We start from the raw sequence: 50,115 nt of genomic DNA on the forward strand, positions 1-50,115 counted from the left end.
CCGGCGGAATGGTATAGAGAGACGCGCGGATGCGTGGCGCGTGCCGGGTCTTGCTTGACGGTGGCAGAATTGCGGGTCAGGTCGAGGGGTAAACGCTGGGCTATGTTCTCTTGGCCCTTCGGGCCGAAAGACGGTCACGGCTGTCCCCGCGCTGCTCTCAAAAAATGTGGGTAATGCTCAGCCCTTTAGGGCGGGGTCGAGGGTCGAGGGTTTTTGGGTTTACTGGCAATTTGCTTTCTGGCAGGGGTCGCGCCTTTGCGATAGACTGGAAGCGGTTCTTTGAAGACTCGGCGTTGCCGGTTCCGCCCAGGAAACCTTGCGGCGGGCAAAACGCAGAAGGATCAAGACGGAAAACTCTGAAACGCTTTCCACGTACCCGGGGGCACCGGGGATCGCTAAACGCCTGTGGATAACCTGTAAGACCCGCTCTCGTGAGGGGCACGGTTCGTTGAACCAGGAACCACCTTGTAAGAATGCGCAGCAATGTGACATAGCAAGGAATCCTCGGCCTTGAGGCCGGGGAGGATGTCAAACGATGCTTATAGATCGCCTGGCCGCTTGGCTTTCCCGGGCTTGTGTTCCGGGGGCAGGCAACCGCGTGACGACAGCTCTTCAGATACCTTCGCGGCGATGACGCGCGCCGTACGCTTCTCGTCCTCAGAAACGCCGTGCCCCGCTTTACCCGCAATCGCGATCACGGCGGCAGGTACGGTCGTGGGCGCCAGCGGGCCCACGGACGTGATCACACCCGGTTCGGCATTGCTGCCGCCCGAGGAAGAAAAGGAAAACAACGGCCTCTCCCGCCGGCGCTCTGCTAAATCATACACTTGGACGGCGGTTTCCATTTTGGTGCCACCGGCCCCGAAACCGAGCGCGATCCGGAGTGCGCGGCTGCCTTGGTTGACGCGTGTAAATTGCCCGGCGATCAACCATCCCGGCTGGCGGCGGCGCAGCTTATTCAGTTCGACCGGAGCTGTGACGGGCACAACCGGCAGGCCGTACCGGCCCAGAGCGCGCACCGTTTGGGTACGCATCCTGGTTTGGATCCCCTGCTCAAACGCCACCAACTGTGCGCCTTGCCGGTCGGCCCGGATTGAAGCCTGCGATGGAAAACCAAAGTCTTTAACGTAAAGCACGGTAGGACAGCGATGCGGTGCCCGGGTCTGGTCAGACCGCTCGGACGTGACGCTGACGGAAGCGCAGCCTCCAAAAACCAGCAGGAGGACACCGATCAATAATAAGCCGACAGGATGGATTACTTTCATGGATGCAAAAGGGACTGAACCCAGGCCGCGGACGGCCGGCGAGCTTCCTGGTTTCCACATGCCATCTTGGGATGGGCACGGGCCTCAAAGTCCTGACCGCGGCGGCGCGCGCACAACCCACTTCGCACGATGGGGGTCAACCGGTCGTGGTCACATGACGAAGCCGGCAGCAAATCGGTACGGCGTCTCGGGTGTGCAGAGGCGCCAACCGGCACCGCGACAAGCCCCTCCAGGTGTCCTGACGGCCCTGATTAACCTCAAAAACGCTCAATCGCCACCGCCGCCGGAGCGAGCCACGTCCCGGTGCCGCTGGATGAAATCCCGGTACCAATAGTAAGAATCCTTGGGGATCCGGCGCTGGGTGGCGAAGTCCACCTTGATGATGCCGAAGGTGGGCCGGTAGCCGCAAGCCCACTCGAAATTATCCATCAGCGACCAGACAAAGTAACCCCGGATATCCACTCCCCGGCTGAGGGCTTCCAGCATCGCATGAATGTAGCTGTCGAGGAATTCAATGCGCCGGTTATCATGAACTTTGCCGTCTTCGGACGACGTGTCTTCAAAGTAAGCGCCATTTTCAGTGATGTAGATCGGCGGACAGGGATAGGCGTCGTGGAGCCAAAGGAGAATATCCCGAAACTCCTGAGGGTTGATTTCCCAGTCAAAGCTGGTTTTGGGCACGTGCGCCGGCGGCGAGACGTGCTCATAGCCCAGGACGGCGTCCGGTCTAGCCCGGAGATACATGCGACAGTAGTGGTTAACACCCAGGAAGTCGACCGGTTGTCGAATCGATTGCAGGTCCCCTGGACGGATAAATGGCTCAAATTCCGCGCGGACGCGATCCGGGTAGGTCCCCAGGAACAGCGGTTCGAGAAAGCAGCCGTTCCAGAGATCATTATGCCGCTCAGCCATCGTCGCGGAAGCCTTTGAAGCGTCTGCGGGCAGGGCGCGCTGGATCGTCATCGTGGTCCCTAGCCGCCATGCGGAATCCGTGGATCGCAGCCCTTGCAGAGCGAGCCCTTGCGCCAGGTTGAGATGGTGCGTCACCGCCAGAAAGGCCCGCAAATCGGTTACGCCCGGCGCGTGGATACCGAGGGCGTGCCCGAGGCAGGCATAAACGGAGGGTTCGTTGAGCAGAATCCAGTTTCTGATGCGGTCACCCAGGCGATCGGCCGTTTGCACGGCATAATCGCTGAACCATCCGGCCACGTCGCGGCTGGTAAAACCACCCCGTTCCTGCAGTGCCTGGGGCAGGTCCCAATGGAAGAGCGTCGCAAAGGGTGTGATGCCTGCGGCGAGGAGCTCATCGACGAGACGGTCATAAAAGTCAAAGCCGGCGGCATTCTGCCGGCCGCGCCCTTCGGGCAGCACCCGTGACCAGGAAATCGAAAAACGGTAGGCTTGGATCCGCAGATCACGCATCAAGGCGACGTCCTCTTTAAAACGGTGATAATGGTCGCAAGCCACATCGCCCGTCTCCGAGCGCTCAACTTTGTTCGGGGTGCGGGCAAAGGCATCCCAGATGGACGGTGCACGTCCCCCCTCGGCTGCCGCGCCTTCGATCTGGTAACTGGCCGTGGCGGCCCCCCACACGAACGGTTCAACAGGACCATTGGACATGGCTAAAGCTCGGTTAGGGGTGACGTTTTCGCAATGCGCGAGACAAATCGGCCCGGCGCGACCCATCACGGGGCCGGCAACGAAGGAGACCGCACATCGAGAGCAATCCGGCGCGTTGTCCCAGGCGATTGTAGGGTGATGAACGCAGTCCAAGAACTAAGGTTTCGTGGTCGAACACCGCTGCTGCCGCTTGCGAAGAAAACAATTAGCGCTCCTCGGCAACGCTTATGCGCGTGAGCGGCCGACGGTTGGCGCTTCTCTTTTTGACTTATGGCCATTCTGGATGCTCTTTTGGGCCGTCACCTGGCCTCTGCTGAAGACAAAGAGGAACGAGTCGGTGCCGCTGCCGGGGTCGCTGTGTTCGGCCTGGACGGGCTGGGTTCGGCCGCCTACGGCCCGGAAGCTGCCCTGACCGTGCTGATCCCGCTCGGAATGGCGGGCCTCGGGTTCAGCCTGCCCATTCTCGGCCTCATCGTGGTGTTGCTGGCCATCGTGTATTTCAGTTACCGGCAGACGATCGCCGCTTACCCCACCGGGGCCGGTTCGTACACGGTAGCTAAAGAGAACCTGGGCGAACATGCCGGACTGATGGCCGCCGTCGCCTTGATGATTGACTATGCCTTGAACACGGCGGTGGGAATTTCGTCGGGAGTGAATGCGCTGATCTCCGCGCTGCCCGTCTTGCAACCGTATGCGCTGTGGATTTGCCTTTTGCTGCTGGCGCTGCTGACCTACATCAATCTGCGCGGGGTTCGTGAGTCGGCCCGGGTCTTTCTGCCGCCCACGGCACTTTTCGTTCTGTGTCTAGGGGCGGTGGTGGTAAACGGCGTGATCAAGATTGTTTTGGCCGGCGGCCACCCGCAGGCGGTGAGCCCGCCGGCGCCGGCACCCGAACCGCAAGAGCAGGTCACCTGGTGGTTGCTCCTGCGCGCGTTCGCGGCAGGATGCACAGCCATGACCGGGGTTGAAGCCGTCAGCAACGGCATTCAGGCCTTTAAGGAACCTGTCATCGACACCGCCCGACGTTGCCTGACCCTGATCGTGGCCATCCTGGCTTTCCTGCTGTTGGGGGTAGCTTTTATACTGCCCTTCTACCACATCGTCGCCACTGATCCGGGAAAACCGGGTTACCAGAGCCTACTCTCCCTCGTGACTGCGGCCATCTGGGGGCGAGGTCCTCTTTATTACGTGACGATCGCATCAATCCTCGCAGTCCTGAGCCTGTCGTCCAATACCTCTTTCGCCGATTTCCCACGCCTGTGCCAGCGGCTGGCCCACGACGGCTTTTTGCCTTATTCGTTTAGCCTAAGGGGCCGCCGGCTGGTGTTCACCCAGGGTATCTGCGTACTGGCTGCGGTGACTGCCGTTCTGCTGATGATTTTCAACGGGGTAACCGACCGGCTGATCCCATTATTTGCGGTTGGCGCATTTGGGACCTTTACCCTGTCGCAGGCCGGCATGATCCGACACGGGCTCAAGGGGGAGAAACGGTCGCCCGTGAGCGCATTCATCAATGGATTAGGCGCCTTCTCCACCGGGGCTGCGTTGGTGATTATCGTGATCGCGAAATTTACTGAAGGCGCGTGGCTGGTGGTCATTGTTCTACCTTGCATCTACGCGGTGATGCTGGCGATCAAGAAGCATTCCGCGAGGATCGCTCGGGAAATTGAGCGCGCCCCGCACGTCAGCTTACAGCCTTCGGAGCCACCGATTGCGGTGGTGTTTGTCGACAGCTGGGATTGCGTGGCGCAAAAGGCGCTGCAGGCAGCCTACACCTTAACGCCCGAGGTGGAGGTACTCCACGTCGAGCGGGAAGACAATGTGGGTGAATTAGCAAAGGACTGGGGTCAGGCGGCCCGGCAGTCGATCAGTGAAGCGAAGCTACCCCCGCCGAAACTCGTGCTGTTGAAATCACCTTACCGGCGCGTGGTCAGCCTTATTTTAGAACACGTCTGGCAACTCGAACGTGACAACCCGGGCCGCCTGATTGCGGTGGTCGTGCCGGAACTGGTTGATCGTTGGTACGTCAGTTTCCTGAACAACCAGCGCGCGGCCATCTTGAGGACGTTGCTTTTGTTCAACGGCCATCCGCGGGTATTGATAATCACCGTGCCGTGGTACCTGGAGCGTCCGACGCGGGCACGGCGCGCAATCCGCCGCTCTGTGTCCTGGGAAACCTTTCCGGCACGCCTCGATCGGTAGAGGAAGGCGTTCCGTGAAGGGGCGGCGACCGGAGGATGCTCCGTACCTGGTTGAATAGGTCGTAGGCCCAACGGGCCGGGAGACGGTTTGGGCTTGGATCGTTTATACGGTCTGATAGGTTTAAAGCTGGCAGGACACCTGGGAAGAAAGACAAAATTTTACCCCCCGTGCCTGTCGAAATGGTATTGGATCTTGGCCCCGGGCTTTACTCCACTGCCCTTTGGTTAAGGGCCGGTCTATCCGCTATCGCCTGACCCACCGACCCCAAGGTGGGTGTACGCCGATAGACCCGGAAGTTCCGAAAGGCAGACCGGGTGGCCGCGTGCGATCATGTCGGTGGCTCTTCTTCTGCTTTTTGCTTGTCAACTCGCCGGGGAAATTCTTCACCGGGTATTTTGGGTGCCCATGCCGGGACCGGTCACGGGCATGGTTCTGCTGACTTTGATTCTGATCCGACGGCCGTCAGCCATTCCTGAAAGTCTGGCCGCGTCCGCGCGTATTCTGCTGCAGAATCTCGGGCTGTTCTTTGTGCCTGCCGGCGTTGGCGTGGTCGCAAACATCGGGTTGATTCGCCAGCAGTGGATGCCGATTTGCGTGGCGTTGATCGGCTCGACCTGCTTGTCCCTCCTGGCAACGGCCTGCACGGTAAACTTTATGCGATCACGGCTCCAGCGCCGGGCGAATCCGCAGGAGGCATCGGCCGAGAAATGATGCATTTAGCGCAGCAAAGCATGGCGGGGGATAGTTCCTGGGCCGTTTGGCAGCAGATCATCGCCACCCCGATTTTCTCGATCGGCTTGACTTTGGGCAGCTATGAGTTTGGCCGCCGGCTGCAGCGGCTCTGCCGAGGAAACCCGATCGTCAACCCGGTGCTGATTGCTATCCTGCTCATCGGCGGATTTCTCCACCTGACCGGGACCTCTTATGAAGTTTATTTCGGCGGTGCACAGTTCATTCACTTTATGCTCGGGCCCGCAACGGTGGCGCTGGCGATCCCTATCATTCACAACCTCGAGCGATTGAGAGGCATGCGGGTTGCCGTGCTGGTAGGCATCATGATCGGCTCACTCGTGTCCGCAGTCTCGGGCATTGAACTGGTCGAACTCTTCGGGGGCAGCCGGGCGGTAGCGGTCTCGATGGCTCCCAAGGCGGCGACGACCCCGATTGCCATCGGCGTGTCGCAGAGCGTTGGCGGTATCCCGTCGTTGAGCGCAGTTCTGGCCATTGCGAGTGGGATTCTGGCGGCGGTTTCCTTGGAGTTCCTTTTAGACTTGGTTAAAGTTAAAGATTGGCGGCCCCTGGGATTGGCGGCCGGAACGGCCGGCAGCGGTATCGGTGCTGCGCGCGCTATCTCCCTCCATGAAACCGCCGGTGCCTTTGCAGGCCTGGCAGTTGCCTTGAACGGGTTAACGACGGCCTTGCTTGTGCCTATCCTGGTACATTTCTGGCCAAAATAGGAATACCGCCCAGGAGTTCCCCGGCTTTGGATCTACCCGATGCGCTTCCGGTTCATGAGCGAATCGAGGGCAACCGCAGCAACCAGCACCGCGCCGAGCACAATCCCCTGCCACTCCGACGAGAAACGCGCGATGATAAGCACATTCTTCATCAGGCCCATGAAGAAGACGCCGATCATGGCGCCCCAGATCGTTCCGCGACCTCCGGAGAGGCTAGCGCCGCCGAGGATGACGGCCGTGATCGCCTGGAGCTCGGCGCCTACACCGACGGTCGAGGTCGCCGTGGCGATACGGGAAGCGTAGAGGATGCCGGCGAGTCCAGCCAGGAAACCCATGACCATGAACGAAACGATCTGGAGTCTTTCCACGTTAATTCCCGACAGGTGCGCAGCTTTCGGATTGCTGCCGATGTAGTAAAACTGTCGAAAGAAGCGCGTATGCGCCATCGCGTAATGGGCGATGATTGCGAGCGCAACGAGCACCCAGACCGGTGCCTGGAGCCCAAGGAATTGCGATTGCCCGAAACGTGAAAACGACTCCGGCAGGTAGGTAATTCCCGGGCCACCGATCAACAGGGCGAGCCCCTGGAAAATTCCCATGGTCCCGAGTGTCGTGATCAACGCATTAACGCGAACTTTGGCGACGATAAAGCCGTTCAGCAGGCCGCCTGATATCGCCGTCAACAATCCCGCCAGAACGGCCAAGGGCACCGGCCAGTTCAGGTCTTTCATGAGTGCGCCCGTAATGACGCCGATCATTGAGGCCATTGCGCCGACGGACAGGTCGAAGCTCCCACCGATCAACATCAACATCATCCCGATCGCAAGGATTCCCTCAAAGGCCAGGTTCCGAACGATGGCGGCAAAGTTGCTGAAGTTTGCGAACGAGGCCGGGTAGAGGACAGAGCAGCCGATGACGGTGCCGAGCGTGACCACGGCCAAGGCCAATTCCCGAGGAAAAGCCGGAAATCGCAGCCGGTTGTGCCTGCCGATCCCGGCTGAGGTCGGGACGGTGGTCGCAGGTAACTCGTTCATACGGGAGTTGGCAAGGTCAGTGAAGCCAGCCGCATCACGTTCTCTTCGGTTGCTTCGGTCCGGTTCAATTCCCCGGTAATCCGCCCTTCGCGCATTATATAGATGCGATCGGAAACGGCCAGGATTTCGGGCAGATCGGACGAGATCACGATCACGGCGGCGCCTCCGCGTGACAACCGGTAGAGCAGGTTATGCACTTCCGCTTTGGCGCCCACGTCCACGCCTCGCGTAGGTTCGTCTACAATCAAGACCTTGGGGTTTGCGAGCAGCCACTTGGCCAGGACCACCTTCTGTTGATTACCGCCGCTAAGGCTTTGTACCGACTGGCTGGTATTCCTGCAGGCGATGCGAAGGGATTCCTGCAATTCTGCGGCGACCGCGGATTGCCTGCCTTCACTTAACCACCAGGTGCCAAACCTCTTCAATTTTGCCGCCGCGATATTATGGGCGACACTCATATCCAGAAAGAGTCCCCCTTCTTTTCGATCTTCATACGCGTAACCGATCCCGGCCGCGATCGCTTCGGCCGGGGAGCGAACGGTTACCCGGCGCCCACTCACGTAAATCTCACCCCCTCCGCGTGGCCGGATCCCGAAGATAGAAAGTGCCAGTTCGGTTCTGCCTGCACCTGCCAGACCGGCAAAACCAACAATTTCACCTGCTCGGGCGTTGAACGAAACGTCTTTCAGGAGCGCTTTGGAATGGCTGGGAAGGTCGGAAAGGCCGCGTACTTCCAGTAAGATCGGATTGTGTGCAGCGACGGCATCGTTGTGCCGTAGCTCCAGATCCCTGCCAACCATACGCCGGACGAGGTCGCCGGTATCCGTTTCCGCCACGCTGGTGGTACCCTGCCATTTACCATCTTTAAGCACGGTGACCCGATCGGCAATCTGAAAAATTTCTTCCAACCGGTGAGAGATGTAGATTACGCCCACGCCCTGAGACCGCAACTGTCGAATAACCCCGAAGAGCGCCTGGGTTTCCTTGCCGGTCAGGGATGAGGTAGGTTCGTCGAAGATGATCACCTTGGCTTCAAGCGACAACGCCTTGGCGACTTCGACCATCTGCTGTTGGGCGGGTGAAAGATCTTCGACCGGCGTACCCGGATCCACGTCGAGTTTGATTCGCTCCAGACTGCGCCTGGCGTCGGTCTGCAGTTCCTTTCGAAGAATATGCCCGAGGACATTGGGCTGCCGCGCGGCGAAGATGTTCTCCGCGACGCTCAGATGGCCAAACAGGCTGCGCTCCTGGAACACGATGCTGATCCCGAGTTGCTGCGCTGACTTTTCATCGGGAATGACGATGCCGGTGCGTCCGTCGAATTCGATCGTGCCGGCGTTCGGTTGGTGTACGCCGGCCAGGACATTCATGAGGGTGCTTTTCCCAGCTCCGTTCTCACCGACCAGGGCATGTACCTCGCCGGGCCGAAGGTCGAAGTCGACGCCTTTGAGCACCTCGTTACCATCAAAACTTTTGCGGACTCCCCGCATCGCCAGAAGCGGGCGCCCGGGTGAAGGCTCTGCCGGAAGAGAAGGATTCATAGCCGAGTGTCGGTCACCAGGAAGGGCAACGACGAAGCGCTGCCCTCCCTCGATCGGGATGCACGTTGAAAATACGGCGCGGCGCAGCTTTCTAACGCAAACCGCAGGCGACCATGCACCCCCAAAATCTTAGCACCTTCAGGTTGATGCCGCTTATTGTTACGCGCATCGAGTCAAGAAGGACGGCCGGCTCGCGGTTCGCTTCGGCCTCAGGTTTTCAGAAACAGGTCCACGGTTTCCTTGGTAACGGTGTAGGTGCCCGTATTATAATTAATCGGAATCGGTACAACGCCGGCCGCCTTATCGTCCTTGGTAAAACTTAATTTGGAATGCCGCAGCTCATAAAGCGCCTTTACTCCGACGTAGGTAAACAACTCCCGCTTCTGTCCCACGGCAGCCGTTAACACGCCCTCTTTAACGAGCCTCAGGTGCTGCGCCTCGGCGTCAACGCAGGTTGCAACGATCTGGCCCGCTTTGCCTGCCTCCTTGATGGCCTGGCCGAAGCCCGGGCCACTTTCGGAGTCAAATCCGGCCATACCGATCAGGTCCGGGTTGGCCTGGATGATCGCAGCAGCCACACGGGCCGCTTCGGCCTGATTCCCCTTATCCTGTTGCGGATCCATGCAGGTGAGTCCGGCCTTTTCCGCTGCCGACCTGAAGCCGGCAAACGCCTGCTGGTCTATGGTCTGCTCGATCAAACCCAGGAGCGCCACCTTACCCTTTTTACCATTGAGGGCCTTGATCATCGCCTCCCCCTGACGCACGCCCAAGTCAAACCAGTCGGTACCAATAAACGCGTATCGTTTGCTCTTGGGCACATCGGCATCGACGCAAACCACGGGAACTCCTGCGTCAATCGCGCTGTTAATAGCCGGGATCAGGGCACTCGGGTCCCAACCCACCACCATCATGCCGGCAGGCTTGCGAGCCGTGGTCTGTTCAACCGCCTCGACTAACCCGCGGATATCCACGCTGTTCGGTCCGGCGATCGTGACCTTAACGCCAAGTTCCTGGCCGACGAGCCTCAGCGCGGGTTGGTCGTGCGCCACAAACAACGGCAGGTTCACATTTGCCGACAGCCACACGTATTCCTCGTTGCTCCCGGATTGTCCGGTGCTCTCAGCGGCAGCGATTTTCCGGGGGCCGGTCAACCCGGTAACCGCGGCGGCTCCAGCCAGCGCTCCTACGGAGCGGAGGGCGTCACGTCTCGTGACGCCGGATTCAATTCTCGTGTTCATCGTCTTGGGGAATCTTGGGGAGATTTCTTGATTTAACTATTCGGTTGGAAGTTACTACCCGAACAACAGGGTTCTGGCGCATGGCGGCTCTGTTTTCCGGTTGCGCGCGGCGCTATTTTTTCTGCACCAGATTCTGATCCACCCATTCCTGGGTGTAAGTCGGGCTGACGATCTGGCCGGGCGGCATGCCGGCATACTGGGCGAGGTTCTCAACCGTTACGCTCGCACCGGGCATCTTGATCACCTTTGGAACGTCTTTACCATTCAGAATGTCAATGGCAAGCCAGAGCGCGGCACCGCCGATTCCCGGCGCGGTATTCGCCGAGACGGTCTGGTACTGGTTTTTGTTATATTGCTCGCCCCACCATTTGAGGAAGTTGGAGCTGCCGCCACCTTGAACGATAGGCAGCTTTCGCCCGGACTGTTCGAAGGCCTGAACGATACCAATATCATCGCCGCCGCCTTGAGCGATCACTGCATCGACATTCGGCAGGCTCGGCAGGATATTGGCGACGGCCGATTGGGCAACGGAAGTGCTTGCCTGACCGTAAATCTCCCCAACGATACGAATACCGGGATACTTCTTCAGGACGTCCTTCTGCGCGTCGGAGATGATCTTGTCCGGTGCGGATCCCTCAACCCCGCGCACGAGCAGGACGTCCCCTTTGCCATGAAGCAATGTACCCGCGATGTAATCTGCCATCCCGCCGAAGATGCCGACCATGTCGAAGTCGAACTTGTAAGCGCAGTCGGCGGTGGCGATCGAATCGAACGCCAGCACCTTGATACCCGCCTGGCAAGCCTTCCCGATCACCCCATTGAGCGCCGTCGGGGATGCGGCGTTGATACAGATTGCGTCGACGCCCCTTAAGATGATCCCGCTCATCTGGGCGTTTTGCTGGTTAACGGTGTTATCTCCATTCTCAATGGTGTATTCGGAGATCAAGCCTTCCGCTTTCGCCTTTTCAGCCGCGTCGCGAAAGGCCTCCACCATCTGATGGCGCCAGATGTTTCCATAGAACGAATTTGACAGCGCTATCCGCCACGGCTTTTTCGGAGCGGTGCTTTGCGCGGTATCTTCCGCCTTTAACAGCCCGGGGAAGAGGGCTACAATCAGAATGACGATGCGTTTCATATGACGGGTTTTGGCCTTTTCGGCCGGCGATGTTGAATGGTTTAAAGTCAGGCGGCAATGACAGGGTTCTCGAGCACACCGACCCCTTCTGCCTCTAGTCGAACAACATCTCCCGGCCTCAGGAACCGCTGCGGTTTCCGGAAAACACCGACCCCCGCCGGCGTCCCGGTACTGATTACGTCGCCGGGTTCGAGGGTCATCGTGTGAGACAGAAAGCTTAATAACTCCGGCAGGCTGAAGACCCAGTCGGAGGTCGACCCGTCCTGCATGAGTTCCCCGTTCAGATAGGTTCGGAGCCGTACGTTTTCAGGGTGCGGGAGCTCGTCCGCAGTGACGATGCAAGGCCCGAGAGGACAGAACGAATCAAAGTTTTTCGCCAGCGTGATCTGGTTGTCCTTGAACTGCACGTCACGCGCTGACACGTCGTGCAGAATGGTGTAACCGAAAACGCAGTCCATCACCGCGCCGGCCGGCGCACCGGTCATACGCCGGCCGATCACGACGGCGAACTCGATTTCGTAGTCCAGCTCCCTGGTCCGCTTCGGATGCCGGATGGGTGCGCCCGGTCCGATCACGGCGGACGGCATTTTGGCAAAGAAAAACGGCTCTTCCGGAAAGGTCGCGTTCGGGTTTTCTTCCTGGTGCGACCGGTAATTGATTCCCGAACAAAGAATTTTTCCGGGCCGGGCAATCGGGGCGAGCAGTTTGACTTCCTCGAACGCGTACGCTGGAGCGGAAGTGACGTTGAGCAGGTCCGCAACGTGTTTCCACGCCGGTTTACCGGCTCGGATTAACTCCAGCAACCGCGAAGGCAAGGCAGGGTCCGCGGCATGAAGGTCGAGGAGACGCCCCTGTCGGGGCAGTTCCGCTCCTGCCCGGGGTTCATCGTTGATCTCGAAAGTGTAGAGTCGCATGTAAAGTCAGTTCCTGACAAAAACTCCTTTGTGCACGGCGTTGGGAGTCCGGACGATATGCCCGAACACTTCGGGTGCGGACCACAGATCGAAGGCGGTCGCAACCTCAGGGTACCGGAGCCTACCGCCGGCCAGCAGATCAAGGGCTTCGGGAAAGCAATTCGTCTCGGTGCGAGAACCGAGGATGGTCATCTCTTTGCGCGTAAAATCGAGTCCCGGGAATTGGACCTGGACTCCTTTGGGGACCAAGCCGACGACCACGATGCGGCCGCCGGCGGCGACCAATTGCGCCGTGGATTCCATGACCCTTGGATTACCCGTAGCCTCGATGACCACGGGCGCTCCTTCCTGGTTGGTTTGTTCAAGCACGCGCTCGAGCAAACGCTCATCGCTTTTGAGGACCTCAGCGCCGAGTGTCCGGGCGGTCTCGAGCCGCGGCTCCATAATGTCCACGGCCACCACCCGGGCGCCGCGAGCCAATGCCACCTCGATCAGCGCCAACCCGATCGGCCCGCACCCCAGAACCAACACGTACTCTCCCGCGCTGACCGTGCCGCGCCGGCACGCATGGATGGCGATCGTGACCGGTTCAGCGAAGGACGCCCGGAGCGGAGACATGCCGGCCGGCACCGCGTGGACGTGCGTTGCGGGTACAACGACGTCCTCGGCATAGCCGCCCGCCCGATGGACGCCGATGATCTGTAAATTCGTGCAGCAGTTCGGTTTTCCAACCCGGCAGGCATAGCATCGTCCGCAGCTTAAAAACGGTTCCACCACTACCAACTGGCCCGCAGCCATCCCCGTTACGTTTGAACCGGTTCCCGCCACTACCCCGCAAATCTCGTGGCCGCCGATAATCGGGTATTTCGTGTACGGATTCTTACCGGTATAGATGTAAAGGTCGCCGGCGCAAATCCCGGCGGCCTTCACGGAGATCAGCACATCGTCGGGCCCGAGCTCCGGGTTCCTCCAGTGACCGACGTGCATCTGATGGGGAGCATCAAAGATCGCTGCTTTCATGGCACTTCGATGGTGTCACCAGGTTTCAGAACGATGGATTCCGGCACGCTCGCGCCGTTCCGCCCGGCGGCGGCGAGGTATTCGTGGAATTCTGCCACTTCCGGGCAGTCCGGATTGATGAAGTGACACGGCAGAACCGTTTTGAGTTGGAGCCACTGTGCCGCCAACGCCCCTTCCCGCGGGTTCATCTCAGCCGTGAGCATTTTACCCGGCATGGGAAACCGGTGCAAGATCTCGAGTGGATTCGCGATCCCGATGCACCCGATGGTCGGCTGGTAGAGTTCCGCTTGCAACCTTAGGTCCGAAAAGATCGCCGTGTCACCGTAATGGTAGAACCGAACTCCGGGGCCGGCATAGACGATGAACGCCATCGGAACGCCGCTTGCATAGGTTCCGTCCGGCATCCGGATCTGGGACCAGTGATGGCACTCGAGCGGCTGGACTTTGATGCCGGCCACTTCCACGGCGATGCCCCACGTGGTGGCTCGGATCTGGCCTGCCGGGATTCCCTTGGCGACGAGATAGGCCTTCACCTCACCTCCGCAAATCACAGGCGCGCCGGTCCGGCGCGCGATCGCTTCGGTGTCTCCGAGGTGATCAACCGCCGCGTGGCTCACGACGATCAAATCGACCTGGTCGAGATCCTGCGACTTGACGGGGCTTCCCGGATTCTCATCCAGAAAGGGATCAAGCAGGATGTGCTGGCCCCGGCCGGTGATCAACTCATAGGCAGCCACGCCAAAGAAACGGATTTGAGTAGTCATAGGCGGTCGGGTGGAAGGTCAGATTTCGAGGGTAAGCCCTGGGTTAGGTTCCAACAGACCGGCTCATGCCCCTTGCAACCCGGTGTAACCTCAGTTTTCAAAGGAATTCTCCAACCCCTTAACTAACCAAAGCATCGCATTATTATAGGGCGTCGGAATGCTGAACCGACGGCCGGCTTCCACAATCGCGCCATTGATCACGTCGATCTCCGTGCGGCGATGCCGCTCGACATCCTGGAGCATCGAGCCTTTTGTGCCGGGAGCCAGCTTTCCGAGCAGGCCGGCGATGGCCTGCCAGCGTTCGTTGAAATCAAGCGGGATCTGCTGGGCCTGCGCGACGGCAACGGCTTCCCGGAGGAGCGCTTGCATCAACTGCTCCATCTCCTCGGTAGCCAGCAAGTGATCCGCACTGAGGCGGATCGACGCCGAGGTAGGCAGCGTCACGGCGTTCAGGGCGAGCTTCGACCAGATCTCCTTCAAGACGGATGTGGTCGGCGTAACGGGTATTCCGGCCGCGTTAAACGCGTTCGCGATCAGCGCCAGGCGATCTGAGGATGTACCGTCAAGTTCTCCGATAAACGTATTCCCCACACCGGCATGAAGGACGTGACCAGGCCCGAGGACCGTCGCGCTATGATAGCTGACTCCAAGCAGCAGTTTGTCGAAGCCGGCGATTTTCCCGATCATCGGGCCATTACCCCAGCCATTTTGCAGTGACAAGACCGCGGTCCGCGGCCCGATCATTGGGGCAGCATTCCGGATCGCGCTCTCGGTGTGGTAGCACTTTACAAAAACGACAACCAAATCGACGGGACCAACGGCAACGGGCTGGTCCGTTGCCAAGAGCTTGATGGTTTCTTCATGCCCGTCCTTTTCCCGAACGGTGAGGCCCCTGGAGTTGATGGCGGCGATGACTTCTTTAGCGACGTCGATCAGGACGACTTCATTTTCACCTTTTGCCAGCGCACCGCCGATGACGCTGCCCATCGCGCCCGCGCCTAAGACTGCAATTTTCATATTGCGCGCACCTCGTTTTTCCGGCTTTTCAGGTTAGGCCTTTTTGGTTTCCGGTGCCCGGACGGTCGCCACCGCGAGCACAAGGATAATAAGCATGCCTTCAACGATGTCCTGGGAACCGCCGGCCACGCGCAGCACCTGCATCGTCGTGACGATCATCACCAGAAAAATGGAGCCGAGGAGCGTGCCGAAGGCGCTTCCTCTTCCTCCCAGGATCGAGGATCCGCCCACGACGACGGCACCAACGGATTGCAACAGGTAAGGCGTGCCCATTTCCAGAAACGCGCCGCTCACGCGACCGGAAAGCAGCGCACCACCGGCCGCAGCCAGCAAACCGCTGAGCACATAGGCGGTCCGGGTCGTGGCCTCCACGCGGACGCCTGCGAAGCGGGCAGCCCGCCGGTTCTGGCCGACGGCCGAAAGTTTCCGTCCGTAAACGCTCGCGTGCAGCAGCCAGGCCGTTACCCACGTCAGAACCAGCGCGAGCAGGAGGATGATCGGCACCCCAAAAACGCGCCCGCTGGCTGCGTACGCCAACATCGGGCTCACGGCGTAGGTTTTGAAGCCCCGGTTGAAAACCAGGGTCGCGGTGGTCAGGATGTACCCCACCGCCAGCGTGGCGATGATCGGTGGGATACGCAGCCGGTTAACGATAAGCGCATTCACCCCGCCCACGCACGCCCCGAGTGCAGCCACGATCACCAAACCGAGCACCAGGCGCGCGTCCTGACCGCCGGTAACGCTGGTGGTGACAAAGGCGGAAAGCGTGATGACGCTCGGGATAGAGAGGTCCACGGCCCCGTCCCCGGTGGTCACCACCAGCATTTGCCCGATCGCCACGATGCAAAGCAAGGCGGCAGAAGCCACGATGCCGCTGAGGTTACCAAGACCAACCTGGTGGGCGCCGATGCTCAAGAGGACCCAAAGGACGACGACGCCTACGAGTGCCCAAATCCACGGTTGCTCAAAGAGCTTTCTCATCGCGGGCGCGCCCAGAGGGTTCGTAAAATCACGATGCCGATCAGGAGAAAGCCCTGAACCGGGGCGATATCGTCTGAACTAAGCCGCATAAAGCCCAGCAAGGTGCCCAGGAGGGAGAGGGTCACAGCGGCGAAGACGACGCCCGCCGGCTCGATTCGGCCGCCAACGAGATCGCAGCCGCCCATCACGACCGCGGCAACGCTGAGAAAGGTGTAAGAACTCGCCGCGTTGACGTCCGACGCGGTATTAACCCCGGTGAGGCAAAGCCACGCGGCCATTCCGAAGACCACCAAGACGAAAACACCGGCTTGTCGACGCCACGGGCCACCTGGAAAAAGCTCACTTAACTCCAGAAAAAATTTCTCTGCCGCATTCAGGTTCGTGCGCACCGAGAGCTCCTGGTGAACTACCCGATTTCCGAGGTCCTTCGCCCTTCGGACCGAGTATTCGGGGAACGACACCGGGTGCGAATCGAACACCAGACGGCCGTGGTCCGGCCGGGTGCCCCCGCTCATCGGGCGCGTCAACGTGCTTTTACCTGCTCCGTTGGCGCCGAGCAGGGCCGTGACGGTTCCGCGCCGGATCGCAAACGAAACGGAGTTAACCGGGACGGTTGGCCCATACGATCTGGTGAGGTTTTCTCCTATGACCAGGGGATCCATAATGAAAAAGGGCCCAACCGTCGCCAGACTTGACAGACTTGATTAAGAGGGGTCGATTGGATCTTCTCCGGCCTGACCATTGGTAGCAGGAAACGGTGTCTCATGGGACTGGTCCTCTCTTGCCGGGCAAGCCCTCACGTAAACACCTCTCGCTGGCGGGCAGCCTTACTCAGGGCGCCGGCCTCACGCGTTTCCATGTAAATAGGCGGGGGATGGAGAGAAACCGCGTCAGTACAACGTTTTTTATGCGGCCGGGCTTGTATGGTGTCAAATCAATTACGAAAAATATTTTAACGATTTCCAACGGTCCGGTCACTTTTCTCTCATTGAAGGCCGGCCAAAATCACCGTGCCCACCGGAGGGTGGACGCGCTCACAACCGCCGGCGAATCCGGCCCGAACCCGGCGGTTTCCGGGATTCCGTCAAACCACGCCAAACCCGAAAAAGCTGGTTGCCAGCCAGGCACGGAGTTTCGTTAGATCGTGCCGGGCACAAACCGTCCTGGGCGCGGGCGCATGATGCGTCAAACTCAAGTTTAATGAAGATCAAAAGTTACACCGAGGAACTTTATGGGGTTGCGAATCGTTTGGCGTTCGAGCCGCACCGGATCTGGTTAGATCCGACGGGCCGGTATGACGAACCGTTGGATCGCGAGTTCCCGTTCATCATCAAGTTATTTCATTATCGCCACCACGATTTCACGCCGGGGCTGAGTTGGCACGAGAGGCTCGAGTTGTTTATGCCGCTGGATGGGGATGCCCGCATGCAGATGGGCAAACGCCAGGTTGAGCTCGCCCCGGGCGAAGTCTTAGTCGTCGAAAACCTGAAGCTGCACATGACGGTGGATACGCCCGGATTGAACACGCGGGTCATCGTTATCAGCTTTCTGCCGGAGTTCGTGCATGGTCCGGGCCTGCCGCCGCTTGACCACGTGTTCTTGCTTCCTTTCTACGCGCAGCCCGCCGGTGGGGCGAGAGTGTTGCGCCGGGACGGGCCGGTTCTGCCGCAGGTGCATCAGGCCGTAGCGCAGCTCTTGCGGTCGTATTTCGACCGTAGCGATTTTTTCCAGGCTGCCTGCAAAGTGTATCTCCTCGAAATGCTTTACCATCTGGCCCGGCATTTTCGCGCCGTAAATTTTCCCCGTTCCGAGCTGATTCGCCAACAAGAGCGCGTGGCGAAAGTCAAACCCCTGTTCGACTTTGTGGCTCACCACTATGCCGAGCCTATGACGCTCAAACAGGGCGCCATGCTGACCAAGATGAGCCTGCCTCAATTCATGAAGGCGTTCAAAAAGGTCGCGGGAATGACGTTCGTCAGCTATCTTACCCTCGTTCGTCTGGCCAACGCGATCCCCCTGCTGAAAAGGAGCTCGCTGCCTATCGGGGAGGTGGCGAAGCAGGTCGGTTTTTCTGATCAGGGCTACTTTGATCGCCGGTTCAAAGCCGTCTTTTACCAGACCCCCCGGGCATTTCGTCAAACCTGGATGGGCAGGTAAAATGTGTCCAAATAACGACCATAACGCCTTTTGATCCCTTTCAGGCGCCTGAAACAGCCATAAGCAGGCGGGCATCAAAGATTGGGGAGCCGTTCGGGTTTTCGGCGTCGAGGGTTGCGCCGGGTTTGGCTGGCCGCTTGGAAGCCGGCACCCTCCGGGGCAGCGCTTCAGCCGTCCCTCCGGGACGAAAGCGCCCCCATCCACGGGCCCTTAACTAAATGGCCGTGGGGGTTACCCTCGGAAGGCGGTTTCCCTCCCGACTCAGCCCTCCTAAGGCGTCACGCCTGTACGCCCATCCTAACAAACGCCCGCCCCGCCGGGCTGGATTTGCTGAAGGGGCGGCAGAAACCGTGAGCAACGCCCTCTGCGGCCCCTTCAGGGCTCGATCGAGATTTGACGGTTACCCAGGGGGTAAAGCCCTGGGCTATGTTCTCCCGGCCCGTTGGGCCTAAGAACCAGCCCGTTGGGCTTAAGAACCGGCCCGTCCGGCCTAAGACCGATTTAACCAGCTACGGAGCATCCTCCGGCGCCGACAACCCCTGGGCCGACATTCTACCAAGATACTGTCTGAATGGTGTTACCCGTGTCTTTCACCACGTTGAGGCGGCCCGCGGCGGCTGTGTTTTGGTTGTCTCGCCGGTATTTGCCTGAAAGAAAACCGCCCGCGAGGGGACTCCACGGGCAGATTCCGATATCGAACTCCTGTGCCGGGGGAACGTGCTCCCTTTAGATGCTGCATTCCACCAGTGAATACCCCAACTGAAGGGCGATGGAGTGAGCCTTCAAGCGCTCGGTAGTGGAAACGGATCGGATGCTCGCAACGTCCACGCGCTGTCATGCCGGGTGAAACCAACATGCGGGTAATAATCCGCGGCCTTGGGTGCAGCGAGCAAAACCAGGGTCGACCTGGGGTCCATCTGGGCACGGGTCCGGGCGATGAGTCCCTTTCCGACGCCACGACGCTGGTAGCCGGCGTGGACGGCCAGGTCCGCCAAATATCCCACATAGACGAAGTCGGTGAGGGTGCGTGCCAAACCGATCAGGTTTTCTGCATCCCAGGCTGTGATGATCAGGTTAGCGTGCCGGAGCATCGCAGCCATGCGGTCCCGATCGGTGGTTGGACGGCGTTCGCCGAGCGTTGAAGCGTTATAAAGCTCGATGACCTCGCTCAGGTCCAGATCGTTGCCGATCCGGTAGTCAATAGTGCTCATGGGAATAAAACGGGGAACGAAACTGCCGCCAGTTTACGCCTAATCGTAAAACGATTTGCACCCTTCTTGCAGTTAAATCGGTTCCGGATCAATGACAACAGGACTCAAAGCCCGTCCCGGCGCTCAAATCCCATTTGACGCCGGCCCGAGACCCAGGCATGAAGCCGGCGCAACCAGCAACCGGGTGCGCATGGCCGCAGGTGACCGGGCCACCCACGCGACGCATGAACGGATTACGTTCGGTAACAAATGACCGAAGGAAATCTCCGGGACAGCGAAATTCCCGGCTGGCTGGGCGTGGTGCTCACGGGCGGCACCTTCGTCGCGGATGCATGGCATTCACCATTCGATGGCGGAAGCGGAGGCCAACGGAGCCCGATTGAATGCAAAAGCCGGCATTTTCCCGCCTGGGCGGCCGAACAAATATCACCCAAGACCTCTCATACCATTCAGACAGTTACCTCGGTAGAGGATGTCGGCTCAAGGGGGGTGTCGCCGCCGGAAGATGCTCCGTAGCTGGTTGAACCGGTCTTAGGCCCAATGGGCCGGGAGACAGTTTGATGGCCTGAAGGGCCAAAGGAATTTAGCCCAGGGCTTTACCCCCTGGGTAACCGTCAAATCACGATCGAGCCCTGAAAGGGCGGCAGAAAGCGTTGCTGGCGGGTTCTGCCGCCCGTTCAGCAAATCCAACCCGGCGCGGCGGGCGTTTATCAAGGTGGGCGTACAGGCGTGACGCCTTAGGAGGCCATCAAACCGTCCCCCGGCCCGTTGGGTCTGGACCGATTATACGGTTTAAAAGGTGTCAATCCGGCAGGGCACCTGGGAAGGAAAACAAAATTTTACCTCCATGGCCGTCGAAATGGTATCAGTCGTCCAGGAGCGCCACGATCCCGGGCGCGGCAAGGGCCTGCGCAATGTAGGCCTTCGCCACCGCCCGGGCGGATCTTGGTTTGCGGGGGTAGGCAGCCATAAAGCTTTCGATGTCGGTGAGCGAACCGAAATCGTCGGTCACGGAGAGATGATTGAGCGTCCAGAGGTGCTCACCGCTTAGTTTATCCCAAATTGCCTCGACGTAGTCGCGCACGTCCACCGCCTCTACAGGTAGATTTCTCATAGTTGATTGGGACCACAGGTCGCCCCGACTGCATATTCGGCAATTCTGTTTTCGGGTTCAGCCGTCAAATCGGATTGGGCCTTTTTCGCGAACAATGGCCGCCGAGCCCTTTTCCGGTTTGATCAACCCGCCGGAGTCATGTCCGGGCGGGTGTTAAGTGGCGCAGCCGTTCGGGGTCGGCGTTTGATTACCGCGCCGCGTCATTGGGGCCTCCTGCGCGGGAAGACGCTCCGGGGCGCCGCTTTCATGCGTCCCGATGGGCGAATCGCTTTTCGTTCCGTTCCCCGGCCCTGAATTGACCGGGCTGCCAGCAGGGAGGGGTTCGATCGTCTTTACGGGCCCGCCGCCGCGGTGCGCTTACCGTCAAAAGGCAGCCCGGTGGCCGAACGGACCAACTCTACGCTGCACGCGTCGTAAGATCGTTGTCCGTTTCGGTTCCAGAGCGTAAGGTCGGCGTTGTGGATAACGCGAAAAAAGGTCTGCTCCGGCGGTTGCTGGACGCGGTGCTGGTGATCCTGGGCGGAATTCTGTTTCTTGGTTTGTGCTTTATTGCCCCAACCTTGGTGGTTGCGTTTTTAGTGTTAGGCGGCCCCGCGTTGGTCTTGGTTTGGTCCCGGCGATCGGGATCCGTGGCTCGGAAGAAGGTAAAACGTTAAGCTGCCGGGCCGGTTCCACACTCCTCGCAGGTACGCCCGCGCCGGCCTTCCCTGACCTGAAGAAATTGCCTCAGTCTCGGAGTACGATCGCTTATTCCGAGCGCCGGGCGGATCAACGCCCGTACCATTCCGGACGGGAGAATCGCCATTCCCAGGAACCACGCGCTGATCGCAACCTTTTGCGTCCAGGAATATCCATTCCACCAAAGGCAGGACCAAACGCCCTTGGCGACGAGGGTTAAACGCCGGTCTGAGGCAATGAGTCCGCGGCCGGAAAGACGCAAGTAGCAAAAACGCCGCTTCAGCCGCGATGGCTCCGATAATCTGGATGCCTCATTCCGGCCGATCGCGAGTCGCCACCCGCGATCTCTGAGCAGGTCCTTTTGGTGGTCCCGCTCCAATTTTTGCAGATCGGCTTCGACCTCAAACTGCGAAATCACGGCCGCGGCGGCATCACGGTGGCGGCGGTAACACGCCAGCGTGCGCGGGATAGCCACGATGGTGCCGAAGTATGGTGCGGCGAAGATGGGAATCGCGTCAGCGCTGAAGGACGTCACGTAAAAATTCCGTAACGTCCTTTGATTCTCGGGCGTCAGAATCCTGGCGAGAAAATCCCGGCTATAGACGTTTCCACTGGCGGGAGGTGAACAGTAAGTGCCGAAAAGGCGCATCATTTTCAACGGAGATTTACCCTTGCCCAAGCACCCACTCGGGACGACTGCATCCATCCTGGCTCCGCCTTCATCCACGACATCGAGATAGTAATGGGCCTTGACGCATCCCGGTTGCCAATGGGCGATCACTTCACTGACGCACTCCGGATAAAGGAAATCGTCGGCATCCAGATAAAGCACGAGGTCACCGCTGCAAGCCGCAAATCCGCTATAATAGCAGGAAAGCTGGCCGGCGTTACCCTTTAATATGCGGATGATCTGTGAGCCGTAGGACTGAATGATCGCGGATGAATCGTCGGTCGACCCGTCGTCGACGACAATGACCTCGGTATTGGTGTAGGTCTGGGACAACGCGCTATCGATAGCCTGGCGCAGGAACCGGGCGTAATTATGATTTACGATGATGATGGAAACCTTCTGCGTACGCGCATCCGAGCTTTCGCCGGGCGTGCCGCTCGATCGTGAGGCGGACCGTAGTTGCGCGAAGCGGGGCAGTTTCCAACGTCCGCCCAAATGCCGTTCAAGGTCCTTCAAAACGAGTCGGCCCATGGCACCTTCAGGTGAGGTCGTGAGTTCGCCGACGTACAGCCGCGTGGCTGTGGCGAAGAAATCAACACGCACAAAATCCAGGCCTCCGCCAAGGATCCTCGCGGCAGCGAGCATCTCGGCAAGACGGGCGGGCCGGGGAACCTCACTGCCAGCTCCGGGCGCAATCCTTGCCCAAGCCGGTGTATAGAGCCGTACCCGATCCGTGATGAGATGCCCGAGGTCAACCTGAATCAGTTCGACCGTGCCGCCAAAGACGAAGAACCTGTAATCGCTCGGGCGAGTCCCGCTGCCGTCGTCGACGAATTCTTCGACCATAATCTGCGGTCGGATATCCTTATAGACCCACTCCCGCGTGATCTCGTAATAACTCTGATTCAACCATCGGGTGCAACTCTCTATCAGGGCGCCACGGTCGAGGGCCGATTTGTCTTTGACGATCTGAACCCAGCCGCAGCCGTGCGTCGGCTTCACCACAAAGCAGTTCGGAAGTCGATCGAAGGGAATTGTCTCGGGACGAGTCGTCAAACAGTAAAGCTCCGGCAACACTCCGGGGCCGAGTCGTGACTCTACATAGGAGCGCGCAGCCGCTTTATCGGCCAGCTGCGCCAGCACGGGCCGCCGGTCGAAAATTATACGGTACAGAACCTTCTCGTTAAAAGTAGCGGGGCAAACGAGGTTCGGTAAGACGCCATGCGCCTTCCAGTAGCGGCGGATGAGCAAAAGCCAGCTGGGCAGGGCTTTCTTGATTCGCTCTTTGGCCGACGGCATCTCGAAGAGTTATAAATTGCTCGGAATCCGATTTGGCGAGTCAACGGGCCCGCTCGGGAACCGGCCTTAATGGGTCGTCGTTCTGAATCTCTCCCGAGACAAAAAGGGGATCAAAGTCCATAAGCGAATACACTTCGTTCTTACTTAGATTCAGAGCCGTTCCCGGCGAGAAGTATTGACCTCCGCATTGAAAGTGCAACCTGGGACACCGCCTTTGGGCACTTGAAAAGCCGCTTTTCAGGGGTGTTCCGGCATTTTCAATGGGCGAGCCGATAATTCGCATTGCCGTTTAGGATGCTTGTATTGCAGCGTACTTTGAGGATCGGCCGATCGCTTGGTTGCATTGGTTAATCCTTGGACGGAAAAACCGCGCAGGTATTCTGCGGAAACGTGTGACGCCCTGGCCCGCTGCTGTCCGCAGGCCGGTCGCTTCGGTGTAAATCGTTTCAGGGGCGCATTCCCGCCAGACCGATTGCGGATCCCGCGTCGTTCGGTTTTTTCCGGAAACGGCCAACAAACCGGCTTCCACGACTCCCGCACGGACGATTATCGTTGATCGGCTACGCTGCCAAGCCGGGCCGGTTTGCTTCGTCCGCGTGCAGGATAACAAATGCAGAGATTGGTAGTTCGCGCCGGAAACGGTTCAATGCACCCCCTGACTTCCCACACCGTGATGGCGGTTTCCACCCCGGAAATCCAGGGTTGATCGGTCCGGCCACCTCGGTCGAAACCGGACCGTTGCGATCGTGGAAGCGACCGGTTTCTGACGTCAGGTTAGAGCCCTCCGACAAAGGTTTCGATCGCTTCCCGTGCTTCACGGGCGTGCGCTGCAGGGTTGCGTTCTTTAGCGGTGATTTCCACCAACTGTGCGCCTGGAATACCCTCGGCGAGCCGCCGCCCGTACTCGACCGGGTGCAGCGCATCCAAGTGGTTGACGAGCACCAACGTTGGCACCCGGACCGCGCGCCAACCCTCCGGCGCGGGACAAGGCGCGTCCGCCGGCAATCTCGCCAGCGTGGCGATGGTCGCTTCCAGGCTTGGCCGCTCCAGTTGGCGCAGGAGTGACGCCGCGTTGTCCCGGCTAACCGTTTGGATGCGACAGAACTCAGGATCAGCCGGAAGCAACTCCCTTGTGCGTTGTGGTCCCACTTGCCTGAGCCACCGGGACATGGTCTGCAGGATGTCCAGATTGCGAGGACCAGGAAGGTCGAGCCACGCGGGACGGCACAAGATCAGGGCACGCACTCGCGCCGGGTAGCGCAAGGCAAAATTCAGCGCGACTCCGGCCCCCATGGAGATACCGCCGACCGTAAGGCCGTCGACATTCAGCGCGTCGAGAACAGTCCGGAGATCGTCGGCAAAGCTCGAAAACGTGAGCCGCTCGGGAGGCCCGAGCGGTTGGGTACGGCCATGACCTCGGCAATCGAAGGACAAGACCCGCAAGCGGACCGACTCGCCAAGGACGCCATGCGGCTGGGAAATGTCGCCGCCCAGTCCATGCTGAAATGCCACCAGGGGACCGTGCGCAGCGCCGCCCAGCGCGTAATGAAAACGGATTTTGTTCGATTCAATGAACGGCATCGTTGCCCCCTCCGGTTAAAAATCGTTGCCGTCGGCAAGGTGACGTCGCATGCATGGCGTTTCGTTATCCAAGTCACCACGAAAAGTTGTCGACTCGAAAAGGACGGGCTGCCGTTTTCATGCGAAGGGTACGATCGCGCGGCTCGATGGAGCGCTCAAGCGCGGTTCTGGGTTTTCCTCCCAGCGATGCTTTTTACCCTTAACGCAGGCAGAACGCCGCCGGCCGTCACTTTCAGGGGCCAAGACCGCTCGGCCTGCATTTCGCGGTGCCGCCCTGGGTGCGCCCGGTTTAATGACAAGACTCGGGGGCCTTTGGCTCGACGAAACGAGCGAACTTTTGGCCGACCTGTCCCTGCTGGACCGCAAACGCCGGGGTCGGGAAAACCCGCCCGCCGCGAGCGCAAAGCTGGTCGTTGAGGTTTTGGAGACGATCTTCGATCGCGATACGGGCGAAAAGTTTCAGGCTTATACCATTTCGACGGCCATGGAGGTAAATTTTTTGCCTTCCTTCCCAGGTGCCCTGCCAGCGTTACACTTATTAGACCGTATAAACGGCCTACGCCCAACGGGCCGGGAGACCTTAGTGCAGGGTTCCACCCTTGGGAACGCACCCCTCCCCCGATCGAGCCCTGGAGGAGCGACAGAAGGCGTTGCCGGCGGGTTCTGCCGCACCTTCAGCAAATCCAACCCGGCGGGGCGGGCGTGCAGGCGTGACGCCTTAGGAGGGCTCGATCGTGATTTGACGGTTACCCAGGCTTTACCCCACTGCCATTTAGTTAAGGGCGGCAGGCCGGGCGTGGCCTTCGTCCCGGAGGGACGGCTGAGGTTAGGCAGGGACTGAGCTGCGCAGCATCCTCCGGCGCCGGCATCTCCCTGAGCCGACATTCTATTAAGATAACTGTCTGAATGGCATTAGCATTCTGCGGGCGCTTGAGGCCCCGTTCAAAGGCGCGAACGTATTCGTCATTGCCAATTGCGACACGGTGATGTCACGGCCGACAGCGGAACTGGTTGCGGAGGTTTTCCGCGGCGTGCCGTTGAAAAAGCCGCTCGACACAAACGAGATGCTCCTTTCCATTGACAAAGCAAGGGGCGTCTTGGGCTATGAACCGCAACATAGCCGGCGCGATCCTGCCAGCTCCCATTAATCGAAGTATCGAAACGGCAAAGGCATATGAATTACGTAAGACTTGGCAGGACGGGGCTCAAAGTGTCGCGCGTCTGCCTGGGCTGCATGACCTACGGCAGCCCGGAAAAGGGCTGGCACACCTGGGCGCTGGACGAGGAACAAAGCCGGCCCTTCATCCAAAAGGCGCTCGAACTCGGGATTAACTTTTTCGATACCGCCAACGTCTATTCGGGCGGCGCCAGCGAGGAGGTGCTGGGTCGCGCGTTGCGCGACTTTGCCCGGCGCGAGGAGGTGGTGGTGGCCACCAAAGTCTACGGCGCCATGCGGCCGCAGGACCCCAACGGCCGGGGCCTCTCGCGCAAGGCCATCCTGACCGAGATCGACGCGAGCCTGCGGCGGCTGGGCACCGACCACGTCGACCTCTACCAGATCCACCGTTGGGATTACGAGACGCCCATCGAAGAAACCCTTGAAGCCCTGCACGAGGTGGTCAAGGCCGGGAAAGCCCGCTACCTGGGGGCTTCCTCGATGTTCGCCTGGCAGTTCTGCCAGGCGCTTTACCTCGCGCAGCTGCACGGCTGGACGCGCTTCGTGAGCATGCAGCCGCACTACAACCTGATGTACCGCGAGGAGGAACGCGAGATGCTGCCCTTGTGCCGGGCCCAAGGCATTGGGGTGTTGCCCTGGAGCCCGCTGGCGCGGGGCCGCCTGACGCGGCCCTGGGAAGCGCAGGGCAGCACCGAACGCGCCCGGAGCGACCAGTACGCCAAGGGCCTCTACAGCGCGACCGAAGCGGCCGATCGGGCGGTGGTGGACCGCTTGGGAGAGGTGGCCAAGGCGCAGGGGTTGCCGCGCGCCCAGGTGGCGCTGGCTTGGTTGCTGCAGCAGCCGGCGGTGAGCGCGCCCATCGTGGGGGCGACCAAACCGGAGCACCTGGAAGACGCCGTGGCCGCCCTATCGATCAAGTTGTCCGACGAGGAGCTCCGGGCCTTGGAGGCGCCGTACGTCCCGCACCCGCTGGTTGGATTTGAGTGACGCCGGCCGCCCCGGGCTGGTTACCTCCGACGGGTGGTGCGCGAGGTCAGGCCGGTGGGGCCTTGGTGCTGCGGGGGCGCCCCACTTCCGGCATCCTATTTAGCCGCTCGTTCAAGTTCGTTCAGTTCAGCGTCCGACAAAGGGATCTGCGCGGCCTTGAGGTTTTCCTCGAGATGAGCAACCGACGATGTCCCGGGAATCGGAAGCACCACCGGGCTGCGGTGCAGCAGCCAAGCGATCGACAGCTGCGCAACCGTGGCACCGTGGCGTTGCCCGATCGTGTCCAGCGTTCCGCCGGGCTGGGCCAGTTTGCCGGCGGCGACGGGAAACCAGGGTATGAAAGCAAGCCCCTGCTTTTCGCAATACTCCAGCACGTCCTCGTGCTGGCGGTCCGCTAAATTGTACCGATTCTGAACGCTGACGATTTCGACCACCTTGCGGGCCCGGTCAATCTCGGCGGGCTTTACCTCGCTGAGGCCGACATGGCGGATTTTGCCCTCCTGCTGGAGTTTCGCAATCACGCCCAGCGACTCCTCCAGGGGAACTTTGGGATCGATCCGGTGCAATTGCCAGAGGTCGATGACTTCCGTCCTGAGGAAACGAAGGCTCATTTCAACCTGCTGCGCGAGGTACTCCGGTCTGCCGACGGGTAGCCATCGGTCGGGGCCTTGCCGGGTCAGCCCCCCTTTGGTCGCGATGACGAGACCCTTTGGGAACGGAGCGAGGGCTTCGCCGATCAACGGCTCACTAACCGCGGGGCCGTAACTATCGGCGGTGTCGATGAAATTCACGCCCAGTTCCACCGCACGCTTCAAAACCCGTTTTGCCTCGTTGACGTCTTTCGGCTCACCCCAGATTCCCTTGCCGGTCAGTCGCATCGCGCCGAATCCGAGGCGGTTCACTTCCAGATCGTCGCCAATCTTTAACGTCTTCGCTATCGTGGCCATGGGCCCAACAAAGCACGGCGGGTCTGGTCTTGAAATTGAAGGTTTTGATTGATGAGGTCATGAACGCTGGTTTTCACGGATGCCGGGCGGGGACCGCTGGCAGACCTTGTACCTTGCAAAAGCCGCTTCCCAAGCGGGCCAAGGCGATTGCCGGATTGATACTGGCGTTGGTCAAAGTCCGTCAGGGCAACGATTCCGGCCGTTCCGTGGATCAGTAAATCCGCCCCGTTGCGGACGCGAAGGTTGCCGCCTTTATTTCCGGGCGAAGTAGCAGGCGAAAACGCTGTTGCGATGCAGGATATCGTAAGCTTGAAAACCTGCTTTCTGCAGGCCCGCGATCTGGAAGGGCAACGATCGGGGCGTATCTTCCCGGTCGATATAACGGAAGACCGTCTCGCGATACCCCGGCCCGCCCAGTCCCTCAAGGTAGTCGCCGTAGCGTTTCCACATCAAACCGTCAACCTCGGGGTCGGCAAACGTGACCAGATCCGCAACATAGAACCGGCCGCCCGGTTTCAGCCATTTCCATACTTTGCCGAAAACCTCGTCCCATTCGCTCTCGGAGCGCAGATGATGAAGTACCGCCCCGGCAACCACCAGGTCGAACTCCTCTTCGGGCAATGACAACTGCCGGAGGTCCCCCTGATAAACGCGAACGGATCGCGCGCCCGCCTCGCTGACGCGCTGCGCCGCGCGGTCCAGCATTGGCCTGCTCAGATCCACCAGGTGGCACTCGAGCGGTCCGATCGCCTGCATCACTCTCAGCGTGAAGTTTCCGGCGCCGTAGCCGAGATCGAGCATGGTGCCGCCCGCGGGCACATGCGTGCGGGCGGCAGCCGAAACCAGGTCGAGCACCAACGGCGCATCGATCGTCGCCTGCTGCCCGCTTTCGAGCCGGCTAAACCGTTCGACATCCCCATCGAACCGGCGGCGAATCTCATCAACCGTGGATTTGTTGGCAAAGGCAGTTTTCATGGCGATAAGCATGCCTGCCGCGGTATGCGAAGAAAAATGCTATGATTGCATTATATTAATGTGGCATGCGCATGAATCGGCCTACCGTGCACGAACTGGAATGTTTCCAGGCGACCGCGGAAGAACTGAACTTTTCTCGGGCCGCAAAGCGGCTTAACCTCAGCCAGCCTGCCCTTTCCCGGCAGATTCGATCCCTGGAGGACAAGCTGGGGGTACACCTCCTGGTGCGCAGCACGCGCCGCGTCACTCTCACGAACGCCGGGGCTCTCTACCTTGAGGACGCCAGGACGCTTCTGACCCGCCTCGACCACGCGACCGATGCGGCGCGCCGAACCTCGAAAGGGGAAACCACCCGGCTTCGACTCGCGTTCGTGGGAGCCTTGCTGGACGACCGACTCATCCGCGTCCTGCGGGACTTCCGGCGGTCCCATGTCCGCTGCCAGGTTCACCTGACGGACCTTCCGCCCGCACGCCAACTCGAAGCGTTGCGAGCCGGAGAACTGGACGGAGGCTTCGTCGGAGCGCCTCCCGACCGGATCGACCCCGGCCTTCGCACCGTCCTTTGGAGGAGCGAACCTCTGGTCCTTGCCCTTCCCGTGGCGCACCGGTTCGCCCGGGAAAAGTCCGTGCGGCTGGCGAATGTGCGGGACGATGGATGGGTGATGGTTTCACGAGATGCCGCCCCGGCGTTCCGGCGGCAGTTCGACCGATTTTGCGCCTCAGAAAAGTTCCGTGCACGAATCGTTCACGAATCCGAGCGCGTCAGCGCGGTGCTCACCATGGTGGCAGCCGAACAGGGAATCAGCTTGTTGCCGAAAGGCGTTTCGCGCCTGATCGCGAACGGCGTGCGCTTCGTGGCTCTCGCCGGACGGACGGCTCGCCTCGACCACACCTTTGCCTTTGCCGCCGGGCGGCCTCCGCCCGAAATCGAGGATCTGGTTGCCCTTCTGTCCAGACCTGATCCCCCTTGCCCCCGGCAACGGCCAAGATCCACGATTACCGACTGAGCGCGCAGCGTCGGGCGGAAGCCGCGGTCTGCGTTCAAGCGGATTTTCCGGGATACGCCACGTCGCCGCGTCGCAAACCCCTGAGGCCGCCTAGTAACGCTTTGTCCGCCACAACCCTGACATTCAACGGGCACTTGAACGACGAGCTTTGGAGTGCAAATGCGTATTTTCAGGTCCGCACCCGGTTCCGCTTTTCACTAGCCCCTATTCGTCGCATGAAGATTGAAGACTACGGTTTCGTCAGCGACCTGCACACGGGCGCTTTGGTGGGGGTCAACGGCTCGATTGATTGGCTGGGTTTTCCCCGCTTCGATGCCGCCGCGTGCTTCGCCGCGCTTCTCGGGAATGCCGGGAATGGCCATTGGCAAATCAGCCCCGCCCACCCGGTGCGAAACGCAACCCAGCGGTACCGCGGCAATACCTTGATTTTGGAAACGGCGTTTGAGACCGACCAGGGAGTGCTCAAGCTAACCGACTTTATGCCGCCCCGTGCGGGCGCGCCTGCACTCGTCCGGATCGTTGAGGCGATCGACGGGGCGGTGGACGTCACGCTGCACCTGACGATCCGGTTCGACTACGGGTTGGCGGTGCCGTGGGTGCAGCGCATCGAGGGAGGCCTGACCGCGGTAGCCGGTCCCGATGCGCTGATTTTGCGCAGCGCGATCCCTCTGCAAGGCAGAAACGAGGATCTTTCGAGTAACGCCAATTTTCGGGTGGAACCCGGGGTGAAGCAAACTTTCGCCCTTAATTGGTACCCATCCCACGAGGATCCCCCGCCGCCATTGGATGTCGATGGCGCACTCGCCGGGACGGAACGTTTTTGGGAAGACTGGGCGGCAAAATGCAGCTATGAAGGCGAAGCCCGGGATCTGGTGATGCGCTCCCTGCTGACCCTGAAAGCATTGATTTACGCGCCGACCGGCGGCATCGTCGCAGCGGCGACTACCTCGCTGCCGGAGCAGATCGGGGGAGTACGGAACTGGGACTACCGTTTTTGCTGGCTGCGTGACGCTACCCTGACTCTTTATTCGCTTATGCAGTCGGGCTACACTGAGGAGGCAGAGGCCTGGACTAACTGGTTACTCCGGGCTGTGGCCGGAGATCCCGAACAAATGCAGATTATGTATGGTGTCGCGGGCGAACGCCGCTTGCAGGAGTTTGAACTGACGCACCTTTCGGGCTATGAAAACTCCAGGCCGGTTCGGATCGGCAATGCCGCTTCAGAGCAGTTCCAACTGGACGTCTACGGCGAAGTGATGGACGCACTGCACCTGGCTCGGACGGTCGGCATCCGTTCCGGCGAGGCCTCCTGGGGGTTGCAGCGTCACCTAGTAGACTTTGTCGCCGCGCATTGGAAGCAGCCTGACGAAGGCCTTTGGGAAATCCGGGGTCCGCGGCGTCACTTTACCCATTCGAAGGTCATGGCCTGGGTAGCGATCGACCGCGCGGTAAAGGCGATAGAACAGTTCGGTTTGGAAGGCGATCTTGCGGGGTGGAAAGCGCTGCGCGAACAGATCCATCAGGAGGTTTGCGCCAAAGGGTACAATCCCAAGCGGCAGGCCTTCACCCAATATTACGGGGCCGATCAGCTGGACGCGAGCTTGTTGCTGGTGCCTATCGTTGGTTTCCTGCCGCCCTCAGATGAACGAGTCCGGAATACCGTTGACCGGATCCAACAGGAACTCATGGTTGACGGTTTCGTGCTGCGTTACGCGACGAGCGGCTCGGAGTCGGTGGACGGATTGCCGCCCGGCGAAGGCTCATTTTTACCGTGTTCGTTCTGGCTGGTGGACTGCCTGTGGCTGTTGGGCCGCCACGACGAAGCCCAGGCCCTGTTTAAACGCCTGGTCTCCAAGCGCAGCCCCTTAGGGCTTATGTCGGAAGAGTACGACGCCAGGCGGCAACGGCAGGTGGGCAATACGCCGCAGGCTTTTACCCACGTCGGGCTGGTAAACGCCGCGCGGACCCTGTACGCGACGCACAGCGCCGCGAAACACCGCAGCCGACAATGAAGAACGGCGCGCACCGCGGTTACAGTCCGGCACTTGGCAAAGCGGACAAGGTAGGGGACGTCTATTGGGGCCTGAGGTTCAGGGCGGTACGTAAGCGTGAGCAACCCCCTCTTCCGCCCCTTCAGCAAATCCAACCCGGCGGGGCGGGCGTTTGTTAGGGAGGGCGCACAGCGCCCTTTCGGGACTAAAACCGGCTTAACCATCCTGAGAAGGGGTGTAGGCCAGGCGATCGATGATGAGTTCGAGGGCGGTGTGTGAAAAGACATCACTTGCCACCTCAACCAAGGGCCCGGTCTTCACCCGGTAAGTCCGCCCGTAAAACGGGCCATCCAGTTGCACCTGCACGCCGCACGTTTCGAAACGAAAAAGATCCGGACGCTCCATCGCCAAAGCCGCGAGCGGATCGTGCGGATTATTTTGAGCGTCATGACGGAACAACCACCACCGTCGGATTTGCTCGGCCGCCAAGCGGGAGAGAGGATCGGACGACCCCTCCAGACGCAGCACGTCCTTTTCGCGGATGGATGGGATCATCGTCACGTCCAGGCCCAAGGCGACGGTAGGCATGCCCGAGCCAAAGACCTTTGCCGCGGCCACGGTGTCGCAACGGATGTTGTGTTCCGGCCGATCGTCATAAAACGTGCCCCCCATCAGGTAGAGCCGTTTGATCCACCTGCAAAATCGCGGTTCGCGTTCGATGGCACGGGCAATATTGGTCAGGGGCCCGATCGCCAAAATCTCCAACTCTCCCTGCCGCGCCTCCGCCTGGCTGAGCAGGAAAGCGTCCGCGCCGTTTTCAGCGTCGAGCTTTACGTCATCCAATCCGGCAACGCCTTCGCCTTCAATGCCGGCCCAGTATACCTGCCTGCCCGAAAGCGGCTTTTCCTGGCCGGGAATTACCGGGAGCTCCGGCTCGCCTGACAGGCCGCAGACCACTTTCGCCAGACGCGCCCGTCTTCGGGTATCGCCGTAAACCGTCGTCACCCCTTGCAGCGCCAGTTCGCGCGAACGCAGGATGAACACCAGCGCCAACAAATCGTCAACGTCGCTTCCGATGTCGGTGTCGAGAATGACAGGCCTCATATAGTCATCCGGGAAAGGCGTCAGCCTTTAAGGGAAGCGCCGACCACCCCTTGAATGTAGTAGCGCTGCAGCGGCAGCAGGATCAGCAACGGGATCCCCGCGGAGATCACGGAGGCGGCAAATAGTTCGTTCCAGAGCGTTTGATGCTGTTGCTCGAAGCTGGAGAGTGCGACCTGGACCACGCGCATGCTCTCTGAGCGGGTCGCAATCAGCGGCCAGAGGAATGCTTCCCACTGAAAAAGAAAGATCAGAAGGCCGGCACTGATGATGACCGGCTTGCAAAGCGGAACGTAAATGCGCAACAGGATCGTGAGCCACCCCGCGCCGTCGACCCGGGCCGCCTCAGCCAGTTCTCGCGGGATTTGCGCAAAAAATTGCCGGAACAAAAAGATCGTAATCCCGTTGGCCAAGCCCGGAACCACCAGCCCGGCATAGGTGTCCAGCCATCCCAGGTTGCGCACGACCGTGTAGAGCGGGACGGCAATCGCCTCTGAAGGGACCAAAAAGGTGAAGACGGTGAGGGCAAAAAGGAGGTTTTTGCCGGGAAACGAGAGCACGGCAAAGGCGAACCCGGCGCACCCGTTCACCGCCAGCCCGATCGTCACGGAGAGAAATGCCACCAGGGCACTGTTCCAAAGCGCCCGCCCGAAGCCTTTCTGAAAGATTTCTCCGTAAGCCTGCGGATCCAACGGAACCGGCAGGAGGGCGCGGGCGTGAAAAGGCGACGTGTCATGAAAGACTTCGGCCAGCGGCTTAAGCGACGAGCTGAAAGCCCACCAGAGCGGCAGAAAAAAGATAGATCCGACGATCAGGTAACCCCCATGCCGAAGGAATGTCGATGCCCGGCGCATGGTCAGGATAGTTCCTGCTGGCGCAGGAAATAGAACTGGAGCACAACCGTGATGCTGACGAGCAGAATCAGCACCATTACGATCGCGAGTGCACGCCCCATCTCCCCGTAAACGAACCCCGACCGGTACGCTTCATACATCAGGACGTTGGTCGAATAGGACGGCCCGCCGCGCGTGAGGAGAAACATGGGAACAAACAGCAGGAAATTCACGGAAGTATCGGTGACCAGGACAAACAGCAGTGTTCGTTTCAACAAGGGAAGGGTGATGTGGAAAAATCGGCGCGCGGTGGCGGCGCCGTCAAGCCGGGCCGCTTCGTACAATTCCGAAGGGATTGCCTGTAATCCCGCCCAAAGGAAAATCATCCAAAAGCTCACCCCTTTCCAGGTGGCAATCACCAGGACACTCCAGAGCGCCTGACGCTCATCGATCAGGAACGGTTGTTTATTGATGCCGATCCATCCGAGCAGGGAGTTGATCAGCCCGGACGCGGGATCCAGCATGAGCCGCCAGATGACGCAGGCAATCGGCAGGGACACCCCGATTGGCACGAAGAACAGTAGCCGGTAGAAACCGATGCCACGAAATCGCTGGTTCACCATTACGGCCAGAAGCAGCGCCAGGGCCAATTGCACCGGATTAATCACCGCGTTGAGCTTGACCGTGACCCAGAGCGATTTCCAGAAGAGCGGGTCACTAACCAGGTCCGCATAATTCTGAACGCCGACGAAAATGGTCCGGCCCGCCTGCTCGAAGGATTCCTGGCACAAGGAACCCCACGCGGCCAGCGCGATGGGGTAGATCCGGAAAACGACAAGGCAGATCAACGCCGGCAGCAGAAGCAGAAAAGCTGTCGGCGAACTGCCTTTAAATTTCATCGTTGCCAGCTCTACTTACTTGCGGAACTGCCCCAGGAATCGGTCCGCCCGTCGCGCCCCCGCCGGCAGCGCTTCGTTCGGGTCCGTCCCGTTGCGAATATCTTCGTAGGTAGACGCGAAGATGTCCTCCAGCTGCAAATAGCCGGGGGTTTGAGGCCGGGGCACGGCGGTATGACGTGCCTCATAAACGCCCAGAAGGTACGCGCATTCCGGGAAGGTGGCGTATTGCGGCGATTGGTCGATGGCGGTCAGAAGCTTTTGGGTCGCCGGCAACTGACCTTGGCCCTCAAACCACAGGCGTGAGCCCTCGTCATCGGCGCTGATAAAGTGAACAAATTTTCCTGCCACCTCTTTGTTCTTGGAAGCTTTATTGATGCCCAGGTGCCAGGAGCCCGTTCCGGTCACCGGCTTGCCCCCGGCGAAATACGGGTGCGGGGCAATGCCGAATTTCACGCCTGATTTCTTGAAAAGCAGGATGTTCCATTCGCCTCCGACGAAGATAGCCACATTGTTATCGGCAAACAGGTTCGCCGTTTCGGCCGGCGGAACGCCTTTCGGACTCACTTTCGATTCGTTGAAAAGGGACCAGTACCACTTTGCCGCTTTCTTCCATGAATCGGAGTCGAAGTAGCCGGTGGCTTTCAACCCGTGGTCGCCTACCAGCGGTCCGCCCAGCGATTCACCGAGCGCTTGCAGTTGGTAAAGGCGGCTGACCTGGTCGAATTCGAACCCCCACACCTGGCCTGACGGGCCGGTCTTGGTGAGCTTTTTGGCCGCGTCCACCACCTGTTCCCACGTCCAGCGATCTTTCTCGGCCAGGGATGCCACCATGTCCGGGGTAACGGTTTGACCGGCGGTAAGGCAGGACGGCGGGGTCACGCCTGCGTCCTGAAACAGGCCGAGGTTGACGTACATGAACTGCGTCGAATTGTTCAGGGGCGCAGCCAGCAGTTTGCCCTGGTACGTTCCGGCCTGGCGTGACGCGGCCACCCAGGTGTGTTCAAGTTCGTCCGGCGTAAAATACTCGTCCAGGGGCGCGAGGTACCCCCGCGTGGAATAGGAGGCGACCAGCGGAACGTCCACCTGGATCAGGTCCAGGTCGGCGTCCTGCGCCTTCATCCGGACCTCGATGGTTTCAAACAACTGCCGAAAGGGATACGCATCGAAGGCGATCTTGACGTCGGGATTTTTAGCTTCGAAGGCGGCGATGACCTTTTTGGCGCTGGTAATTGTATTGCCGTCAGACAAGCCCAACCAATGGAGCGTGGTAGCGGCGCCGACCCGCGCGGGGCTAAGGCTAAGCATGACGAGGGTCAAACCGCCGAGGACGGCGATGAGCTTGGGGAAAACCGGCCGGGTCAGCATAGAAGTGGATGAGGGGGGGTGTTTTGTGAACGTTAACGTTGCGGCGCACGCGTCTGCCGTCAATGTTTTGTTTTCCCGGATGCCGGACTTTCCGTGCAGGTTTTTTATGCCTCAATGCCCGTTTAAACCGCAGTCGACCACGCTCTATGCCGTTGCCAAAGCAACCGGCGTCTCTCACCAGACGGTCTCGCGGGTGGTGAACGGGTCCCCACACGTTGCCGAAAGAACCCGGGATCGCGTCTTGAAGGCGATCAAGGCTCTCAACTATCACCCCAACCAAATCGCCCGGCAATTGGTACGGCAACGGTCGCGGTTAATCGGCGTCATCTCCTACGGCACCCGGCTTTACGGGCCCGGCCACGTCCTGACCAGCGTCGACAAGGCAGCACGGGACGCCGGCTACCAAGTCCTCCTTACCGGCGTGGCGAGCGTGGAGCGGTGCGTCTTGCGCGAAGCAACCCAGCAACTCCTTGCGCACAGGGTGGCCGGTATCCTGGTCAATGTCCCCCTTGAGGTCCGTTTTTCCGAACTCGAGTTTGGTTTGCGCGGGCTACCTTTCCTGACGTTGGATGCTTGCACCAGCCGCCCATTTCCCACCATCCAATTTGACCACCGCAAAGGCAGTTACCTGATTACCCGTCACCTTCTTGAGTTAGGCCATCGGCGGCTGGCGTACCTGGCCGGCGACAAGACCTGGGTTTGCGGCCGGATGCGCTGGCAAGGCTGGATCGATGCGTTAGCCGAGCGCCGTCTGCATCCCGGGCCATCGGTAGAGGCGGATTGGAGTTCGGAAGGAGGGTACACCAACGTGCGAAAGCTGCTCGCGGACCAGCGCAAGTTCACGGCGGTGGTCGCCGCGAACGATCAGTTAGCCCTCGGGGCGATCGCTGCGCTTAAGGACGCCGGGGTCCGCGTGCCCGCCCAGGTTTCGGTCACCGGGTTCGACGACATGCCCGAGGCGCGTTTTTTTCGGCCGGCGCTGACGACCGTCCGGATAGATTTCGAAAAGATCGGCGAGCTCGCCGTGCGCAGCCTTCTGACCTGGATCGAGCAAGGGTTAACCGACGCGCAGCATGTCGACATTGCCCCGGAACTGATCGTCCGGGACAGCAGCGCTGCTCCCGGTTCGGATAACAAGCCCAATTACACCCATTCTCAGGATGCTTGAGCTGTTTTCGCCCGGAGGGATTCTCCGGGGCAAAAACGGCTCAATCAACTTGAAAAGCGGTGTAGCTTTCGCCCGTGAGATCAAACCTCGGTCTAACCAGGATCGTGCCCGCCGTCGCGCCGCAAAGATGACAATTCGTGCCAGCGGCGGGGTATCCGGCTTTTCGGGGGCGGTCCCTGCCCTGTGGACGAGTAAACGTTGAGGTCCGCTTCCACCTCGAGCGCAAGCGCAACGGTCGTTGCGGTTTGGGTGTGATCGGTCGGTTCGAGGGTTTCGTGCATGCCCTGACCGACTAATCGCGAGCCATTTTGATGCGCTTTGCTACTGCGTGGTCACCGGTAGAGTCGCGTGCCGGCAGATCCGGCGTTCTTACAGGGAGACCGGTCGAAGAAGGCCGGTCGCAGCTGAGGTCACCAGGTGCAGTCTGCCTGGCTTTCCATGCGCCAGTCGCGACCGAGCACCCGGTTTTCACCGGCGACTTCGACCCGGCCCTTCAGTTTGATGTCACCACTGGATGCGCCCACCATGATCTCGAATTCGCCGGCTTCAACCGTTCGCCGGTTGTCCCGGTCCGTAAAATTCAGCATGTCGACCGGGATGCCAAAGCGGACCACGACCCTCTGTTTTGGCTGCAAGGTCACCCGTTTAAATGCCTTCAACTCTTTGACGGGACGAACCAGCGAGGCGTACACGTCCCGTACATAGACCTGGACTACTTCGGAGCCCTCGCGATCCCCGCTATTCTCCACCTCCACGGAAAGGCGAATGGTCCCATCGTCGATGGGGACGCGCTCCTGCTCAAATTTAAGTTCACGGTATTCAAACCGGGTATAGCTCAGGCCATAACCGAAGCAATACTTGCTTCCGAAATGATAGGCGACAGGGGTGCCGGCGCTTTTGAGCTTGTGATTATAGTAATAGGGCACCGCGCCCGTACTCTTGGGTATTGACACCACCAAGCGACCGCTCGGGTTCGCCTTGCCCGTCAGCAGATCGGCAAGGGCTTCGGCGCCTTCCTGTCCCGGCTGGAAAGCCATAAGGATCGCCGCCGCCTGCTCTTCCAGGCCGTTGAGAGTATAAGGCCGGCCCGACGTCATGACGACAACCGTCGGCGTTCCGGTCGCGATGACCTGCCTCACAAGCTCTTCCTGCACCCCTGGCAACCGCAGGCTGTCGGTATCTGAGCCTTCGCCGACCGTGCCCGTTTGAAAGAGTCCGGCCAGATCTCCCACGAAGACGATGGCGACGTCGGATTGTCGGGCGCAGTCGATCGCATCCTGTATTTGCGAGGTATCCCGGCTGACCGGTGAGGTGCGCTTCAGGTTGGCGACATTCGACTCGACATCGCCCGGAAATACCGGCGCCTCCGGGTTGCGCCCGGTAAGGATATCGCAGCCCTTGGCGTACCGGACATTCTCGGTGCCGAACCGTTCATTCAGCGCCTGCCGCGGCGTTTTTGCGTACCGAGTCCGCTCGTCCTGCAAATTGGCGATAATCAAGTGGACGGGGAAGCTGTAGCCGCTGAACATCGCGAGCTGATCGTCTGCCGTCGGACCGATCACCGCCACCTTCGGTTGGCGCGAAGTGTCCAAAGGCAGGACCCCCTTATTCTCCAGTAAAACGATTGACTGCAGCGCAACGTCCTTGGCCAAAGCCGTTGCAGCCTCGGATTGCAAACTCACCTGGTTCTCGTCGGCATACGGATTTTCAAACAAGCCGAGACGGAATTTCTCCGCCAGTATTCGCGCCACGATTTCGTCGATTTTATCTTCGCTTATCTGCCGGCGCTCGACCGCCTGCGGCAGATGTTCTGCGCATTCGAATGCCGGCAGTTCAATGTCCAGCCCCGCATTAAATGCCAAAGCGGCGGCCTCAGCTTTGTCCCTGGCTACGCCATGGTGAGCCTGGAGCAGATTGATGCCGGCATAATCAGCGACCACCAACCCGTCGAAACCCCATTGGTCACGGAGCACTTCGGTTAACAGAAAACGGGACGCATGACACGGTTGATTGTCGATATCGTGATAGGCCGGCATGACGGAACCGGCATTCGCCAGCTTGACCGCCATCTCAAACGGAAGCATGAAAATGTCGTTGAGCTCCTTGAAGCCGAGGTGCACCGGCGCGTGGTTGCGTGCCCCTTCACTGAAGGAGTGGCCTGCGTAATGTTTCAGGGTCGCCAGCAGGTCACGGTTATCTCCCTGGAGTCCCCTGACGTAGCGCGTAGCCAGGACCCCTACGAGGTATGGATCCTCCCCCATCGTTTCTTCGGTACGTCCCCAACGAACATCGCGGGATACGTCCAGAACGGGCGCCAGCCCCTGGTGGCATCCGAGCTGCCTGGCCTCTTTACCGATTGCCCGGCCGACTGCTTCGATGAGCTCCGGGTTCCAGGTCGAACCATAGTTCAACGCGGAGGAAAAAAGTGTTGCCCCTTTAATCATGAGCCCGTTGAGACATTCCTCATGCGAGATGGCCGGTATACCCAACCGGGTTTGTTCCACGAGAAATTTCTGCAGGGCATTAAGCGCGCGCACCCCTTCCTTGGGATCCACGGGATGCGTGCCGAGCGGGCGTGTGATCTGTCCCACTCCCCGCCTGAGCATCTTTTCGAGATCCTTCGTCGTTGCACTTTGAGCAAAGGCGTCGGTACGGACACGGTGATTGCCATCGGGGGACAGGATCAGCCAGTGCGAATACATCTGGGCGATTTTTTCCTCCAAGGTCATCCGCCGGAGCAGGTCGGAGACGCGCTGCGCAGTTGGCAATTGAGAATCTTTGTACGGATATGTAGCCATAAGTTCAACGTTCGCCGGAAAACCACGAAGCCGCGCCAGGCGCATGCACGCGCCCATATCAAATGGTCAGACCCGTTTCCCACCGGGTGTCCCGGCCGTGTTGAAAACGCGGACGTGCACTTTTCCGGCGTCAAATGCCTGCGGTAATCCGGCCTTTTTGCCCCAGGGGCTCTACTGCCTCGAGCCCTTTATTCCTGATCTCCGACGCGTTGTTGATTAGAGCGCTGCCGTTCGGCGTCCTCTTCCTGCGGATCCGGGCGGGGTGTCCCCTCCTCGGGTTGGTCCGTCACGCTGGTGCTCTGATCCTGGCCCGGTTCGTCTTTTCGGCTCCTCACAACCTTATAATCGCATGAAAAGGCTCCGCTGATGCTTGCGGTCTGACCATTTATCGATTCCGCTCGATGACACCGGCGCCAACCCGGACCCGAGGGGCTGCAGGCTCATGTCCGGCCGGCTTGTCACCAGGTGGATTTCCCGGATTCGTTCATCCCGCGCCGGCAAGCGCCCCATGGCGTCCAGGACCGTTCGGAATTCTCTCGTCATCCGCTGCAGGGCTGGTAAAGTGACCCGAAGGAGTTTTGTGCCTAAGGCCGCTATCTTTCATCCATGCAACCGGCACACCATTCGGATAGAGCTTCACACGCTCGTTTTGAAGCAACGCATTGGAGCGAGGTGCTGGAAGCGGCCCGGAGCGGTGCCACCCACGGTCCGGAGGCCCTCGCCCGGCTCTGCGAACGCTACTGGCAGCCGCTTTACGCGTTTGCCCGGCGCCGGGGCCATTCTCCCGACGACGCCCAGGACCTTGTGCAAGGGTTTTTTGAACACCTGATCGAAAGCCGCGCGCTGGGCACGATCGACCAGGCCAAAGGACGTTTCCGGTCATTTCTGCTGGCCTCCTTCCAGAACTTCAGTCTGACCGAGCAACGACGCGCCCAAGCCGAAAAACGGGGGGGCCGCGCCCAAATGGTCCGGATTGACTGGAAGGAGGCCGAAAGTCGGGTCGACCTGGCACCTGCAGACGGGCTGACGCCGGAAACGGTTTTTGACGCGCGCTGGGCTTTCGAGTTGCTGAACCGCGCCACCCGGCGCCTGGAGCAGGAACAGACGACACGCGGTAAAGCGCAAATGTTTTCTATCCTGCGGCCGTACCTGGGTGATGAAGGCGCACGGGTGAACTTGAGCTACGAACAAGCGGCACGGGCCCTGAACGTGGGCCTGCCGACCCTGAAAACGTTGATTCATCGCCTGCGCCGGCGCCACGCGCAACTCCTGCGCGAAGAAGTGGCCCAGACCGTCCTGGACCCTGATGATGTCGAGTCCGAATTGCACGCGCTTTGCGAGGCGCTGGTCGTCGCGGGCGGGCGCGTGCAGGCGTAGCAGCGTAACTAACCTCGGCCACGCCCGGGGACGAAACCGGGCATTCGGAAAGACCATTTGGCAGAACCAGGCAAAGGCGGAAACTTGCTCCGGGCATGAGAAGGACCGCCATCGCTGCGCTGGCGGCGGAAATGATCGCCACCTCGTTCCCCAGCTTACAAAACCGAGCGCTGAAGGTAAAAATGGTGAAGACTGACGATTACGTAATGGCGGTGCGTCTCGGAAAAAAAACCGTTCGTTTGTGGGTCAGCAAAGCGGACGTCAAGCGGATGGGGCGCCGCGCTCTCGCCGGAGTTCTTGCGCACGAACTCTGCCACGCCGAAGAGGACCTGCAGCGACAAACGCTTACACACGCCTTAGTTTCGGGACCGTGCGAATCGGCGACAGGTACGGGCCCTTCGGCCGAGACCGTGACGGAGCGGCGTATAGACGCAGCCGTGATCCGGAGGGGTTATGGCCGGGAATTGCTGGCGTTCCAGAAGTACCACGACCGTTATTACGAACCGTATGACTGCGCGGACGGGATGACCCTCAATGAAATCGAAGCGGCAATTCGCGATGGCAATGAATCGGTCCGCGTTGGCCGAGAGCCTGACGGCCAACGCCGCTGACCTGACTTCCTGACGAAAAATCGGTGCTCCCTCGAGGAACGTGCGATTTGCACCGAAAATGTCGCAAGTACCACCCCATTTTCGCCGCGCCGCCACCCCAAAAGCGCCTTGGTTGGGATCGATCATACCCTTTCGATGACCATCGAGGTGAAACTCTGCCTTAGACCAAACGGGCCGGCAGCACCTAGCCCAGGGTTTACTCCACTGCCATTTGGTTAAGGACACAAGGCCGGGTATTGCTTTGGTCCCGTAGGGACGGCTGAGGTTAGGCAGGGGCTTTAGCTCGACTTTGTCCATTTTCTAACCAAGCCGATGCCGCAAAATCGGGCCGTTCCGTGTGCTTTGGCGGGTTTTTTAGCTGTCGAGGTATCCGTCCGACATGGCGAAAACGCATCCGCGAGGCAGTAAGTGGCTCATTTTCAGCAGTTCCTCAGTTAGAAAATGGCCAAAGTCGAGCTTTAGTGCCTATGCCTATGCAGGCGTTCCCCCGGGTTGCGTCCCCTCGGGACGCCTGAAGGCGTGCGCCGGGCCACAGGCGGGCTTCAACGGTGGGGAGCCGTTCGGGTTTTTGGCGCCGAGGGTCGCGCCCGGTTTGGCCGGCCGTTTGGGAGCCGGCACCCTCCGGGGCAGCGTTTCAGGCGTCCCGACGGGACGCGATCCTTCTTAAATGCCCGCCAGGGACTGAAGTCCCGGGCTAACCTCAGCCGTCCCTTCGGGACGAGAGCGCCCCCCTCCGCCGGCCCTGAACTAAATGGCCGTGGGGTTTACCCTGGGCTAGGTTCCCTTGGCCCTTCGGGCCGTAACACGGTCACGGCTGTCCCCGCGCTGCCCTCAAAAACTGTGGGCAAAGCTCAGGGATTCACCCCCGGGCTAAGGTCTCCCGGGCCGTTGGGCCTACCACCACTTACGAATGTAGCAACGTTCGTTGCAGCGGCAGCACGAAGAACAGCGGGATCACGGAGGATACAACGGAGCTCTCCGCAGAAACGTTTAACCCCTGAAACAGTACAGCCGGAGAAGATTCGTCGGCGCAACAAACAGCTCTCGCACCTGCCTGAAGCCGGCCTCCCGGCCCAGTGCACACCATCCGGAAGTGGTCTCGGGAAAATCGCTGGCGTGGACGTGCGCCCGGCCCGCCTCCCACTCGTCATGCGTAAATGCGGTCCACCGCGGTTTCTGGGCGTCCCAGCGGTCCAGCCAGCCGTCGCGGTCTTCGCCGTCCGGGCTCGCGCTCTCGTAGATCAGAAAGAGCCCCTGATCACTTACGATCGTGCGGACCTGGCGCATGATGGTCAGCTTCATCGGGGTGGGGAAGTGATGCAACGCGAGGCCGATCCACACGACATCCACGGGCTCGGGATGATCGTTCAATGCCTCGACCAAATCGCGTCGATGAAGGGTGACGGGGCAGGCGAGTTGCCCGAGCGCCTCGGACGCCAGCTCGAGGGCCGGCTGAGAGAGGTCAATGCCTTGATAAGAAGCGACCCGGGTTCCTCTGAGTGCCTGCACCGTCGCGCTTGCGTCACCGCAGGCGACATCGAGAAACCGGAACGGCTGGGCAGCTTCATCGACCAGTACACGGTGGAGGCAGCTATAAGCCTCGTCATGAAATAGATAGTTGTGCTCGACCGCCTTGCGATGGAGCTGCCATTGCGTTTGAAACAGCACCAGCGCGGGCTCGTGATACATCGTTCCGGCCTGCCCATAATGACGGACGGTAACCATGGTTAAGTCCCAGGCACAGAGATACCCGATCCGGACGGGCAACACAACAAGGCATTAGGGAGTTCCCGATCTTGAGCCTCAAAACTGCGTGCGGGTTTACCGACGTGCGGGCCCGTTCATTCTCAGGTTAACCGAGCGCGGCAGATTCGTCCGGCGACCTCCTGACGGTTTCCGTCCGACTCACCTGCCGCCTGCAAGCGGCTGGTTCCTTCGTCCGGCATCACCGGCTCGCGTGGCGTCCACGGGATTTCACGATTCCCTGAAATCGATTTCACTTTCTTTGGGCGCCCCGCGACTCTAAGAAGGGATTTGCTGAATTGATCTGTCGGCCATGGACCAGGATCACCAATTGGCTGCGCTCGAAACGTGCCCGGCCTGCGGCACGCCCTACCACCCCTCCGGGGTGGAGGGCGGCACGGGGTGCCCGGTATGCCTTTTGCGTGCAGCCCTCGGCTCCGAAGGCGTCGGGGAAGACGACCCGGCGACTGACGGATCGTGGCCGTCTGCAGAGAGTCGCTTCGATCACTACGAGTTGGTCCAGCGCAAGGGCGGTGCCTTTGAGGAGCTGGGGCGCGGGGCCATGGGTGTCACTTACCGGGCCTTTGACACCGTGTTAGGTCACGCCGTGGCCGTAAAAGTTCTGGATGCCCGGGTAGCCGCTAACCCGCAAGCGCGGGAGCGCTTCCTGCGGGAGGCCCGGGCCGCCGCGCAATTGCGCCACCCCAACGTGGCTTCAGTCTTCTATTACGGGGTGCGCCCGAATGACGGGCAGTGTTTTTACGCAATGGAACTGGTGGAGGGCGAAAGTGTGGAGGCGCGGATGGGCCGGGAGGGCGCCCTGCCGGTGGGCATCAGCCTGGAGATTGTTAGCCAAGTAGCCCGCGCATTGGCCGCCGCAGAGAGCCAAGGTTTGGTGCACCGGGATCTGAAACCGGCCAACCTCATGCTCGCGCAAGGGCCGGAGTTGACCGTCAAAGTCATTGATTTCGGTTTGGCCAAAGCGGCGGCGGATCCCGCAACCGATGCCGCCCTGACCCATGGGGCCTTTGTCGGCACGCCTGTCTTTGCCAGTCCGGAGCAGTGCGCAGCAGCCAGTGTGGACGCCCGGTCCGACCTCTACTCTCTAGGGATCACGCTCTGGGAGATGCTCACGGGCCAGGCGCCGTTTCTGGGCTCTCCGCTCGAAGTCATGCGCCAGCACCGGCAGACGCCGTTACCCCTCGAACGGCTCCGGGGCATTCCCCAGCCGGCCATGGCTTTACTCCAGGCATTGCTGGAAAAAAACCCGGCGCACCGTCTCCAGAGCGCCACTCAGCTCCTTCAAGCGATGCCGGCGGTGACGGCCGCCATTGACGCGCGGCGGACCCTCCGGCGTGAGCAGCTCCACAAGGGCCTCGCCGCCCCTTCCTCCGGACCCATCCGCAAATCACCCGGACGGCAGGGACCCCGGAAGGTCTCGCTCGCCCGGCTGCCCGTAACCGGCAGCCAGGTTTTTGGCCGCAAAGAAGACCTTGCCTTTCTGGATGACGCCTGGGCCGAGCCGCAGATCAACGTTGTTTCAGTCGTGGCCTGGGGTGGTGTGGGCAAGTCGACCCTGGTCAATTACTGGCTGCGCGGTCTGGCCGCCGAACGGTACCGCTCGGCGGAACTGGTGTTCGGTTGGTCGTTCTACCGGCAGGGGACCCGGGAAGACACGGCCTCCGCCGATGAATTCATCGACGCGGCGCTGGCGTGGTTTGAGGACCCGGACCCGCGTCGGGGCACAGGCTGGGAAAAAGGTGAACGGTTGGCCCGGCTTATCGCCTCGCGTCGCACTCTGCTGGTGCTCGATGGCCTGGAACCGCTGCAGAATCCCCCGGGCCCGCAGGAAGGCAGGCTGCGTGAACCTGCACTGCAGGCGCTCCTGCGCGAACTTGCGGCGTTCAATCACGGTCTGTGCGTAGTAACTACGCGGTTGGCGGTGGCGGACCTGGCCGAGTACGAGGCGGCTTCGGCCCCGCGACGGGATCTGGAACAGCTCTCGCCCGAGGCCGGAGCCCAACTGCTGCGTGGCCTGGGCGTCAAGGGTCCGGCTGCCGAACTGCAAGCGGCGAACGAGGAGTTCCGGGGCCATTGCCTGGCCTTGACGCTGTTGGGCAGCTACCTGACCGAGGCTTACGGCGGGGACATACGCTGCCGCCAGGAGGTGTCTACCCATCTGGTGCAGGACGTGCGCCAAGGCGCCCATGCACAACAGGTCATGGCCTCTTACCAGCGCTGGTGGGGCGAGGGCCCAGAGGTGTCGGTCCTGCGCCTGTTAGGCTTGTTTGACCGGCCCGCCGATGAACGGGCGCTGGCTGCGCTGCTCAGGCCGCCGGCGATCCCGGGTCTGACGGAGTCGCTGGCCGGGTTGCGCCCGGCGGAGTGGCGGGCGATTCTGACCCGGCTGAGGCGGGCCCGGCTGTTGGCGGGAGAGGACCTGCACCAACCGGGGCAACTGGACGCGCATCCCCTTGTGCGGGAATACTTCGGCGATCAATTGCGTGGTGAGCAAACCGCAGCGTGGCAGGAAGCTAATCGCCGTCTCTACCACTACTACCAAGCCTTGGCGCCTCGATTCCCAGAGACGTTTCGGGACATGGAACCGCTGTTGCTGGCCGTTATCTGCGGCTGCAATGCCGGACTCTTTCGCGAGGCGCTGCACGACCTTTACATTCCCAGAATTCAGCGGGGCAATGCTTCCTACACGGCCAACGTCCTCGGGTCCAGAGGTGCACTGCTTTCGGTTCTAATTCATTTTTTTGAACACGGCCATTGGGGGTCGCCGGCAAAAAGCGACCTGGATGGACAGGACCTGACCGCGGAAGATCAGCTTTTCATCCTCATGCAGGCAGCGCTTTATCTGACCGCCACACGCGGAATGGCGGCGCCGGAAGCGTCCATCTGTTATGAACGCGCGGAACCCTTATGCAATTTGCTTAACCGTTCCCTGCCTCTGTATGTGGCGCTGATAGGTCAGTGGCGTTATGCCCTCCACACCAGCACGATGCCGGCAACGATGCGGATCGCCCAACGCGTTTACGCCCTGGCGCAGGAGCAGAATGACCCTGTGCTCCTGCTCGGGGCCTACCGCGCCTTGGCGGCCACGATGTACTTCATGGGTGACTTCAAACCCGCGCGCCGCTACGCGAGGCTTGGGGTTCGGCTCTGGCGCTCGAAACGCGTCGTGTCCCCCGTTGAAGAAGCCGTCGCTCCCGCCGTCGCATGTTTGTCCTACGAGGCCCTGACCAACTGGCATTTGGGAGAGATCCGCCCGTGTCACGCGACCAAGGCTAAAGCACTGGCGCTGGCGGAGGAGTTGAACGATACACACGCGTTGGCCGTGGCCTTCTGGCTCGCCGCGCTGGTCGGCCAATTTGAACGCGAACCGGTCGAAGTGGAACGTTGGGCCTCGGCGTTGATCGAGTTGTCGACGCGCCAGAGTTTCGCCTTCTGGCTGGCCGGAGGCAAGGTGCTCCGCGGCTGGGCGCGCAGTGCTTCCGGAAAGACCGCAGAAGGTCTCGCCTGGGTTGAAGCCGGTATCGAGGACTGGCAGGTAACCGGTTCGGTGTTGATCATGCCGTATTGGCTCAGCATAAAGGCCGAGGTTTTACATTCGGCCGATCGCGTCCCCGAAGCGCTTGAGGCAATCAGCAAGGCAGGCACATTGGCCGAAACCTCCGCCGAGCGGTGGTGGCGTGCTGAACTGCATCGGCTCCGCGGGGTGCTCCTCGCGGCCGCGGGTGCAGACGAGACCCAGATTCATGCCGCCTTCCACCAGGCTGTCTCCACCGCCAGGCAGCAAAAATCCATCGCCCTGGCGGCACGCGCGGAAGCATGTTACGCCGCGTACTGCGGCCGGAGAGGGAAAACGCCGGAAGACACCGGAGGCCGGCGTGGCGGACATTCGCCGGGGCAAAGATCCGCTCAGCCAAGTTGAAAGCGGTGGTAATACCATTTCGACGGCGATGGAGGTAAAATTTTGACTTCCTTCCCAGGCCCTGCCAGCGTTACACCTATTGGACCGTATACACGGGCTAGGCCAAACGGGCCGGTAGACGGTTTGATGGCCTGAAGGGCCAAAGGAACATAGCCCAGGGTTTACCCTGGGAAAGCGTTTCTCTCTCTGACCCAGCCCTGAAGGGTCGGCAGAAACCGTGAGCAACGTTTTCTGCCGCCCCTTCAGCAAATCCAACCCGGCGGGCGGGCGTTTGTTAGGGAGGGCGTACAGGCGTGACGCCTTAGGAGGGCTCGATCGTTATTTGACGGTTACCTAGGGTAAATCCTGGGCTATGTTCCAGCGCCCCTGATACCGTTTCCACAGTTATGCACCGGCGCCGCCAAAAGGCCTCCCCCAAGCCGTCCTCCGCCGCGGCGCCGGTGCATAACTTGGCCGCGACCCAACCCGGGGTTGTGAATAACTCCGCGCCGGGTCAGATTGGTTCTGACAGCTTTGCCTCCGGGCCGGCACGGTCCAGGCGCCCCCGCTCCACGAGAGCTACCCGAAGATTACCGGCCGGCTCGGAGGCTTCGGTCCCAAAGTCTGAGAGAACCACATCCCGAGAGGATCCTGTATCAGGTCGACTAAGGACTGAAGCAAAGGCAGAGGCTGCGCAACCCACCCCCAGAACCCCGCACCGGAAAGTCGCTATGTCTGCCCCTGAACCTCGCTTCGCTCACTTCGCCAGCATCGACTGGGCTAAGCACAAGCATCATGCCGTCATCCTCAATGCCGCCGGCCAGATCGTGGCCGCCTTCGATTTTGACCACACCGCCGTCGGCTGGAAACAGTGGCGCGAGCAAGCCGCCCGTTATGCGCCCTTGGCCGTGGCCATCGAGACCAGCCAAGGCCCCGTCATCGACCAGTTGCTGCAAACCCCGGATTGCACGATCTACCCCCTTAACCCCAAAGCCGCGCAACGCTACCGGGAGCGCAAAGCCCCCAGCGGTACCAAGAGCGACCACCTGGATGCCTGGAGCTTTGCCGACGCGCTGCGCCTGGATGGGGCGCACTGGCGGCCGCTCTGCCAGCAAGATCCCTTGCTGGAGCACCTGCGGCTGCTGTGCCGCGACGAGATGGCCTTGATTGAAGAGCGCACCGCCTTAGTCAATCAGCTCCAAGCCGCCCTGCAGGAATATTACCCCGCGGCCCTGGAGGCGTTTGGGGATTGGACGCTGCCGTCGGCCTGGGCCTTCCTCGAAGCCTTCCCGACCCCGCAAGCCTTAGTGGCGGCGGGCAAACGCCGCTCTCGAAAAATTCCTCCACGCCCATAAGCTGGCCCGACCCGAAACCTACCAAACACGGCTCGAGCTCTTCGCCAAAGCCACCGACTTTTGCGCCTCACGCCCTCACCCAAGCCAAAAGCCGCCTGGCCGTGACGCGCGCCAAACAGCTGCGGGTGCTGCAGACGCAGTTGGACGACTACCGCCAGCAAATTGAAAAGCTCTTTGCCCAGCACCCCGATCAGGACCTGTTCGGCTCGCTGCCCGGCGCCGGCCCCAAACTGGCGCCACGGCTGTTGGCCGAACTGGGGGATAATCGCCAGCAGTTCGAGTCGGCGCAGGCTTTACAGTGTTACGCCGGCACGGCCCCGGTCAGCTACCAATCCGGCCCGGTGCATAAGGTGCGGCTGCGCGGGCCCTGCGACAAGGTCCTGCGGGCCACCGTGTACCTGTGGGCCGACTGCAGCCGGCATAGCTGCCCCTGGGCCCAGACCTATTACCAGACCCTTCGCAAACGGGGCAAAACCCACGCCTGCGCCTTACGCTGTCTGGGCCAGCGCTGGCTCAAAATCCTGTGGAAGATGTGGCAAACGGGCACCTGCTACGATGCGGAGTTGCATCAGAAAAACCAGCTCCGGCACGGGTCCTGGGTGCTCAAACTGCAGAACGCCTAACCGAGTCTCCCCATGTCAATAACTTCGCCTAAAAATCAACTTGCAAACCAGAGAACATCTTCGGGCAAGCTTGGCCTTCCCCTCTGCCGTTTCCTGCGAACCCTTCAGCAAATTCGGCCACACGGGCGGAACGATTTTACTTCCAATGACACCCGAAGCAGCGGTTCGGCTTGTGGCGGCGACAGAACCAAGCAGGCTTGGGCATGCCCAAACGCATCATTGACCTTTCGATCCCCTTGCAAGCCGGCATTGCCTCCGACCCGCCCGGCTTCCGACCGCAGATCGACTACCTCGACCACGGCGCCGGCGCACGACAATTGGTCGCAAGCTTTCCGGGCCTG

42 protein-coding genes are annotated in these 50,115 nt (G+C 60.6%); 15 read left to right on the top strand and 27 right to left on the bottom strand.

What is annotated here, in order from left to right:
• Positions 1–539 precede the first annotated feature (539 nt).
• Complete coding sequence (locus tag JO015_17220; protein MBW0000839.1) at positions 540–1,265, bottom strand: DUF4410 domain-containing protein; 726 nt, start codon at positions 1,263–1,265, stop codon at positions 540–542.
• Between the two features lie 267 nt (positions 1,266–1,532).
• Positions 1,533–2,885, bottom strand: a complete 1,353-nt coding sequence (locus JO015_17225; protein MBW0000840.1) for a beta-glucosidase — start codon at positions 2,883–2,885, stop codon at positions 1,533–1,535.
• 270 nt (positions 2,886–3,155) lie between these two features.
• Between JO015_17225 and JO015_17230 the strand changes: the two genes are divergently transcribed.
• The 3 genes from JO015_17230 to JO015_17240 all read left to right on the top strand — a co-directional run bounded on the left by JO015_17230 (position 3,156) and on the right by JO015_17240 (position 6,544).
• Positions 3,156–5,087, top strand: a complete 1,932-nt coding sequence (locus JO015_17230; protein ID MBW0000841.1) for an APC family permease — start codon at positions 3,156–3,158, stop codon at positions 5,085–5,087.
• Between the two features lie 330 nt (positions 5,088–5,417).
• Complete coding sequence (locus tag JO015_17235; protein ID MBW0000842.1) at positions 5,418–5,798, top strand: CidA/LrgA family protein; 381 nt, start codon at positions 5,418–5,420, stop codon at positions 5,796–5,798.
• A 20-nt stretch (positions 5,799–5,818) separates the two neighbouring features.
• Complete coding sequence (locus JO015_17240) at positions 5,819–6,544, top strand: LrgB family protein (protein ID MBW0000843.1); 726 nt, start codon at positions 5,819–5,821, stop codon at positions 6,542–6,544.
• Positions 6,545–6,576: 32 nt separating this feature from the next.
• Here the strand turns inward: JO015_17240 and JO015_17245 are convergent, their stop codons facing one another.
• The 10 genes from JO015_17245 to JO015_17290 form a co-directional block, all read right to left on the bottom strand.
• Positions 6,577–7,578 (bottom strand): ABC transporter permease, encoded by a 1,002-nt coding sequence (locus JO015_17245; GenBank protein ID MBW0000844.1) that lies wholly within the window; start codon positions 7,576–7,578, stop codon positions 6,577–6,579.
• Complete coding sequence (locus tag JO015_17250; protein MBW0000845.1) at positions 7,575–9,119, bottom strand: sugar ABC transporter ATP-binding protein; 1,545 nt, start codon at positions 9,117–9,119, stop codon at positions 7,575–7,577. The genes JO015_17245 and JO015_17250 overlap by 4 nt, the downstream gene beginning before the upstream one ends.
• Before the next feature lie 209 nt (positions 9,120–9,328).
• Positions 9,329–10,357, bottom strand: a complete 1,029-nt coding sequence (locus JO015_17255) for a substrate-binding domain-containing protein (protein ID MBW0000846.1) — start codon at positions 10,355–10,357, stop codon at positions 9,329–9,331.
• Positions 10,358–10,469: 112 nt separating this feature from the next.
• A complete protein-coding gene (locus tag JO015_17260; protein ID MBW0000847.1) occupies positions 10,470–11,492 on the bottom strand; it encodes an ABC transporter substrate-binding protein in 1,023 nt (340 codons plus the stop codon).
• A 47-nt stretch (positions 11,493–11,539) separates the two neighbouring features.
• Positions 11,540–12,406 (bottom strand): fumarylacetoacetate hydrolase family protein, encoded by an 867-nt coding sequence (locus JO015_17265; protein ID MBW0000848.1) that lies wholly within the window; start codon positions 12,404–12,406, stop codon positions 11,540–11,542.
• Between the two features lie 6 nt (positions 12,407–12,412).
• Positions 12,413–13,426: an alcohol dehydrogenase catalytic domain-containing protein gene (locus tag JO015_17270; GenBank protein ID MBW0000849.1), complete on the bottom strand. Its 1,014-nt coding sequence runs from the start codon at positions 13,424–13,426 to the stop codon at positions 12,413–12,415.
• Entirely contained in the window at positions 13,423–14,190 is a 768-nt protein-coding gene (locus JO015_17275; GenBank protein ID MBW0000850.1) for an MBL fold metallo-hydrolase, read from the bottom strand. Before JO015_17275 ends, JO015_17270 begins: the two co-directional genes overlap by 4 nt.
• Positions 14,191–14,280: 90 nt before the next feature.
• Positions 14,281–15,207 carry a 2-dehydropantoate 2-reductase gene (locus JO015_17280; protein ID MBW0000851.1) on the bottom strand — a complete coding sequence of 309 codons (927 nt, stop codon included), beginning with the start codon at positions 15,205–15,207 and terminating at the stop codon, positions 14,281–14,283.
• 33 nt (positions 15,208–15,240) lie between these two features.
• Positions 15,241–16,188, bottom strand: coding sequence for an ABC transporter permease (locus JO015_17285; GenBank protein MBW0000852.1), 948 nt, complete (start codon positions 16,186–16,188; stop codon positions 15,241–15,243).
• The gene (locus JO015_17290; GenBank protein ID MBW0000853.1) at positions 16,185–16,850 is read right to left on the bottom strand and encodes an ATP-binding cassette domain-containing protein; all 666 of its coding nucleotides are present in this window, start codon (positions 16,848–16,850) and stop codon (positions 16,185–16,187) included. The genes JO015_17285 and JO015_17290 overlap by 4 nt, the downstream gene beginning before the upstream one ends.
• 538 nt (positions 16,851–17,388) lie before the next feature.
• On the opposite strand from JO015_17290, the gene JO015_17295 reads away from it, so the two are divergent.
• Positions 17,389–18,345, top strand: a complete 957-nt coding sequence (locus tag JO015_17295) for a helix-turn-helix domain-containing protein (GenBank protein MBW0000854.1) — start codon at positions 17,389–17,391, stop codon at positions 18,343–18,345.
• 782 nt (positions 18,346–19,127) lie between these two features.
• On the opposite strand, the gene JO015_17300 is transcribed toward JO015_17295, so the two are convergent.
• On the bottom strand, positions 19,128–19,556 hold the full coding sequence (locus tag JO015_17300) for a GNAT family N-acetyltransferase (GenBank protein MBW0000855.1): 429 nt from the start codon (positions 19,554–19,556) through the stop codon (positions 19,128–19,130).
• Between the two features lie 249 nt (positions 19,557–19,805).
• Between JO015_17300 and JO015_17305 the strand changes: the two genes are divergently transcribed.
• Positions 19,806–20,072, top strand: a complete 267-nt coding sequence (locus tag JO015_17305; GenBank protein ID MBW0000856.1) for a hypothetical protein — start codon at positions 19,806–19,808, stop codon at positions 20,070–20,072.
• Between the two features lie 349 nt (positions 20,073–20,421).
• On the opposite strand, the gene JO015_17310 is transcribed toward JO015_17305, so the two are convergent.
• The 3 genes from JO015_17310 to JO015_17320 form a co-directional block, all read right to left on the bottom strand.
• Complete coding sequence (locus JO015_17310; GenBank protein MBW0000857.1) at positions 20,422–20,670, bottom strand: hypothetical protein; 249 nt, start codon at positions 20,668–20,670, stop codon at positions 20,422–20,424.
• Between the two features lie 652 nt (positions 20,671–21,322).
• Positions 21,323–23,317 carry a glycosyltransferase gene (locus JO015_17315; protein ID MBW0000858.1) on the bottom strand — a complete coding sequence of 665 codons (1,995 nt, stop codon included), beginning with the start codon at positions 23,315–23,317 and terminating at the stop codon, positions 21,323–21,325.
• Positions 23,318–24,091: 774 nt separating this feature from the next.
• Positions 24,092–24,898: an alpha/beta hydrolase gene (locus JO015_17320; protein ID MBW0000859.1), complete on the bottom strand. Its 807-nt coding sequence runs from the start codon at positions 24,896–24,898 to the stop codon at positions 24,092–24,094.
• Positions 24,899–26,072: 1,174 nt separating this feature from the next.
• Here JO015_17320 and JO015_17325 point away from each other — a divergent pair.
• On the top strand, positions 26,073–27,062 hold the full coding sequence (locus JO015_17325) for an aldo/keto reductase (protein MBW0000860.1): 990 nt from the start codon (positions 26,073–26,075) through the stop codon (positions 27,060–27,062).
• A gap of 95 nt (positions 27,063–27,157) precedes the next feature.
• Here JO015_17325 and JO015_17330 read toward each other — a convergent pair whose 3' ends face one another.
• The gene (locus JO015_17330) at positions 27,158–28,009 is read right to left on the bottom strand and encodes an aldo/keto reductase (protein ID MBW0000861.1); all 852 of its coding nucleotides are present in this window, start codon (positions 28,007–28,009) and stop codon (positions 27,158–27,160) included.
• A gap of 252 nt (positions 28,010–28,261) precedes the next feature.
• On the bottom strand, positions 28,262–28,984 hold the full coding sequence (locus JO015_17335; GenBank protein MBW0000862.1) for a class I SAM-dependent methyltransferase: 723 nt from the start codon (positions 28,982–28,984) through the stop codon (positions 28,262–28,264).
• A 71-nt stretch (positions 28,985–29,055) separates the two neighbouring features.
• Here JO015_17335 and JO015_17340 point away from each other — a divergent pair, with 71 nt between their 5' ends.
• Complete coding sequence (locus JO015_17340) at positions 29,056–29,991, top strand: LysR family transcriptional regulator (GenBank protein MBW0000863.1); 936 nt, start codon at positions 29,056–29,058, stop codon at positions 29,989–29,991.
• A gap of 215 nt (positions 29,992–30,206) precedes the next feature.
• A complete protein-coding gene (locus tag JO015_17345; GenBank protein MBW0000864.1) occupies positions 30,207–32,003 on the top strand; it encodes a glycoside hydrolase family 15 protein in 1,797 nt (598 codons plus the stop codon).
• A 195-nt stretch (positions 32,004–32,198) separates the two neighbouring features.
• Here JO015_17345 and JO015_17350 read toward each other — a convergent pair whose 3' ends face one another.
• From JO015_17350 to JO015_17365, 4 genes are read right to left on the bottom strand one after another with little or no spacing between them, the layout of a single operon-like run.
• Positions 32,199–33,086, bottom strand: a complete 888-nt coding sequence (locus JO015_17350; protein MBW0000865.1) for a nucleoside hydrolase — start codon at positions 33,084–33,086, stop codon at positions 32,199–32,201.
• 20 nt (positions 33,087–33,106) lie between these two features.
• Entirely contained in the window at positions 33,107–33,937 is an 831-nt protein-coding gene (locus tag JO015_17355) for a carbohydrate ABC transporter permease (protein MBW0000866.1), read from the bottom strand.
• A 2-nt stretch (positions 33,938–33,939) separates the two neighbouring features.
• Positions 33,940–34,815, bottom strand: coding sequence for a sugar ABC transporter permease (locus JO015_17360; protein ID MBW0000867.1), 876 nt, complete (start codon positions 34,813–34,815; stop codon positions 33,940–33,942).
• A gap of 15 nt (positions 34,816–34,830) precedes the next feature.
• The gene (locus JO015_17365) at positions 34,831–36,180 is read right to left on the bottom strand and encodes a sugar ABC transporter substrate-binding protein (GenBank protein MBW0000868.1); all 1,350 of its coding nucleotides are present in this window, start codon (positions 36,178–36,180) and stop codon (positions 34,831–34,833) included.
• A gap of 106 nt (positions 36,181–36,286) precedes the next feature.
• On the opposite strand from JO015_17365, the gene JO015_17370 reads away from it, so the two are divergent.
• Positions 36,287–37,348 (top strand): substrate-binding domain-containing protein, encoded by a 1,062-nt coding sequence (locus tag JO015_17370; GenBank protein MBW0000869.1) that lies wholly within the window; start codon positions 36,287–36,289, stop codon positions 37,346–37,348.
• A gap of 92 nt (positions 37,349–37,440) precedes the next feature.
• Here JO015_17370 and JO015_17375 read toward each other — a convergent pair whose 3' ends face one another.
• The 4 genes from JO015_17375 to JO015_17390 form a co-directional block, all read right to left on the bottom strand.
• Positions 37,441–37,629, bottom strand: coding sequence for a hypothetical protein (locus JO015_17375; protein ID MBW0000870.1), 189 nt, complete (start codon positions 37,627–37,629; stop codon positions 37,441–37,443).
• Positions 37,630–37,758: 129 nt separating this feature from the next.
• Positions 37,759–40,146 (bottom strand): glycoside hydrolase family 3 C-terminal domain-containing protein, encoded by a 2,388-nt coding sequence (locus JO015_17380; GenBank protein ID MBW0000871.1) that lies wholly within the window; start codon positions 40,144–40,146, stop codon positions 37,759–37,761.
• A 188-nt stretch (positions 40,147–40,334) separates the two neighbouring features.
• Positions 40,335–40,481, bottom strand: a complete 147-nt coding sequence (locus tag JO015_17385) for a hypothetical protein (protein MBW0000872.1) — start codon at positions 40,479–40,481, stop codon at positions 40,335–40,337.
• 4 nt (positions 40,482–40,485) lie between these two features.
• Positions 40,486–40,689: a hypothetical protein gene (locus JO015_17390; protein MBW0000873.1), complete on the bottom strand. Its 204-nt coding sequence runs from the start codon at positions 40,687–40,689 to the stop codon at positions 40,486–40,488.
• 63 nt (positions 40,690–40,752) lie between these two features.
• Here JO015_17390 and JO015_17395 point away from each other — a divergent pair, with 63 nt between their 5' ends.
• Complete coding sequence (locus JO015_17395; protein MBW0000874.1) at positions 40,753–41,523, top strand: sigma-70 family RNA polymerase sigma factor; 771 nt, start codon at positions 40,753–40,755, stop codon at positions 41,521–41,523.
• 95 nt (positions 41,524–41,618) lie between these two features.
• Positions 41,619–42,134, top strand: a complete 516-nt coding sequence (locus tag JO015_17400; protein ID MBW0000875.1) for a hypothetical protein — start codon at positions 41,619–41,621, stop codon at positions 42,132–42,134.
• A gap of 990 nt (positions 42,135–43,124) precedes the next feature.
• Here the strand turns inward: JO015_17400 and JO015_17405 are convergent.
• The gene (locus tag JO015_17405) at positions 43,125–43,859 is read right to left on the bottom strand and encodes a class I SAM-dependent methyltransferase (protein MBW0000876.1); all 735 of its coding nucleotides are present in this window, start codon (positions 43,857–43,859) and stop codon (positions 43,125–43,127) included.
• 331 nt (positions 43,860–44,190) lie between these two features.
• On the opposite strand from JO015_17405, the gene JO015_17410 reads away from it, so the two are divergent.
• From JO015_17410 to JO015_17425, 4 genes are all read left to right on the top strand, one after another.
• Positions 44,191–47,817, top strand: coding sequence for a protein kinase (locus JO015_17410; GenBank protein ID MBW0000877.1), 3,627 nt, complete (start codon positions 44,191–44,193; stop codon positions 47,815–47,817).
• 710 nt (positions 47,818–48,527) lie between these two features.
• Positions 48,528–49,151 carry an IS110 family transposase gene (locus JO015_17415; protein ID MBW0000878.1) on the top strand — a complete coding sequence of 208 codons (624 nt, stop codon included), beginning with the start codon at positions 48,528–48,530 and terminating at the stop codon, positions 49,149–49,151.
• Between the two features lie 101 nt (positions 49,152–49,252).
• The gene (locus JO015_17420; protein ID MBW0000879.1) at positions 49,253–49,774 is read left to right on the top strand and encodes an IS110 family transposase; all 522 of its coding nucleotides are present in this window, start codon (positions 49,253–49,255) and stop codon (positions 49,772–49,774) included.
• A 203-nt stretch (positions 49,775–49,977) separates the two neighbouring features.
• The coding region (locus JO015_17425; protein ID MBW0000880.1) for a cyclase family protein at positions 49,978–50,115 on the top strand (138 nt) is incomplete at its 3' end.

The sequence above is a fragment of the Verrucomicrobiota bacterium genome, from assembly GCA_019247695.1.
In the GTDB taxonomy this organism is placed as follows: domain Bacteria; phylum Verrucomicrobiota; class Verrucomicrobiia; order Chthoniobacterales; family JAFAMB01; genus JAFBAP01.

Coding starts and splice junctions, on each gene's coding strand:
- JO015_17220 (MBW0000839.1), bottom strand. CDS start 1,265: ATGAAAGTAATCCATCCTGTCGGCTTATTATTGATCGGTGTCCTCCTG.
- JO015_17225 (MBW0000840.1), bottom strand. CDS start 2,885: ATGTCCAATGGTCCTGTTGAACCGTTCGTGTGGGGGGCCGCCACGGCC.
- JO015_17230 (MBW0000841.1), top strand. CDS start 3,156: ATGGCCATTCTGGATGCTCTTTTGGGCCGTCACCTGGCCTCTGCTGAA.
- JO015_17235 (MBW0000842.1), top strand. CDS start 5,418: ATGTCGGTGGCTCTTCTTCTGCTTTTTGCTTGTCAACTCGCCGGGGAA.
- JO015_17240 (MBW0000843.1), top strand. CDS start 5,819: ATGGCGGGGGATAGTTCCTGGGCCGTTTGGCAGCAGATCATCGCCACC.
- JO015_17245 (MBW0000844.1), bottom strand. CDS start 7,578: ATGAACGAGTTACCTGCGACCACCGTCCCGACCTCAGCCGGGATCGGC.
- JO015_17250 (MBW0000845.1), bottom strand. CDS start 9,119: ATGAATCCTTCTCTTCCGGCAGAGCCTTCACCCGGGCGCCCGCTTCTG.
- JO015_17255 (MBW0000846.1), bottom strand. CDS start 10,357: ATGAACACGAGAATTGAATCCGGCGTCACGAGACGTGACGCCCTCCGC.
- JO015_17260 (MBW0000847.1), bottom strand. CDS start 11,492: ATGAAACGCATCGTCATTCTGATTGTAGCCCTCTTCCCCGGGCTGTTA.
- JO015_17265 (MBW0000848.1), bottom strand. CDS start 12,406: ATGCGACTCTACACTTTCGAGATCAACGATGAACCCCGGGCAGGAGCG.
- JO015_17270 (MBW0000849.1), bottom strand. CDS start 13,426: ATGAAAGCAGCGATCTTTGATGCTCCCCATCAGATGCACGTCGGTCAC.
- JO015_17275 (MBW0000850.1), bottom strand. CDS start 14,190: ATGACTACTCAAATCCGTTTCTTTGGCGTGGCTGCCTATGAGTTGATC.
- JO015_17280 (MBW0000851.1), bottom strand. CDS start 15,207: ATGAAAATTGCAGTCTTAGGCGCGGGCGCGATGGGCAGCGTCATCGGC.
- JO015_17285 (MBW0000852.1), bottom strand. CDS start 16,188: ATGAGAAAGCTCTTTGAGCAACCGTGGATTTGGGCACTCGTAGGCGTC.
- JO015_17290 (MBW0000853.1), bottom strand. CDS start 16,850: ATGGATCCCCTGGTCATAGGAGAAAACCTCACCAGATCGTATGGGCCA.
- JO015_17295 (MBW0000854.1), top strand. CDS start 17,389: ATGAAGATCAAAAGTTACACCGAGGAACTTTATGGGGTTGCGAATCGT.
- JO015_17300 (MBW0000855.1), bottom strand. CDS start 19,556: ATGAGCACTATTGACTACCGGATCGGCAACGATCTGGACCTGAGCGAG.
- JO015_17305 (MBW0000856.1), top strand. CDS start 19,806: ATGACCGAAGGAAATCTCCGGGACAGCGAAATTCCCGGCTGGCTGGGC.
- JO015_17310 (MBW0000857.1), bottom strand. CDS start 20,670: ATGAGAAATCTACCTGTAGAGGCGGTGGACGTGCGCGACTACGTCGAG.
- JO015_17315 (MBW0000858.1), bottom strand. CDS start 23,317: ATGCCGTCGGCCAAAGAGCGAATCAAGAAAGCCCTGCCCAGCTGGCTT.
- JO015_17320 (MBW0000859.1), bottom strand. CDS start 24,898: ATGCCGTTCATTGAATCGAACAAAATCCGTTTTCATTACGCGCTGGGC.
- JO015_17325 (MBW0000860.1), top strand. CDS start 26,073: ATGAATTACGTAAGACTTGGCAGGACGGGGCTCAAAGTGTCGCGCGTC.
- JO015_17330 (MBW0000861.1), bottom strand. CDS start 28,009: ATGGCCACGATAGCGAAGACGTTAAAGATTGGCGACGATCTGGAAGTG.
- JO015_17335 (MBW0000862.1), bottom strand. CDS start 28,984: ATGAAAACTGCCTTTGCCAACAAATCCACGGTTGATGAGATTCGCCGC.
- JO015_17340 (MBW0000863.1), top strand. CDS start 29,056: ATGAATCGGCCTACCGTGCACGAACTGGAATGTTTCCAGGCGACCGCG.
- JO015_17345 (MBW0000864.1), top strand. CDS start 30,207: ATGAAGATTGAAGACTACGGTTTCGTCAGCGACCTGCACACGGGCGCT.
- JO015_17350 (MBW0000865.1), bottom strand. CDS start 33,086: ATGAGGCCTGTCATTCTCGACACCGACATCGGAAGCGACGTTGACGAT.
- JO015_17355 (MBW0000866.1), bottom strand. CDS start 33,937: ATGCGCCGGGCATCGACATTCCTTCGGCATGGGGGTTACCTGATCGTC.
- JO015_17360 (MBW0000867.1), bottom strand. CDS start 34,815: ATGAAATTTAAAGGCAGTTCGCCGACAGCTTTTCTGCTTCTGCTGCCG.
- JO015_17365 (MBW0000868.1), bottom strand. CDS start 36,180: ATGCTGACCCGGCCGGTTTTCCCCAAGCTCATCGCCGTCCTCGGCGGT.
- JO015_17370 (MBW0000869.1), top strand. CDS start 36,287: ATGCCTCAATGCCCGTTTAAACCGCAGTCGACCACGCTCTATGCCGTT.
- JO015_17375 (MBW0000870.1), bottom strand. CDS start 37,629: ATGCACGAAACCCTCGAACCGACCGATCACACCCAAACCGCAACGACC.
- JO015_17380 (MBW0000871.1), bottom strand. CDS start 40,146: ATGGCTACATATCCGTACAAAGATTCTCAATTGCCAACTGCGCAGCGC.
- JO015_17390 (MBW0000873.1), bottom strand. CDS start 40,689: ATGACGAGAGAATTCCGAACGGTCCTGGACGCCATGGGGCGCTTGCCG.
- JO015_17395 (MBW0000874.1), top strand. CDS start 40,753: ATGCAACCGGCACACCATTCGGATAGAGCTTCACACGCTCGTTTTGAA.
- JO015_17400 (MBW0000875.1), top strand. CDS start 41,619: ATGAGAAGGACCGCCATCGCTGCGCTGGCGGCGGAAATGATCGCCACC.
- JO015_17405 (MBW0000876.1), bottom strand. CDS start 43,859: ATGGTTACCGTCCGTCATTATGGGCAGGCCGGAACGATGTATCACGAG.
- JO015_17410 (MBW0000877.1), top strand. CDS start 44,191: ATGGACCAGGATCACCAATTGGCTGCGCTCGAAACGTGCCCGGCCTGC.
- JO015_17415 (MBW0000878.1), top strand. CDS start 48,528: ATGTCTGCCCCTGAACCTCGCTTCGCTCACTTCGCCAGCATCGACTGG.